This is a genomic window from Grylomicrobium aquisgranense (assembly GCF_033971865.1).
Classification (GTDB): domain Bacteria; phylum Bacillota_I; class Bacilli_A; order Erysipelotrichales; family Erysipelotrichaceae; genus Bulleidia; species Bulleidia massiliensis.
In genome coordinates, this window is record NZ_JALBUR010000006.1 from 1 (window position 1) to 57671 (window position 57671).

Annotated in this window: 55 protein-coding genes, 1 tRNA gene and 1 pseudogene (1 of these 57 running past the window's edge); 10 read left to right on the forward strand and 47 right to left on the reverse strand. The window is 48.3% G+C overall.

What is annotated here, in order from left to right:
- On the forward strand, window positions 1-287 hold a 287-nt coding region (locus tag MOZ60_RS03590), incomplete at its 5' end, for a transposase (RefSeq protein WP_370595667.1).
- Between the two features lie 209 nt (window positions 288-496).
- On the opposite strand, the gene yihA is transcribed toward MOZ60_RS03590, so the two are convergent.
- The 6 genes from yihA to MOZ60_RS03620 form a co-directional block, all read right to left on the reverse strand.
- Window positions 497-1081, reverse strand: a complete 585-nt coding sequence (gene yihA / locus MOZ60_RS03595) for a ribosome biogenesis GTP-binding protein YihA/YsxC (RefSeq protein WP_370595668.1) — start codon at window positions 1079-1081, stop codon at window positions 497-499.
- Between the two features lies 1 nt (window position 1082).
- Window positions 1083-3407, reverse strand: a complete 2325-nt coding sequence (lon, locus tag MOZ60_RS03600; RefSeq protein WP_277655633.1) for an endopeptidase La — start codon at window positions 3405-3407, stop codon at window positions 1083-1085.
- Window positions 3408-3511: 104 nt separating this feature from the next.
- Window positions 3512-4816 (reverse strand): trigger factor, encoded by a 1305-nt coding sequence (tig, locus tag MOZ60_RS03605; RefSeq protein WP_277010229.1) that lies wholly within the window; start codon window positions 4814-4816, stop codon window positions 3512-3514.
- Window positions 4817-4975: 159 nt separating this feature from the next.
- A complete protein-coding gene (locus MOZ60_RS03610) occupies window positions 4976-5665 on the reverse strand; it encodes a DUF3196 domain-containing protein (RefSeq protein WP_370595669.1) in 690 nt (229 codons plus the stop codon).
- A gap of 207 nt (window positions 5666-5872) precedes the next feature.
- Window positions 5873-5946: transfer RNA gene (locus MOZ60_RS03615), tRNA-Arg, on the reverse strand.
- 45 nt (window positions 5947-5991) lie between these two features.
- On the reverse strand, window positions 5992-6462 hold the full coding sequence (locus tag MOZ60_RS03620; protein ID WP_370595670.1) for a metallophosphoesterase family protein: 471 nt from the start codon (window positions 6460-6462) through the stop codon (window positions 5992-5994).
- Between the two features lie 75 nt (window positions 6463-6537).
- Between MOZ60_RS03620 and MOZ60_RS03625 the strand changes: the two genes are divergently transcribed.
- The gene (locus tag MOZ60_RS03625) at window positions 6538-6906 is read left to right on the forward strand and encodes a hypothetical protein (RefSeq protein WP_370595671.1); all 369 of its coding nucleotides are present in this window, start codon (window positions 6538-6540) and stop codon (window positions 6904-6906) included.
- 13 nt (window positions 6907-6919) lie between these two features.
- On the opposite strand, the gene uvrC is transcribed toward MOZ60_RS03625, so the two are convergent.
- The 3 genes from uvrC to MOZ60_RS03640 are packed head-to-tail and all read right to left on the reverse strand — an operon-like array spanning window position 6920 to window position 11742.
- On the reverse strand, window positions 6920-8731 hold the full coding sequence (uvrC, locus tag MOZ60_RS03630) for an excinuclease ABC subunit UvrC (RefSeq protein WP_370595672.1): 1812 nt from the start codon (window positions 8729-8731) through the stop codon (window positions 6920-6922).
- Window positions 8732-11050: an endonuclease MutS2 gene (locus MOZ60_RS03635; RefSeq protein ID WP_370595673.1), complete on the reverse strand. Its 2319-nt coding sequence runs from the start codon at window positions 11048-11050 to the stop codon at window positions 8732-8734.
- Window positions 11047-11742: a CvpA family protein gene (locus tag MOZ60_RS03640; RefSeq protein WP_370595674.1), complete on the reverse strand. Its 696-nt coding sequence runs from the start codon at window positions 11740-11742 to the stop codon at window positions 11047-11049. The genes MOZ60_RS03635 and MOZ60_RS03640 overlap by 4 nt, the downstream gene beginning before the upstream one ends.
- Before the next feature lie 67 nt (window positions 11743-11809).
- Between MOZ60_RS03640 and rnhC the strand changes: the two genes are divergently transcribed.
- Window positions 11810-12715 (forward strand): ribonuclease HIII, encoded by a 906-nt coding sequence (gene rnhC / locus MOZ60_RS03645; protein WP_370595675.1) that lies wholly within the window; start codon window positions 11810-11812, stop codon window positions 12713-12715.
- Window positions 12716-12742: 27 nt separating this feature from the next.
- Here the strand turns inward: rnhC and MOZ60_RS03650 are convergent, their stop codons facing one another.
- Genes MOZ60_RS03650 through MOZ60_RS03670 form a run of 5 tightly spaced genes read right to left on the reverse strand, consistent with a single transcriptional unit; the run spans window position 12743 to window position 15437 of the window.
- Window positions 12743-13249, reverse strand: coding sequence for a deoxycytidylate deaminase (locus tag MOZ60_RS03650; protein ID WP_370595676.1), 507 nt, complete (start codon window positions 13247-13249; stop codon window positions 12743-12745).
- 16 nt (window positions 13250-13265) lie between these two features.
- The gene (locus MOZ60_RS03655) at window positions 13266-14174 is read right to left on the reverse strand and encodes an RluA family pseudouridine synthase (RefSeq protein ID WP_370595677.1); all 909 of its coding nucleotides are present in this window, start codon (window positions 14172-14174) and stop codon (window positions 13266-13268) included.
- A complete protein-coding gene (gene lspA, locus MOZ60_RS03660) occupies window positions 14167-14622 on the reverse strand; it encodes a signal peptidase II (protein WP_277634888.1) in 456 nt (151 codons plus the stop codon). Before lspA ends, MOZ60_RS03655 begins: the two co-directional genes overlap by 8 nt.
- A gap of 5 nt (window positions 14623-14627) precedes the next feature.
- The gene (locus MOZ60_RS03665; protein WP_370595678.1) at window positions 14628-15134 is read right to left on the reverse strand and encodes a hypothetical protein; all 507 of its coding nucleotides are present in this window, start codon (window positions 15132-15134) and stop codon (window positions 14628-14630) included.
- Window positions 15135-15176: 42 nt separating this feature from the next.
- The gene (locus MOZ60_RS03670; protein ID WP_277634886.1) at window positions 15177-15437 is read right to left on the reverse strand and encodes a TIGR03905 family TSCPD domain-containing protein; all 261 of its coding nucleotides are present in this window, start codon (window positions 15435-15437) and stop codon (window positions 15177-15179) included.
- A 68-nt stretch (window positions 15438-15505) separates the two neighbouring features.
- On the opposite strand from MOZ60_RS03670, the gene MOZ60_RS03675 reads away from it, so the two are divergent.
- Entirely contained in the window at window positions 15506-16603 is a 1098-nt protein-coding gene (locus MOZ60_RS03675; RefSeq protein WP_277634885.1) for a DEAD/DEAH box helicase, read from the forward strand.
- On the opposite strand, the gene MOZ60_RS03680 is transcribed toward MOZ60_RS03675, so the two are convergent.
- From MOZ60_RS03680 to MOZ60_RS03710, 7 genes are all read right to left on the reverse strand, one after another.
- Window positions 16604-17953, reverse strand: coding sequence for a TerB N-terminal domain-containing protein (locus MOZ60_RS03680; RefSeq protein WP_370595679.1), 1350 nt, complete (start codon window positions 17951-17953; stop codon window positions 16604-16606).
- 102 nt (window positions 17954-18055) lie between these two features.
- On the reverse strand, window positions 18056-18595 hold the full coding sequence (gene rbr / locus MOZ60_RS03685) for a rubrerythrin (protein WP_277008589.1): 540 nt from the start codon (window positions 18593-18595) through the stop codon (window positions 18056-18058).
- 66 nt (window positions 18596-18661) lie between these two features.
- Entirely contained in the window at window positions 18662-20161 is a 1500-nt protein-coding gene (locus MOZ60_RS03690) for a permease-like membrane multi-spanning protein (protein ID WP_370595680.1), read from the reverse strand.
- A complete protein-coding gene (locus MOZ60_RS03695; protein WP_370595681.1) occupies window positions 20158-20871 on the reverse strand; it encodes an ABC transporter ATP-binding protein in 714 nt (237 codons plus the stop codon). The genes MOZ60_RS03690 and MOZ60_RS03695 overlap by 4 nt, the downstream gene beginning before the upstream one ends.
- Window positions 20872-20935: 64 nt before the next feature.
- Window positions 20936-22363, reverse strand: coding sequence for a sensor histidine kinase (locus MOZ60_RS03700; RefSeq protein WP_370595682.1), 1428 nt, complete (start codon window positions 22361-22363; stop codon window positions 20936-20938).
- Window positions 22347-23024, reverse strand: a complete 678-nt coding sequence (locus MOZ60_RS03705; protein WP_277634879.1) for a response regulator transcription factor — start codon at window positions 23022-23024, stop codon at window positions 22347-22349. The genes MOZ60_RS03700 and MOZ60_RS03705 overlap by 17 nt, the downstream gene beginning before the upstream one ends.
- Window positions 23025-23092: 68 nt before the next feature.
- Window positions 23093-23941: an Mrp/NBP35 family ATP-binding protein gene (locus tag MOZ60_RS03710; protein ID WP_370595683.1), complete on the reverse strand. Its 849-nt coding sequence runs from the start codon at window positions 23939-23941 to the stop codon at window positions 23093-23095.
- Between the two features lie 140 nt (window positions 23942-24081).
- Between MOZ60_RS03710 and MOZ60_RS03715 the strand changes: the two genes are divergently transcribed.
- Window positions 24082-25365: an adenylosuccinate synthase gene (locus MOZ60_RS03715; RefSeq protein ID WP_277652621.1), complete on the forward strand. Its 1284-nt coding sequence runs from the start codon at window positions 24082-24084 to the stop codon at window positions 25363-25365.
- Window positions 25362-26165, forward strand: a complete 804-nt coding sequence (locus MOZ60_RS03720; protein WP_370595684.1) for a copper homeostasis protein CutC — start codon at window positions 25362-25364, stop codon at window positions 26163-26165. Before MOZ60_RS03715 ends, MOZ60_RS03720 begins: the two co-directional genes overlap by 4 nt.
- Before the next feature lie 65 nt (window positions 26166-26230).
- Here the strand turns inward: MOZ60_RS03720 and MOZ60_RS03725 are convergent, their stop codons facing one another.
- The 5 genes from MOZ60_RS03725 to MOZ60_RS03745 all read right to left on the reverse strand — a co-directional run bounded on the left by MOZ60_RS03725 (window position 26231) and on the right by MOZ60_RS03745 (window position 31558).
- On the reverse strand, window positions 26231-26725 hold the full coding sequence (locus tag MOZ60_RS03725) for a DUF4358 domain-containing protein (RefSeq protein ID WP_370595685.1): 495 nt from the start codon (window positions 26723-26725) through the stop codon (window positions 26231-26233).
- Window positions 26703-27311: an SMC-Scp complex subunit ScpB gene (gene scpB / locus MOZ60_RS03730; protein ID WP_370595686.1), complete on the reverse strand. Its 609-nt coding sequence runs from the start codon at window positions 27309-27311 to the stop codon at window positions 26703-26705. Before scpB ends, MOZ60_RS03725 begins: the two co-directional genes overlap by 23 nt.
- Complete coding sequence (locus MOZ60_RS03735) at window positions 27308-28042, reverse strand: segregation and condensation protein A (protein ID WP_370595687.1); 735 nt, start codon at window positions 28040-28042, stop codon at window positions 27308-27310. The genes scpB and MOZ60_RS03735 overlap by 4 nt, the downstream gene beginning before the upstream one ends.
- Window positions 28043-28142: 100 nt before the next feature.
- Window positions 28143-30542, reverse strand: coding sequence for a leucine--tRNA ligase (gene leuS / locus MOZ60_RS03740; RefSeq protein WP_370595688.1), 2400 nt, complete (start codon window positions 30540-30542; stop codon window positions 28143-28145).
- Between the two features lie 251 nt (window positions 30543-30793).
- Window positions 30794-31558, reverse strand: a complete 765-nt coding sequence (locus MOZ60_RS03745) for an HAD-IIA family hydrolase (RefSeq protein WP_370595689.1) — start codon at window positions 31556-31558, stop codon at window positions 30794-30796.
- A 67-nt stretch (window positions 31559-31625) separates the two neighbouring features.
- Here MOZ60_RS03745 and MOZ60_RS03750 point away from each other — a divergent pair, with 67 nt between their 5' ends.
- The gene (locus tag MOZ60_RS03750; protein ID WP_370595690.1) at window positions 31626-32612 is read left to right on the forward strand and encodes a metallophosphoesterase; all 987 of its coding nucleotides are present in this window, start codon (window positions 31626-31628) and stop codon (window positions 32610-32612) included.
- A gap of 8 nt (window positions 32613-32620) precedes the next feature.
- On the opposite strand, the gene MOZ60_RS03755 is transcribed toward MOZ60_RS03750, so the two are convergent.
- The 3 genes from MOZ60_RS03755 to MOZ60_RS03765 all read right to left on the reverse strand — a co-directional run bounded on the left by MOZ60_RS03755 (window position 32621) and on the right by MOZ60_RS03765 (window position 38187).
- Window positions 32621-33418, reverse strand: coding sequence for a Cof-type HAD-IIB family hydrolase (locus MOZ60_RS03755; protein ID WP_370595691.1), 798 nt, complete (start codon window positions 33416-33418; stop codon window positions 32621-32623).
- A 72-nt stretch (window positions 33419-33490) separates the two neighbouring features.
- Window positions 33491-36070: a hypothetical protein gene (locus MOZ60_RS03760; RefSeq protein WP_370595692.1), complete on the reverse strand. Its 2580-nt coding sequence runs from the start codon at window positions 36068-36070 to the stop codon at window positions 33491-33493.
- The gene (locus MOZ60_RS03765) at window positions 36067-38187 is read right to left on the reverse strand and encodes an efflux RND transporter permease subunit (RefSeq protein ID WP_370595693.1); all 2121 of its coding nucleotides are present in this window, start codon (window positions 38185-38187) and stop codon (window positions 36067-36069) included. Before MOZ60_RS03765 ends, MOZ60_RS03760 begins: the two co-directional genes overlap by 4 nt.
- A gap of 159 nt (window positions 38188-38346) precedes the next feature.
- On the opposite strand from MOZ60_RS03765, the gene MOZ60_RS03770 reads away from it, so the two are divergent.
- Complete coding sequence (locus MOZ60_RS03770; protein WP_370595694.1) at window positions 38347-38943, forward strand: TetR/AcrR family transcriptional regulator; 597 nt, start codon at window positions 38347-38349, stop codon at window positions 38941-38943.
- Between the two features lie 9 nt (window positions 38944-38952).
- On the opposite strand, the gene MOZ60_RS03775 is transcribed toward MOZ60_RS03770, so the two are convergent.
- From MOZ60_RS03775 to MOZ60_RS03800, 6 genes are read right to left on the reverse strand one after another with little or no spacing between them, the layout of a single operon-like run.
- Window positions 38953-39492 carry a GNAT family N-acetyltransferase gene (locus tag MOZ60_RS03775; protein ID WP_370595695.1) on the reverse strand — a complete coding sequence of 180 codons (540 nt, stop codon included), beginning with the start codon at window positions 39490-39492 and terminating at the stop codon, window positions 38953-38955.
- Window positions 39493-39514: 22 nt separating this feature from the next.
- Window positions 39515-40597 (reverse strand): hypothetical protein, encoded by a 1083-nt coding sequence (locus MOZ60_RS03780; protein WP_370595696.1) that lies wholly within the window; start codon window positions 40595-40597, stop codon window positions 39515-39517.
- Complete coding sequence (locus MOZ60_RS03785) at window positions 40582-41277, reverse strand: tRNA1(Val) (adenine(37)-N6)-methyltransferase (protein ID WP_370595697.1); 696 nt, start codon at window positions 41275-41277, stop codon at window positions 40582-40584. Before MOZ60_RS03785 ends, MOZ60_RS03780 begins: the two co-directional genes overlap by 16 nt.
- Window positions 41267-42715, reverse strand: a complete 1449-nt coding sequence (locus MOZ60_RS03790; protein WP_370595698.1) for a sensor histidine kinase — start codon at window positions 42713-42715, stop codon at window positions 41267-41269. Before MOZ60_RS03790 ends, MOZ60_RS03785 begins: the two co-directional genes overlap by 11 nt.
- The gene (locus MOZ60_RS03795) at window positions 42705-43370 is read right to left on the reverse strand and encodes a response regulator transcription factor (protein WP_277006765.1); all 666 of its coding nucleotides are present in this window, start codon (window positions 43368-43370) and stop codon (window positions 42705-42707) included. The genes MOZ60_RS03790 and MOZ60_RS03795 overlap by 11 nt, the downstream gene beginning before the upstream one ends.
- Before the next feature lie 5 nt (window positions 43371-43375).
- A complete protein-coding gene (locus MOZ60_RS03800; RefSeq protein WP_370595699.1) occupies window positions 43376-46450 on the reverse strand; it encodes a DNA polymerase III subunit alpha in 3075 nt (1024 codons plus the stop codon).
- Window positions 46451-46531: 81 nt separating this feature from the next.
- Between MOZ60_RS03800 and MOZ60_RS03805 the strand changes: the two genes are divergently transcribed.
- Window positions 46532-47380: a DegV family protein gene (locus tag MOZ60_RS03805; RefSeq protein WP_370595700.1), complete on the forward strand. Its 849-nt coding sequence runs from the start codon at window positions 46532-46534 to the stop codon at window positions 47378-47380.
- A gap of 537 nt (window positions 47381-47917) precedes the next feature.
- Here MOZ60_RS03805 and MOZ60_RS03810 read toward each other — a convergent pair.
- The 9 genes from MOZ60_RS03810 to MOZ60_RS03850 form a co-directional block, all read right to left on the reverse strand.
- Complete coding sequence (locus tag MOZ60_RS03810; protein WP_370595701.1) at window positions 47918-48562, reverse strand: response regulator; 645 nt, start codon at window positions 48560-48562, stop codon at window positions 47918-47920.
- Entirely contained in the window at window positions 48540-49838 is a 1299-nt protein-coding gene (locus MOZ60_RS03815; protein ID WP_370595702.1) for a sensor histidine kinase, read from the reverse strand. The genes MOZ60_RS03810 and MOZ60_RS03815 overlap by 23 nt, the downstream gene beginning before the upstream one ends.
- Window positions 49835-51487 carry a hypothetical protein gene (locus MOZ60_RS03820; RefSeq protein ID WP_370595703.1) on the reverse strand — a complete coding sequence of 551 codons (1653 nt, stop codon included), beginning with the start codon at window positions 51485-51487 and terminating at the stop codon, window positions 49835-49837. Before MOZ60_RS03820 ends, MOZ60_RS03815 begins: the two co-directional genes overlap by 4 nt.
- 450 nt (window positions 51488-51937) lie before the next feature.
- Entirely contained in the window at window positions 51938-52243 is a 306-nt protein-coding gene (locus MOZ60_RS03825) for a DUF6935 domain-containing protein (RefSeq protein WP_371832624.1), read from the reverse strand.
- Window positions 52177-52329, reverse strand: a complete 153-nt coding sequence (locus MOZ60_RS03830) for a hypothetical protein (RefSeq protein WP_370595705.1) — start codon at window positions 52327-52329, stop codon at window positions 52177-52179. Before MOZ60_RS03830 ends, MOZ60_RS03825 begins: the two co-directional genes overlap by 67 nt.
- Before the next feature lie 11 nt (window positions 52330-52340).
- On the reverse strand, window positions 52341-53798 hold the full coding sequence (locus MOZ60_RS03835; RefSeq protein WP_370595706.1) for a bifunctional metallophosphatase/5'-nucleotidase: 1458 nt from the start codon (window positions 53796-53798) through the stop codon (window positions 52341-52343).
- A 105-nt stretch (window positions 53799-53903) separates the two neighbouring features.
- Window positions 53904-54056 (reverse strand): hypothetical protein, encoded by a 153-nt coding sequence (locus MOZ60_RS03840; RefSeq protein ID WP_370595707.1) that lies wholly within the window; start codon window positions 54054-54056, stop codon window positions 53904-53906.
- A gap of 103 nt (window positions 54057-54159) precedes the next feature.
- Complete coding sequence (locus MOZ60_RS03845; RefSeq protein ID WP_370595708.1) at window positions 54160-54408, reverse strand: hypothetical protein; 249 nt, start codon at window positions 54406-54408, stop codon at window positions 54160-54162.
- 59 nt (window positions 54409-54467) lie between these two features.
- Window positions 54468-54602, reverse strand: coding sequence for a hypothetical protein (locus tag MOZ60_RS03850; protein WP_370595709.1), 135 nt, complete (start codon window positions 54600-54602; stop codon window positions 54468-54470).
- Between the two features lie 196 nt (window positions 54603-54798).
- Between MOZ60_RS03850 and MOZ60_RS03855 the strand changes: the two are divergent.
- A pseudogene (locus MOZ60_RS03855) lies at window positions 54799-54999 on the forward strand (transposase); the annotation flags it as partial.
- Window positions 55000-55010: 11 nt separating this feature from the next.
- Here the strand turns inward: MOZ60_RS03855 and MOZ60_RS03860 are convergent.
- The 3 genes from MOZ60_RS03860 to MOZ60_RS03870 form a co-directional block, all read right to left on the reverse strand.
- Entirely contained in the window at window positions 55011-55841 is an 831-nt protein-coding gene (locus MOZ60_RS03860; protein WP_370595710.1) for a TPM domain-containing protein, read from the reverse strand.
- A gap of 16 nt (window positions 55842-55857) precedes the next feature.
- Window positions 55858-56946, reverse strand: coding sequence for a TFIIB-type zinc ribbon-containing protein (locus MOZ60_RS03865; protein WP_277007678.1), 1089 nt, complete (start codon window positions 56944-56946; stop codon window positions 55858-55860).
- A 118-nt stretch (window positions 56947-57064) separates the two neighbouring features.
- A protein-coding gene (locus tag MOZ60_RS03870) for an NHL repeat-containing protein (protein WP_370595711.1) crosses the window boundary here: on the reverse strand, window positions 57065-57671 show its 3' end. It continues 851 nt past the right edge of the window; 607 of the gene's 1458 nt are visible here — the last part of the coding sequence; its start codon lies off the right edge, out of view; its stop codon occupies window positions 57065-57067.

Here is a 57671-nt window from a genome sequence, read left to right on the forward strand (position 1 = left end):
GCTACAAGGAAGTAGGACTTAATGTCGTTGGAGAAGAGCTGAAAGCAGAAGCCAGAAAACAACTGGATACAGAACATGGTATAAAGCTGAAGGTAATGCGCAGCGAACAGGCAGAAGGAGCTTTTGCGGCAATCAAAGAAGATATGGGATTTGATCGTTTCCACAGAAGAGGATTGAAAACCGTGAAAATGGAATTTCTTATGGTATGTCTGGGATATAATCTGCGTAAATACCATAGCTGGAGACTTAGACGAATGGCTGCAGTTCCTCACAATATGATGAGCTGATCAGAAAATAGAGCAAAAAAATGATCTGAACTATAAGATAAGGCAAAGAACTGTTTTAATAATGCTTTGATATACATGATTCTACATAGAAATGACGCTGCTGAATAAGTTTTGGTAAAGATAATACAAAAGAAAACAAAAAAGGCCCATAACAGAGCTAATTCACATTAGCAACTGTTACAGGCCCCCTTCTCAGTCTGCGTTAACAGTTATTGCAGCAGTACTTCCTCAATGCGTGCAAACAGTTCTTCGGTGCCCTGTTTTTTCAAAGAATCACAGGGAAAAATCTGTGATTCACTGATGCCAAGTTCACTGGCAATGATGCGCTTGTTTGCAATCATGGCGGAATGGGACAGCTTGTCACATTTGGTCATGACCACAATGATGGCCAGATGGCTCTGCCTTGCATAGTCACACATTAGGATATCATCCTGGTTCGGCTTGCGGCGGCCGTCTGCCACCAGCACCATGGCTTTGAGATTGGCACGATGATGGAAGTAAGGATCCATCAGCTTTGCAAAAGTCTCGGCACTGCTGCGGTTATCTTTTGCATAGCCATAACCTGGCGCATCGGTGAAGATCATCCTTTGATCAATGCGGTAGAAGTTCAGCAGTCTTGTCTTGCCCGGTGTACTGCCGGCATAGGCAAGATTCTTCCGGTTGACCAGTGCATTGATCAGGCTGCTTTTTCCGGCATTGGAACGGCCGGCAAAGACAGCTTCAGGCAGATTTTCAGATGGCCACTGGCTCTGCTGTGCCCCGGAAAGCAGAAATTCTGCTTCATGGTACTGCATCTTATCTGACCAGTGCTTCCTTGAGCACCTGTGACATATTCTCTACCGGAATAAACTGCACGCTGTCACGCACAGCCTTCGGAACATCGTCAAGATCTCTGACATTGTTCTTCGGGATCAGAATTTTGGAAATTCCGACTCTGTGAGCAGCCAGACTCTTTTCTCTCAAGCCGCCGATCGGCAGGACATTGCCGCGCAGGGTAACCTCACCGGTCATGGCAAGATCCGCATGCACAGGTGTATTGCTTAATGCCGAGACAAGAGCAGTTGTCAAAGTGACGCCGGCACTCGGGCCATCCTTCGGGACAGCGCCTTCCGGTACATGAATATGGATATCATGCTTTTCAAAGAAAGCAGGATCAATGTTGAACTCTTTGGCATGAGCCTTGACATAGTCCAGGGCAATCTCGGCAGATTCCTTCATAACATCACCCAGCTTGCCAGTCAGCACGAGCCTGCCTTTGCCTTCAAATGTATTGACCTCAATGGACAGTACATCGCCGCCAAAGGATGTATAGGCAAGGCCAGTAACAACACCGACCTGATCTTTCTTTTCCTTGGCGCCATATTCAAAGATTTCCTTGCCAAGCCACTTGTTGATGAGTTTCTTGGTGATGGTGACACTCTTCTTGCCATCGTTGAGAATGGCAAGGACGCTCTTGCGGCACAGCGAGGCAATGACTCTTTCAAGCTGTCTGACACCTGCTTCACGTGTATAATGGCGGATCAGGTACAGCACTTCATTGTCCTTCAGATGGAACTGTTCCGGCTTGAGGCCATTGGCCTTGAGCTGCTTTGGAATCAGATACTGGTGAGCAATGTGCTGTTTGTCAATTTCCGTATAGGAAGGCAGCTCGATGATTTCCAGACGGTCAGCCAGCGGTGCCGGGATATTTTCCAGATAGTTAGCTGTGGCGATGAACATGACCTTGCTCAGATCATAAGGTTCTTCCAGATAATGGTCACTGAACACAGCATTCTGTTCCGGATCGAGCACTTCCAGCAGTGCATCGGAAGGATCACCCTTGTAGTCAGCACCCATCTTGTCGATTTCATCAATCAGGAAGACAGGGTTGATGACACCTGCCCTCTTCATGCCCTGAATCACACGGCCCGGCAGTGCGCCAAGGTATGTGCGTCTGTGGCCTCTGATTTCAGCCTCATCGCGCACACCGCCAAGGGACATCTTGACAAACTTGCGGTCCAAAGCTCTGGCAATGGACTTGGCAAGGGATGTTTTACCAACACCCGGAGGACCAACCAGGCACAGAATCGGACTGTTGAGATTGCCTGTCATTTCCTTGACAGCGAGGTATTCCATGATTCTGTCCTTGACCTTTTCCAAGCCATAGTGGTCTTCATCCAGCACTTTGCGGACGGCCTTGAGATCATCAGAATCTTTTGTTTCCTGATACCACGGTACATTCAGCAGCCAGTCGAGATAGTTTCTTTCAACGGATGCTTCCCCGCTGCCTGCCGGCAGCATTTCATACCGCTTGAGCTCTTCCATGGCCTTGTCCTTGACGTGCTGCGGATATGGATTCTTCTCAATCTTTTCACGCAGCTGGTCTGTATCGTCACTCATGCTCGATACATCGCCAAGCTCTTCACGGATTGCCTTGAGTTTCTCACGCAGGAAGTATTCCTTCTGACCCTCATCAATCCGTTCCTTGACCTTATCATTGATGGTTGCTTCCAGACGGTTGTACTGCTGCTGCTTTTCCAGCTCTTCAATGATGATATACAGACGCTCATTGACATTGACCGTCTCCAGCAGCTTCTGTCTGGTAGCCTGATCCAGCATGAAATACTGGGCAAACTGATCAGTCAGAGTAATGGCAGAAACACCGGAACTCAGCTGGCTCAGGATATCCTGCGGGAAGGCACTGGAAATATTGGACATCTTTTCGAAGGCACTGATGATGCGCTTGACCAGTGCCATCTCTTCCATATGGTCGCCTTCGACATCTTCGACAGGCTCTACTTCAGCCATCATCATATGGCTGCCATTATCAAGACGCACAAGCTTTGCCCGCTTCATGCCGGTAAAGGTTACCCGCAGGAAACCTTCCTTGCGGCGGACAATCTTGATCTTGGCAATGGTGCCCATCTTGTAAATATTATCTGCCGTTGCCTCATCGGCCATAATATCATTCTGGCAAACAATCCATACCATGCTGTCATAGCTCTGTCCTGCTTCATTGACAGCATTGACAGACTTGGTACGGCCCACTTCAATCATGACATCCTGGCCCGGGAACACAATGATCCCGCGGGTTGCCACAACTGGCAGTGTGATATGTACATTGCTGTTTGCTTCACTCATTCAAGCTCACCTCCTGGCTGCTCTATCTTACCTGCAGCCACTCCTGTTAACAAATAAGACGCTTCTGCTGAGCGTCTTATCCGTTTATTCTTTACTTATTACGCTTACTTGCTTTCAGTCTCAGCCTTTTCAGCTTCGCCCTTGGCAGCATTCTCCTTCAGGAAATCGAATGCTTTCTGGTTGCGCAGATTTTCCTTGACCATCTCTTCAGAGATCATGCCCTTGATCTTGTCTGCTTCCATGTTGTACTGCTGGGCAAGATCATCATATTCCTTGGCAACCTCTTCATCCGTAGCCTCAAGATTTTCAAGCTCAGCGACCTTCTCAAGACCAAGTCTGATTTTAACCTGCTTCTCAGCACGGTCTGTGTATTCCTTCTTGAAATCATCGGCCTGCTTGCCCATCATCTGCAGATAGTTGCTCAGGCTCATGCCATACTGGGAAAGCTGCTGGGCCAGCTGCTGAATCATGTTCTGTGCTTCATCCTCGATCATGACATCCGGGATATCAGCCTGTACCTTGTCACGCAGGGCATCCAGCATCTCATTCTCAGCCGCATCCTCAGCCTGGCTTGTACGGGCATCCTGCAGACGCTCTCTGACAGCCTTCTTCAGATCATCAACTGTCTTGACATCCTTCATGTTGACATCAGCAGCGAAGTCATCATTCAGCTCAGGCAGAACCTTGCGCTTGACTTCATTGACCTTGACCTTGAAGACAACATCCTTGCCAGCAAGATCTTCAGCTGCATAATCCTTCGGGAATGTCAGGTGAAGCTCTTTCTCTTCACCAGCCTTGGCACCGATCAGCTGATCCTCAAAGCCCGGGATAAAGGAGCCGGAACCCAGCTCCAGGTTATAGCCCTCAGCCTTGCCGCCTTCAAACGGCTCGCCATCCTTGAATCCTTCATAGTCAATATTTACAGTGTCGCCCTTTTCAGCAGCACCATCGACTGTTTCCAGATCTGCATATGTCTTACGCATACGCTCGATCTCAGCATCGACATCCTCGTCCTTGACTTCTGTATCCTTCAGGTTGTAAGGCAGACCCTTGTACTCCGTAACTGTTACTTCCGGATAAACGGCAAATGTGAATGTCAGTTCAGCCTTCTCCGGAGAAACACTGTCGATCTTCAGCTGCGGCTGGGAGATCGGCTTGAGATTGTTCTCCTCCAGAGCAGCACGCATCCATTCATTGGCGTTGTCCTCAACTGCCTGGTACTCTCTCTCTTCCGGAGAAACTCTTCTCTCCAGCAGTGCCTTTGGTGCCTGGCCCTTGCGGAAACCATCAATCGTTACATTGCGGCAGATCTTGTTAAAAGCCTTGTCGACCGCCTTGGTCCATTCCTCACCATCGATGGTGACCTGCAGATCACCCGTTGATTTTTCTTTCAGTGTCCAATTTGACATAGTTATATTGACTCCTTTTTCCAAATCGCTTGCTAATTATAGCAAAGTTATCGCTGTCAAGCTACAAAATTGCAGGCTGGGTGCCAGGATACGGCACTGTTAGTATGGTACATCACACATTTAGCACTGTCAATACAAGAGTGCCAGAGTTTTTTCAGCCTAGGATAACCTTTTCCCCTTTGCATCAATCGCTGCAATCGCACTTCCACCATCCATCATTTCAGATACTTCCTTTGCACAAAGGTGCGCCACATCATATGCCTCATCTTCTTCATACATCAGCGGCAGGAACAGATACAGCTCATGGATCAATAATGTTCTGGCCATGTTGTAGTATGCAGGATTCTTGGAAAACCAGTTTTTAAGCAACGCATCCCCTTTTTGGAAAGCAGGCTGTTTTGCAATCGGTACAATATCTCCCGACCAGAAATCGTATTCACATCCATCTTTGTTCAAAGTGAATTCTTCGTTGATTCCCTGTTCACTCAGTCCCTCCATCAAAATGGCAGCCGCCTCCGGCAGAGGATTTCCAGCAAGATATGACTGGATTTCATTGAGATATTCCCGCAGGCTGCGTGAACAAAGTGCACTGGCTGCAGAAAGTGCCAGCGCAGGTTTGCCAGACAGCAGCTGCTGGATCAATGTATCTGCGCTTTCTTCTTTGACAGGGTCTGCTTCACTTTTTGCATACGCAAGATCTTTTGAGAGATCATGAAGCTTCTTCTCGGCATCTTCCGGGATATAGGGCATCTTCAGTTCCCGCTGCAGCAGGTACTCAGCTTCTCCATATTTTTTGTCATCAATTGCTGTTCTGATCTCAGCAATGATCTTATCATAGTAGTTTTCCATGGATTTTACTTTATCACAACTGCCAATGGCAAACAAAGAACCAGAAAGAAATGCTTCCGCTCATTGCAGCTGTGTTTTGATGCAATATGATACGTCAGTACAAGCAAACTGATACATTTTCAAATCAGTTAAGCTGAATGAATCAGCATTAATTGCCAATAAAAAAACTGCATTATACAGTGATATAACGCAGTTCATTCAAATAAATGTCCTGGAAGAGATTCGAACTCTTGACCACACGCTTAGAAGGCGTGAGCTCTATCCAGCTGAGCTACCAGGACAGCATTGTTATAGTACCAAAGGTGAACATAGATTGCAAGCAGAAATCAATAGCGCTCCAGGTGTGCCTCAATCTTTTTTCCATCCAGAATGACCCGCATATAGCTGGAACGGCTGCCATCCCGGTTATGCCAGATGGAACCAGGATTCAGCAGACGAATGCCTTCAATCGTATCATCAAATGGAACGTGGGTATGGCCGAAGCATACCAGGTCACAGCCATTCTGCTTTGCCAGTTTTGCAAGCATGTCATACCGGCCGAAGAAGAAATCCCGGTGGCCGTGTGTCAGCAGAATATGATGTTTTCCCAGATCGAAGATCCGATGCAGTGGATACACGCCATAAGCATCGTTATTGCCCTGCACACTGGCAAAGCCTGCCATCATGGATGCTGGCATTTCGCTGTCACCGCAGTGCTGGAAGGCATCATAGTCATGGTACTGCTGCTGCAGCCAGGCAAGCGGTTCGCGCAGACCGTGATTGTCAGAGACTAGAATGATCCGGATTTCTTTACTCATAGCACACGTAATTATAACCATTTCCCATCATCACGCACTTCTTTTTCGTGTAAAATGAAGACAGGAGAAATCAATATGCTGAATTTATATCCCTGGAACATGTGGATTCTTTGGGCTTCGATTGCCCTTGTGCTTGTGTTTCTGATCATTTTTGCCACACATGCCGTACCCCTGCTGAAGACTCTGAAGCAGATGTCAAAACAGATTGCTGCGCTGCAGACACGTCAGAAAGCTCTCACCATCCGCAAGGAAGCACTGCAGGAAAAAGCGGCGCAGGTGAAAAAGAGTGCTCGTCCGGCTCTGGTTCTGCTGCCCCTGCTGTATGCCCTGCATCAGCAGCGCCAGAAACATCCAGAGCAGGATATGAAAGAGGCTATAAATCAGGTCATGATGGACAGGCTGCGCAGGCAGAACCTGCATGACGTGCTTGCCTCACTGCACTGATGATAAAAAAACGTCACTGTGAATCAACTCTCTGATCCACGGTGGCGTTTTCATTTGTGTGCAGTGCTTCGTATACAAGATGTGCTGTTTCCTTCGGTACCACTTTGGCAATTTCCTCTTCCGGCGCTGCTTTCAGGTTGGTGAAATTTCCAAATGTCTTTAACAGCAGCCGTTTGCGCTTAGGACCAATGCCTTCAATTTCATCCAGAATGGACTTGGTCTGTGCCTTGGCACGCAGCTTGCGGTGATAGGTAATGGCAACCCGGTGCACTTCATCCTGCATTCTGGTCAACAGGAAGAACAAGGAAGAATCCTTGGGAATGTCAAACGTCTCACCATTGGTGTCCATCAGGGCATTGGTATTGTGGTGATCATCCTTGACCAGGCCCATGAGCTTGATCTTATCCAATATGCCCAGTGCATCCAGAATCTCTTTGGCTGCTTCGATCTGGGTCCAGCCGCCATCCACCAGGATGCCATCCGGCAGTCTGCCATTTTCATTGACCAGCCGGAAATAGCGGCGGTAGACAACTTCCTTCATGGAATCGACATCACTGTTGGCTGTATGCAGGCGGTACAGGCGGTAATCTTTTCGATCAGGAACACCATCTTCATAGACAACACATGCCGCAACCGTAAACTGGCCGGCAGTATGGGAGTTATCGAAAAGCTCCACCCGGTTCATCTCATGATTGGCCAGCCTGCTTAACTGTTCCACTGCCATTTCCGTTTCTGAATCCTGTTTTTCAACAGTCTGGAATTTCAGTTCCAGCTGCTTCTTTGCATTGTCAATGCACATCTCAATCAGCCGCTTCCGGTATCCCTTCTGAGGCTGTGTTACTTTGACATTGAGGATGGATGACATCTGTTGAACAGTATCTTCTTCAATTTCATTGGGAATAACAAGCTCACTGCTGGCTGGATGATCCTGGTAGTACTGCATGACAAAGGAAATGAATTCTTCTTTTGCATCACCATATAATGGGCGTAAACGGAATTCCTTTGACAGCACAGTTCCCCTTCTGACCAGGAAGCCGGCAATGGCAAGATAGCCTTTGTCAAGATACCAGGCAAAAACATCGAGATTGCCGCGGCTGTCCTGCTCGATCAGCTGTTGGTCCTTGGTGACAGTTGTCACACTTTCGATCATGTTTTTATAGACGGCTGCCTTTTCAAATTCCAATTGTTCACTGGCAGCCATCATCTTCTCCTGCAGCTGATGGACAATATCGCCGGTGTCACCGTTCATGAAGCGGGTGACCTGGGCTGCCATTTCCTTGTATTTCGCCGGATCAACGTCATAGACACACGGGCCAAGGCACTGACCCATATGGTAGTACAGACACAGTTTGGATGGCATGTGGACACAGCGCCGGAATGGATAGATGCTCTGCAGCAGTTTCATCGTATTGCGGGCAGCGGTCACATCCGGGAACGGGCCAAAGTATCTGGCCTTCTTATCTTTCTTCATATCCCGGGCAATGGTCAGGCGTGGATAGTCTTCATTGGTCAGCTTGATATAAGGATATGTGGAATCATCCATGAACTGGATGTTGTATTTCGGCCGGTACTTCTTGATCAGGTTGATTTCCAGAATGAGAGATTCCTGTTCATTCTTGGTCACAATGAAGTCAAAGTCTTCAATGTGGGAAACCATCTTGGTTGTTTTGAAGTCATGGGCACCGACAAAGTACTGGTTGACCCGGTTGTGAAGATCCTTTGCCTTTCCGACATAGATAATTTCCCCGTTTTTGTCCTTCATCTGATAGCTGCCAGGCGCATGGGGAATATTGCTGAGTTTTGCTTTGATATATTCTTTGTTCATTTACTTCATTGTCACAACCGTTGCACCGGTTCCTCCCTCTGATGGTGCTCCCAGCCGGAATTCTTTGACCTGTTTGTCACGGGCAAGGCGGGCATGCACAGCTTTGCGCAATGCACCGGAGCCATCACCATGGATGATGCGGAAACTCTTGAGGCCGTTGACCTTGGCTTCATCCAGATAGGCATCCAGCTGTTCCATCGCCTCATCCACATGCATACCGATCAGATTGCACTGAATCGGCATGGAAGAGAAAATGGAAGATCTGGCCATCTGCACGCGTGGTTCATCTTTGACATGCGCAATCACGTGATCACTTGGGACAATCTGATTTTTCTTCACCCGCATCTCTCTGCCATTGAACAGAATCGTGATATCTTTCTTCTCAATTTTAACAATCTCACACACGGTAGAAGACCCTTTCAGCTGTACAGCATCACCTACCTGATAGTCATGATTACGGGAAGGTGTGCTTTCCGGCATATCATTTTTGACAAGCTCATTCAGCGCATGGCGCTGGTTAATAGCCTCATGATAATGCGGTGTACTCTGCACTTTTCGCATCTGCTTCATGATGGCATCTGCCTTTGCACTGACCTTTTCAACATAGGCTCGGGCTTCTTCCTCTGCCTGATCCTGAATCTTTTCCTTCTGCGCATCCAGCTGTTTCTGCGTCGCTTCCAGCTGTGCTTTCATCTTTTTGTTTTCTTCAATTTCTGCATCCAGTTTCTGCTGCTTTTCCAGGTTCAGCTGCAGCTGTGCTTCCAGCCTTTCGATCAGTTTGTCTTCATCCGATTTTGCCTGTTCCTTCAGGAACGTTGCGTATTTGATGATACTTTTTGGAAGACCATAGCGCTGGGCAATGGCAAAGGCATTGGACTGCCCGGTCAGCCCTTCTACATACTGATAGGTCGGCTCCAGTTTTTCCATATCAAACTGCACAGATGCCAGCAGGATATCTTTATGACGTTTGCCATAGGCTTTCAGCCGGTTGTAGTGGGTTGTGGCAACGGTCATGCACTGGCGGCTGCGCAGCTCATTCAGGATGGCAATGGCAAGTGCCTCACCTTCACTTGGATCGGTGCCAGAACCCACTTCATCCAGCAGCACCAGTGATTTGTCAGTCGCATATTTGCAGATTTCTGCCTGGTGCATGACATGGGCACCAAAGGAAGACAGTGAAGAGACAACACTCTGGTCATCACCGATATCCGCAAATACTCTGTCAAAGTATGGCAGTGTGCAGGAAGCACATGTGACAGGCATGCCGGCATAGCTCATCATCACAAACATACCGATCACTTTCAGCGATACGGTTTTGCCGCCAGTATTCGGACCGGTAATCAGTAAGGTATGCTGGGGATCACACAAGTGGTAGTCATTGGCAACGACTTTGGCAGGATCAATGAGAGGATGGCGCGCCTTTTCAATGATGATCTTTTTCTCGTCAGTCATCACGGCACAGCAGGCATCATGTTCTTTTCCCCACCTGGCTTTGGCAAAGATGCCATCCAGAATGCCAAGTGTATTTACATTGGCAATTTCTTCGTCAGAAATGGCTTCCACAGCCTTGGAACAGTGAGTCAGAATCTTAGCAATCTCATCCTGTTCCCTGGCCAGCAGATGTTCCTTCTGATTATTCAGCGGCACCAGTGCAGCCGGTTCCACATAGCTTGCCATACCGGAGGCTGAGTCGCCATAGACCATACCGCCAAACATGTTTTTATCACTTGCTTTGACAAGTACGACGGATCTGCCGGCGCGGGTTGTGACGATGGAGTCTACGACGCTGCCCGCATGCTGGGAAAGAAAACGGTTGGCCGCCGCGGCGATCTCACCATCACAGCGGCGCAGATCGGCCCGTACATGGCGCAGGCCATCAGAGGCATTGTCCTTGACTTCGCCATAATCATTGAAGCAGTTCTGCAGCAGTCTGAGTACGTGCTCATGCACGATCAGTGAGGAAAACAATTCACTTAGTGCAGGATGTGCCACTTCACGCAATTCTTTTTCATAGTTTACCGCTGCCCGCACGCCTTCAATCAGGTGCATCTCACCAAGGAAATCCTGTTCACTCAGAATCCTGCCCCTGGCAGCACTTTCCAGCATAGGACGGATATCCTTGATGCCGGGAAACGGCATCGGACCAATATGAACCACACAGGAAAGTGCCTCTGAAATGCGGGCAAGATTGCGCCGGATCAGCAGCGGATCATAGGCAGGCTGACTGTTGGCAACTTCTTCTTTACCCAGTGAAAAGGCACAGTACTGCTCCATCTGTGCCTTGATGACATCAAGTTCAAGCGCCTTTTCCAGACTCATGAATTCCCCTCACTTCCTGTGGATGCGGTTGGTGCAGCCTCATCGATCTGGCTGCTGTCATAGTTATGTTCCTGAAGCCACTTGCGGATCGTTTCACGCTGCTGCGACTGCAGGCCGTTGGCATCCTGAAACAGCTCCAGGAATGCATCTGTACGGGTAAATGGCTCAATGTATGGTCCTGCCACTTCACTGACTTTATTCTCAACCGTACCAATCAGGGTTCCCTGAATCACGGCATTGCCATTGGCAAAAAGAGGCAGTGAAAGAATGACGCAGAACACCAGTGTCCAGATGATGGCAGCACCGGTCTGAAACAAGGCGCCGAGGATGGAAGAAATCATATGAATGCCGGGAATGCGCTGGATGCCTTTGGCAATATTTTCCAGCAGGGCAAAAATGATTTTGAGGGCAGCGAAAACAATCAGAAACCAGATCAGTTCATTGGAAAACTGATAGGCCGCATTGGCGATGGCGGTATTCTGCATAGCCGCTGCAGAACGCGGTAACAGATGTACAAAATCAGACAGGATCGGTGCCAGCAGCCATGCAATCCAGACCGAAGCCAGGGTGCCGGCAAGGTTGATCACAGCCCGCAGGATGCCCTTTTGCCAACCCAGGGCAAACATCAGTACATAGAAACATGCAAGTACAACATCAACGATCAGAAATGCCGCATCAGGAATCGTAATCATCGTGTGTCCTCCTTCCTTTTTTGGTTCTATTATACCCTGCACGTAAAGATCAGGCTAAAATAGAGCCATGTCAAATACAACAATAACACTGGCACTCACAAGCCAGCAGGCCCAGCTGCTTTATGAGAAACTGGGAGAATACAAACATCCCGCGCCTGCTTATGCACGATGGCAGCTGCGTCCTGAAAACTGTGTCATCACCTGCTATACCAGCGGCAAGACCGTGTTTCAAGGCAAGGATGCGCAAATCTATGCCTCCCCGTTCATGGCAGTTTCCAAGCCGGAAAACAAGGTATCAGCTGCAGTCACTGCACAAAACACAGCAGCGGATAATTTTCCTCAGGCTGGATCGGATGAGGTCGGCACCGGTGATTACTTCGGACCGGTCTGTGTCTGTGCCACGATTGTGGATGAAAGCACCCTGCCAAAGGTGAAGGAACTTGGGGTGCGTGATTCCAAGAAGCTGAGTGATGATGACATTCGTAAAATCGGTCCGCAGCTGGAACAGATCCTGCCGCATTCTTTGCTCATTGTCACACCGGCAAAGTACAACCAGGTGCACGAGCAGTACAACATCAATGCGATCAAGGCTCTGCTGCATAACCAGGCCTATGTCAACCTGAAGAACAAATATGGCCTGCCCTCTTTCTGCATGATTGACCAGTTCACACCTGAAAAGTCTTATTACCGCTACATCCGCGGGGCAAAGGAAATTCAGTATGGCATCCACTTCCAGATCAAAGCAGAAGACAAATATCCTTCTGTTGGGGCAGCCAGTGTCATTGCCAGATATGCGTTTTTAACGACATGGGATCAGATGGAACAGCAGTGGGATATGACATTCCAGAAAGGTGCCGGTGCTAAAGTTGATGAATGTGCACTGGCATTTGTGAGAAAGTATGGAATGGAAAAGCTTGGCCGGGTAGCCAAGCTTCACTTTCAGAACACACGTAAGTTACAGGAATATCTATGATTTTACATGCAGCCATGTGCTGCTTTTTCAATTCTCCCTGTATTCAGGATTGCACACTTTTTCCACATGGAGAACAACAGTATTTTCCAGCTGGACAAGCTCAATGCCGGCTGCCTTTAACATACGGCGGCTGGCAATGGTGGTATCTGTGTTCTGGTACTTGTCAGATTCATAGACAATTCTGCGGATACCAGCCTGGATGATCGCTTTGGCACATTCATTGCAGGGAAACAGAGAAACATAGAGTGTGCATCCGGATACCGGATACTTGGAATTCAGGATGGCATTCAGCTCGGCATGAACGACAAACGCATACTTTGTCTGTAAGATGGCACCTTCCCTGCTCCATGGGAAGACATCATCGCTGCATCCTTTTGGCATGCCATTATAGCCGACCGACACAACACGGTGGTTTTCATCTACGATGGCGGCACCTACCTGGGTGTTGGGATCTTTGGAACGAAGGGCAGACAGATGGGCAAGCCCCATGAAATACTCATCCCAGGTCAATACATCTTTTCTTTTTTCTTCCATTGGTTTCCCTCCATATTCATTTCTGTTTTTCAAGCAGAGCCAGCAGCTGCTGGAAGTATTCCGGCAGCGGTGCTTCAAATACCATGGTTCTGCCAGTTGAGGGATGGACAAGCGTCAGGCGGTATGCATGCAGCACCTGTCCCTGGGTGTCCATCAGTTTGCACTTATGGCCGTACTTTTCATCGCCAAGCACCGGATGTCCGCAGTACTTCATATGCACACGGATCTGATGGGTACGGCCGGTTTCCAGTTTGCATTCGATATAGGTTGTATCCCGGAATCTTTCCAGCACGCGGTAATGGGTGCGGGCAGATCTGCCATGGACATCTGTCACAGCCATTCTCTGCCGGTTGCGGGGATCCCGGCCGATCGGAGCATCAATAACTGCTGCATCTGTATCCAGAATGCCCTCCACAATCGCACGGTATTCCCGGTGGCATGTCTTATCTTCCAGCTGTTTTGCCAGGGATCTGTGGGCCGCATCATTTTTGGCAGCAACAAGACACCCGGTTGTATCTTTATCAATCCGGTGGACAATACCAGGCCGCAGTACGCCGTTGATGCCGGAAAGATCATGGCAATGATACAGAAGCGCATTGACCAGTGTGCCGTTTTCATGGCCCGGAGCAGGATGGACAACCATGCCTTTTGGCTTGTTTACAACGATAATATCGCTGTCTTCATACAGGATATCCAGCGGAATATTTTCCGGTTCAACCTGGAGTTCCTGATCAGCCGGGATTTCAGCTTCAATGACTTCCCCATCACTGAGCTTATAACTGCTTTTGACCGGTTTGTCATCCACCCTGACAAAGCCTTCATCGCACAAAGCCTGTACTCTGGTACGGGAGAGCTTCGATACAGAGGCAAGATAGCGGTCAATGCGGATCGGTTCTTCGGTTTCGACTGTAAATGTCTCAAGCATGCTGGTCCTCCTCTTTCAAAGATGCCAGAATGAGCATGATGACGCCGATGGTCAGGGCAATGTCAGCGACATTGAAGACAGGAAAGTTATAGCCAAAGGGATAGAAGTCAAAGAAGTCACGCACATAGCCAAGCCAGATGCGGTCGATCATATTGCCCGCCGCTCCGCCGATCATCAGTGCCAGTGCAAACAGGATCCACTTCTTTGGTTTTCTGGTGATGACATACCAGAGCATGACGCCAACTGCCACCGCAGATACTAATGCCAGCAGCTGTGTCTTGTCCGCAAAGACAGACCAGGCGGCACCGGTATTTTGCACATAGGTAAGATAGAAAAATTTAGGAATGACGGGAATACTCTGGGTCTGCAGTACAGCCGAATTCTGTACCATGAATTTTGTCAGCTGGTCCAGCACCAGCACAATTACAACGATAATGGCTGCAGTCATTGCGTTTATTTGCTCCTTTCGGTAAAGACGGCTTGTTCTTCCAGCATATATGGTTCATATCTTGCTGCATTCTTTTCATAAGCATGGTCAAAGTCTTCCGTGCTGTAGTCCTGATTCAAACGGTCAAGCAGGATCTTCTTCATGGCAGCACTGTCATGTGCACTGAAACTGCCCTCTCTGCTCAGCAGCACTCTGCTGTGCTCATCAGCCAGTACGATCTGCCAGCGAAACTGTGAAGTCTCGTTCATGGATGCAATCATACCGGCATCTGCTTCCTTCATGCAAAGCGGCATATCACTCGGTTCCAGACAGTCATCAATGGTCAGAACAAACAGGTCAAGGATGCCTTTGGATACAAATGAGACAGTCACTTCGCGATGGGCAGCACTGTGCAGCTCATCCTTCTGCCATACCCTGTCCTTGACAATAAAAAGAAAAGTTCCGCGGTTATAATCCACCCAGATGCCATCCGGACTGCCCGCCAGTTTCTTACTGATTTCTTCCATATTCATAGCGCAGATATTCTAGCATAGAAACAATAAAAAAAGACACAGTCAGTGCTGTGCCTCATAGGCACTCAGAGCCTTGGCAATCTGGTCCGGACAGGATGTCGGCTTGATCCCGCAGGTGATGCCATCCAGACGGGAAATCACATCTTCCACCTTCATGCCTTTCAGCAGAGCACCGATTCCCTTGAGATTGCCATTGCAGCCGCCGATCACTTCCAGATTCTGAACCGTGTCAGTGTTTTCATCAATGTCAAACATCATCTTGACGGAACATGTACCCTTGGGACTGTATTCAAAATGTTTCATAGAATCCCTCCATCCACAGTTTAGCACAATCTGTGTACAAATCTGCAGAATGTGCTATTTTGGATAGCATGGAAATAACGGACTTTAAAGAGCCGCTGCAGAAAGCACTGGCAGCGATGCATATTGTTTCTTTTGCCAGAGTGCAGGACACAATGAAAGATGTTCTGGATGGCCGTGATCTGCTTGTCAATGCCCCGACCGGTTCTGGCAAGACACTGGCGTATCTTCTGCCATTGCTGCAGAAGATGAAATCCCAGGGAAAAGGACGCCATCTGCCCCATGCTTTGATCCTGGTGCCGACCAGAGAACTGGCCATCCAGACTGCTGCCACTGCCAGAAAGCTTCTTTCATATGAGGAAGGCATACGTACGGCAATATTGACTGGCGGCGTGGATATGCAGGCACAGATCCGCTCTTTTCACCATGGTGCTGATCTGGTGATCGGCACGCCTGCCCGCATCAAGGATCATCTGCGCCGGCATACACTGAAAACGCAGGAAATGGAAAGTGTGGTGCTGGATGAATGTGATGTCATGCTTTCCATGGGCTTTGTGCAGGATGTCATGGATATTCTCAATGATCTGCCAGTGCATCAGACCCTGCTGTATTCAGCAACCTTTACGCCTGCTGTGCTTTCCCTTTCTCACCAGATCCAGAAAGATCCCATCCAGGTCACTGTGAAGCATGATGAGGCAATGGCGCAGCATATTGCCATCCATGCCCTGATCACACCGGAAAACCGCAAGCTGGATGCATTGAAAAACATCCTGAAAGCAAAACATGCCCTGGTCTTCTGCAATACAAGAAAAACATGTGCGTTTGTAGCAGATCATCTGCCTCAGGCAAAGGCAATCCATTCAGAAATGGACATGAAGGAGAGAAAGGAAATCATGGCCGATTTCCGGAGTGGAACATTACCGGTACTTGTGGCAACCGATGTTGCGGCAAGAGGCATCGATATTCCTTTTGTTTCACTTGTGATCTGCTATGATCTGCCGGATGATCACGACAGTCTGATCCACCGGGTTGGGCGTGCATCCCGTGATGGCAGACAGTCTGATGCATGGATCTTTCTGACTCCTGCCCAACAGAATGCAGATCTGGAAGGCATTCTGCATCAGGAAGTACAAAGAACAAAGATGCAGCGGAAACCGCGCCGGAAATAGCTATTTTGTATTCTGCAGGATTTCTCTCAGATCATCCCGGTAATCTTCCACCAGCTTGATCCTGCCATCTTCTTCATAGAGAACCAGATCCCCAATCTCATACATCAGTTTCACATTGATCTGGTCAACCAGCACACTTGGCATCACGCCTTCTGGCAGCGTGATGTTTTTCTTTTGCAGCAGATCCTGGAGAATATTCTTTTCGCTATTTGTTAACAAAGGCTCTGTTTGTTCTGTGAGATTGCTTTCTGATGGTTGTGTCTTCTCTTCCAGCTCTGCCGCTTTCTCTTCTTCCGTTAACAAAGCCTCTCTTGTCACAGTGGCATCCTTGCGAATCTGTTCCAGGTGCTTTTGATCGATGCGGATGGCATGTGCTTTGCAAAGATATTCCTGCATTGCCTGAACAATCTCATGCCTGTCATCCGGACATACATCTTTACGCCGGCAGGAAAGATGCTGCAGGTGACGCACTTCTATTTCACACTGCTGCAGCAGCTTTTTCGCTTTGTGCTGCATGGCAGAACTGTATACATAGAACGGGCCATACCAAAGTCCATTGCGGCAGTGATACGCTGTGTATGCATCAACCTGAACATCACGGTCCTGCTGTATGACAGAAACAAATGGCAGACCGGCAAACAGATGCAGACTGCCTTCCTGCACCGCACCAAAAAGAGCAGGATATTTTACCTGCATGGCACGCATGCCAGCGATCATCATATTCTCTCTCTCGGGGGTGGAAAGATCATCCGGGATCTGATACCCGGCAAGTTTCTGCATCGCTTCCAGGGCGGCGGCATCATCCGGATTCGTGATCTTTTTGAACAGTCTCTGTTTCGCCAGCATGTGGTCTGCCAGCATGGCAGTCTGTTTTGTGGATATACCGTAGTAAATGGCATCATCCCAAAGCCATTGCACACATTGCTGTGCAAACCGGTTATCCTGTTTGGCCACCATAGCTGCCGCATGCCACATCTGTGCAAAACCATCCATTGGATCTTTTGTGCCAATCTGGTTGGCAAGTTCCGCAAACAACAGAGTCCAGTATACTCTTGTGCCCGTCACAGCTTGATGGCGGCGCCATTTTGTGCGAAAGGAGAAATAGCCTCTCAATACATCATAAGGAAGCTCCTGATAGGTTGGATATGTGCATGCAAAGGTGCGCTGGCAGTCGTAGTCATCTGTAAAGTATGCAAGATATTTTCCCTGTCTGACAAAGTTGATATCACGTTCATCACGGCAGAATGGCATGGCTTCATACATCTGCTTCATGGTCAAAACAGGCCGTGGAATCCCATGGCTGCCCAGCTGCAGATCATCCTGTATGTCATCCTGATTTCTGTCTGCCATCTTTCCTTCTCCTTTTGTGTATCTTACCTGCTGTGATCTGTTTTGCAATGGGAAAGAAAAGACAGCCAAGCGGCTGTCTGATGATGAGAAATGATACTTTGCTCAGTAATTGACCTTACGTACTTCGAAGAAAGACTGCGGATGCTGGCAGACCGGGCATACCTTCGGAGCGGTCTTGGAAACAACCGTGTAGCCACAGTTGCGGCACTGCCATGTAACTTCATCCTTCTTAACGAAGACTTCCTTGTTCTGCAGGTTGGCCAGCAGCTTGTTGTAGCGTGCTTCATGGGTATTCTCCACGGTTGCAACACCTCTGAATCTTGCCGCAATCTCCTTGAAGCCTTCCTCATCCGCAACCTCAGCGAACTCCTTGTACATCTGTGTCCACTCATAGTTCTCGCCGGCTGCAGCCTGCTTCAGATTATCTTCTGTATCATGGATACTGCCGCCCTGCAGATACTTGAACCACAGCTTGGCATGTTCCTTCTCGTTCAGTGCTGTCTCAGCAAAGATCGCCGCAATCTGCTCATAGCCATCCTTCTTTGCCTGACTGGCAAAGAAATCATACTTTGTGCGTGCCTGGCTCTCACCAGAAAATGCTGTCATGAGATTCTGTTCTGTTTTTGAACCTTTCAATTCCATATCAAGTGATCTCCTTTTGCAGATACAACTGCTGTCTTCAGTTTAGCACAATTTTTCCAAAATTCTTCAAAGAGAACGCATGCCAATTTTACCAAACAGTTTCCGTCCTCTTGTAAACAGAAGTGCTCCCATCCCGGCAAGAAACAGCAGGATGACGGAGATGGCAAGATCAAGCCGTCCGCTGGCAAGCATGACTGCCTCAACAATATAAACTGTATAGGAAACAGCCATGGATGTCAGCAATGCTCTGGTCAGTCTTCCCTTTGCAAAACTTGGATAGCGAAGAAAGAAATACAGGCTGATCATTGCTGTGTTGACGCATGCTGTGATCATGGTCAGCAATGCATAGCCAAACATGCCGGTTTCCACATGCCAGCGCACTGCCAGCACCATCATGCATGCAGCGGAAAACGGGATCGAACTGGCAATGCTGGCACATAGTCTTGAAAACAGAATATCTGATGGGTCAATAGGCATCGACAGCAGAATCCACATCTGTTCCTGATCACTGGCAAAAGCACTGGCAAGATCCATGCTGGAATGCGTAAAAAACAGCAGGATGATCAGAATGTTGATAAACGATGATGCATCATCTTTTGCCGGTATGATGGTGAGCAGATCCCGGTTGGCAAACAGCAGCGCACTCATCACGGCCATCATCAGCAGACTGCTGTGATGGGAAAACCACAGGCCTGCATCCCGGAATGATTCTTTCAGAAACAGATGCAGCAGTGCCTGCAATGGACTGCGCACATGCGTTTTGGCATCTGCCTGTGAATCGATATTACCTGTGGAGACTGGCATTTTTGCCACGGGGTCAGACAGCCAGAGCAGCAGCAGAATAGACACGCCTGCATGAATCAGAATGGCAGCGATGCAGGCAGAAGCATCCTGGCGGCCGATGCCATCTGCCATCCAGTCAATTACAAACAGGATGCGATGCACAATGGGATCCATATTCTGGGTCGTACTGATGGTTTCAAAAAGAAAAGCACCGGCAATCATCAGAATCACAAGCAGGATATTCAGCAGGTTTTCCATGCGCTGCTGACTGCGGTGATGCAGGGATGCCTTTCTCATGATATAGCCAAGCAGTGCTCCCAGAGCACTTGGCAGAAGCGGGAAGCAGATGGCACATAATACCGAAAGAAGATGAAAATGCCATGGTGCATTCTGGCTGCTGTTTACAAGCAGAAACAAGGTAATCAGAAAGGCCAGAGAATACACATACTGGCTGATGAGAAAGACTGTCCAGCGCACAGCATTAACGGTGCCCGCCTTGATCGGCATGGCCTTGAGCATATCGTCATCTTTGCGGCGGGAAAAGACAGCGTGGAAGGCAAAGACGCCAAATAACATGATCAAAATAGAATCACCGCCCAGCAGCTGAAACAGGCTGTCGGCCGGAAAGCCATCATCCAGCATGAAAGAGCCATAAGCCAGCCCGCAGAAAATCAACAGTGCCTGGACCACCAGCAGCGCGCCGATACCGGACAGACTGCCGTTTTTCCCCGTATTGTACTGGTTTTTCAGCTGTACTTTCAGCAGAATGCCAAACGGTGTCATTGCGCGCTGCCAAGAAAGATCTCTTCCAGGTTCTTTCCGCCCTGCAGCAGCTCTTTTGTACTGCCCTGCATGATGATACTGCCATGGTTCAGAAAGGAGATGCTGTCACAGAGATTTTCCACGACATCCAGAACATGGCTGGATAAAAAGACGGCACCGCCATCTGCGCACAGTTCATGCATTTTCTGTTTCAGCATCCAGGCAGCTTTGGGATCCAGACCGACAAAAGGCTCATCCAGTACCAGAAGCTTTGGCTTATGCAGCAATGCTGCGCAGAGTGCTGCCTTTTGCCTGGTGCCATGGGACAAGGTATTGATCTGTGCGCCCAGCTTGTCATGGATTTCAAAATCCGTGCACAGTTGCTGGATTTCTGCTTCTCTCTGCATTTTGGATACGCCAAAGATATCGGCTGTAAAGTCAAGAAATTCCCGCACAGTCAGATGTTCATAGAGATCCGGATTATCCGGCAGATAGGCCAACAGCTGCCGTGTCTGTAATGACTGCTCAGAAACATCCATGCCATCGATCCAGATGGTTCCCTTTTCTGCTGGCAGAATGGAAACAAGCGTGCGCATCAGGGTTGTCTTGCCGGCCCCATTGGGACCGATCAGGCCATAGATCTGCCCCTGGGCAATGTTTAAGCTGACACCATGCAGTACTTCTGTGCTGCCAAAGGACTGGTGCAGATTTTTGATTTCGACGATATTCATGACAACCAATATTGTAAATCATGCCTGCCGTGATAGGAAACAGGAAAAGAAAAGCAGTACGGTATTACTCATCCGTACTGTTTGGATTTTCTTTGACCAGAGGGATTTCAAACCAGAATGTACTGCCTTTGCCTTCTTCACTGTTAACACCGTATGGGAAGCCATGCAGATCCAGGATCTGCTTGACGATGGCAAGACCAATACCGGACCCTTGTGAAACACGCACATGTTCTTTGTCAATCTTATAGTAGCGGTCCCAGATATCTTTCAGCTTGTCAGCCGGAATGCCTTCACCAAAGTCCTGTACTTCTGTGCGTACTTTGTCATTCTGCTTCTGTACACGCACAATGATGTGCCTGTTTTTACCGGAGTAGTTGATGGCATTGATCATGAAGTTATTGAAGACCTGCTCCATGCGCTTCTGGTCCGCATTGACAACCGTACCTTCCTCAATCTGCTGCTCAATGACGAAGCCATCCTGGTACTTGTAGACATCGTATTTGCGCATCTGAATCTCAATCATTGCGCCCAGATCGAAGTCTTCCTTCTGCAGAACGATCTTGTTTTCCTGCAGCTTTGACAGATCGAGCAGATCATTGACCAGATTGTTTAAGCGCTTGGATTCATCGATGATCACCTGCAGATTTTCATCTGTCTTTTCTCCCGGCAGATCGCGCATCATTTCTCCATAGCCGGTAATCATCGTCAATGGTGTGCGCAGATCGTGAGAAACATTGGCGATCAGATCACGCTTTGCCTTGTCCGCTTTCTGGATATCATTGGCTGCGGCGGACAATGTCTCGTTGAGTTCCTGGGCTTCCAGATACTGGTTTGTCTTGGGATCGCAATGGTACTCACCTTTTGGCAGCTGTTTGGCCGCATTGTTAATTTCACTCAGCGGTCTGGCAATGCCATGGTAGATCAGCCATGTCAGTACAACCACCGCGGCCAGAATCATCAATGAGATGCAGACCAGCTGTTTGGTCAGGGTGCTGATCGTCGCATTGATCGGAGAAATACCGCTGTAGATCATAATCACGGCATTGCCCTGTTCACCCTTGGCAATACGGGCATAGACAATGCTTTTGAAGGCATTGCCGTGACCGGAATTCTTCAGGCTTGACTGCACAGAATAATAGGTCTTGTTATTGGACATCTGGGCATAGCCGATCAAGGATGCCGTGTCTTCCACGGACATATTCTCGAAGGCATCACACATCTGTGAGCGCATCGTAAAAGTATCTGATGCATAGCGTACGGAGACGCACACATCATTCTGAACGCCTTCCTGCAGGATCACATTGCCAAGATCATCACTGTCAATCTCACTGACAATCTGATCACCGACAGCCTTGACCGCGTCTACCTTGGAGTGCTCATACATCGGTTCCAGAAGACCTACCTGGAAAACAAACAGAAGACAGATCAATACTGCTGCAAAGATGATCAGATAACGGCCGATCTTCCACCTGAGACTAACTTTCTTTTTCAAAACGATACCCCACCCCGCGCAGTGTCACGATATCTCTGGCATATTCGCCAAGATTCTTCCGCAGCAGCTTGATATGTGTATCCAGTGTACGGTCATCGCCGAAGAAGTCATAGCCCCAGACATTCTGCAGCAATTGTTCACGGGTTAAAGCAATGCCGGCATTGTGGGCAAGATAAGCCAGCAGTTCATACTCTTTTGGAGAAAGCTGCACGCGCTTGCCATCAATGGTAACGGTACGGGCAGAGAAGTTGATCTCCAGACCGCCGGAGCGCAGCACTTCCCCTGCTTCTGTGACTGGCGATACACGCTTGAGAATGGCATGGATCCGCATCATCAGTTCCTTGCTGGAAAACGGCTTGACAACATAGTCATCCACGCCGATATCGAAACCATGGATCTTGTCATACTCTTCGCCAAGGGCACTGAGCATGATAAACGGCATACGGGGATGCGTCTTCTTGATTTCCTTGACTGCCGAAAAGCCATCCAGATTCGGCATCATGATATCCATGACACACAGATCATAGTTGTTCTTTTCACACTTCTGCACCGCCTCCAGGCCGTCTTTTGCCTCATCCGTCTGGAAACCTTCATATTCTGCGTATTTCCGGATCATGTTCCGGATCTTTTCTTCATCGTCTACGATCAATATTCTGGTCATAAGCCACTCTCCTTAGCGCTGTTTCTCGTGTTATTGTATCGGCTTAATGTGACGGCTGTGTGATGAATTCAGATTTTTTCACAGGCATCTGCCACCGGGGCAATGCCATCTACGATCAGATCTTCAATGGTACCGGCATCAGCAGCCTGGGCAATGCGCGGATCCAGCGGGATCTGACTCAGCACAGGCAGATTGTGTCTGGCGGCAACTTCTTTGGTATTGCCTTTGCCAAACGGATAGATCTTTTCATGGCAGTTCGGGCACTCCACGTAGGCCATGTTTTCTACCAGGCCAAGGACATTGATGTGCATCTGTTCTGCCATATTGATTGCTTTCTCGACGACCATGCCGACCAGATCCTGCGGTGTGGTCACAACGATGATGCCATCCAGCGGATAGGACTGGAAAGCGGTCAGCGGTACATCACCGGTTCCCGGAGGCATGTCGACAAACATATAGTCGACATTGTCCCAGAGCACTTCGGTATAGAACTGCTTGAGCAGGTTGGTGACGATGGCAGCCCGCCAGATCACCGGTGTTTCATCATTGTCCAGCATCATGTTGGTGCTGACAACCTGGATGCCATTCTTGGTAACAGCCGGGTAGGCATACGTGCCGTCTCCCATCAGCTTGTCATGGATACCGAATGACTTTGCCTGGCTTGGGCCGGTAATATCACCGTCAATCACAGCAGCGCGGTATCCCCTTCTGGCCATTTCTGATGCCAGCAGGCTTGTCACAAAGGACTTGCCGACGCCGCCCTTGCCAGACACAACGCCGATCATATGGCGGATGACGGTCTTATCCTTTGGTTCCAGATGGAACGAAGCCTGGCCACTGCGGGAAGCGCAGTTGCTGCCGCAGCTGTCACAGTTATGATTGCAGTTCTCCGGATTCTGATTCTGTTTCTCACTCATATTGATAATCTCCTTCAAATTCCAGAAATCATTGTAGCAGATCGCTGTTTAATTGCATGGATTGTGCATGTCTCTTCCTTCATATGGTGATCAGGTGCACATCGTGCTACAATACTCCCGTTAAAAAAGGAGGCCTATTCATGGCTGGTTATGTAGTCGTTGGAACCCAGTGGGGAGATGAAGGCAAAGGCAAAGTTGTTGATCTGCTGGGAACACATGTAAACATGGTGGTCCGCTATCAGGGCGGCAATAATGCCGGACATACGGTTGTTGTCAATGGAAAGAAGACAGTGCTGCATCTGCTGCCAAGCGGCATTCTCAATCACGATGCACTCTGTGTCATCGGACCTGGTGTTGTTGTCAATCCGTTTGTTCTGTTCAAGGAAATTGATACGCTGGAAGCACAGGGTGTCAAGTGCGATCATGTCAGAATTTCTGACCGCGCCCATATCCTGATGCCGTATCATGTCAGACTGGATGAATTGGAAGAACAGAGAGCTTCCAAATACCGTGTCGGCACCACCAAGAACGGCATTGGTCCCTGCTATGCAGATAAGTATTCCCGCATCGGTCTGCGTATGTGTGATCTCAAGGACTGGGACGTATTCCTGGATAAACTGAAGGATACGCTGGAAATCAAGAATGCCGAAATCACGAAAGTCTTTGGCGGTGAACCGTTCGTCTATGATAAACTCGTCAAGGAATTTGAGCCGATCCGTGACCGCATTTCTCCAATGCTGTGTGATGCGACGGACCTTGTCAACAAGGCTCTGGCAGACAACAAAGTTGTGCTGTTTGAAGGCGCCCAGGCAAACATGCTGGATATCAACTATGGCACCTATCCGTTTGTGACCTCTTCCTCTCCGACCGCTGCCGGTGTACTGGAAGGTGTGGGTGTCGGCCCGAAGGCACTGGATCATATCATTGGCATTGTCAAGGCATATTCCACACGTGTTGGGGAAGGCCCGTTTGTCACAGAACTTCTGGATGATACAGGAAAACTGCTGCGTGAAAAAGGTGCTGAGTATGGTGCTACAACCGGACGGCCGAGAAGAGTCGGGTGGCTGGATCTGCCGGTTGTCCGTCAGGGTGTCAGAATCAATGGCCTGACGGAGCTTGCCATCACCAAGATCGATATTCTCTCCGGCTTTGACAAACTGCCTGTGTGCATCGGCTATGACATCGATGGCAAAGTCTATGACACTGTGCCGGCATCTCTGGAAGTCTATGGCAGAGCAAAGCCTGTCTACAAGGTTTTCGATGGCTGGAAGGAAGACATCTCTCATGTCACCAGGTTTGAGGACCTGCCGGAAAACTGCCAGAAGTATGTCCGTTTCATTGAAGAATACTGCGGTACAAAGATTGCCCTTGTTTCGGTCAATCCGGAGCGTGAAGGCAATATCATTCTTTCCAAACTGATATGATTGATAAATTCCAGATTGAAATCTGTGCCGGCAGTCTGAGCGATCTGTTAACTGCGGATGCATTTGATGAAGTTGACAGAGTTGAATTCAACAGTGCTCTGGAACTGGGCGGGCTGACACCCTCCTATGGCTCTTTCCTGCAGGCAAGAGAAAAATCAAAAAAGCGCATCATCTGTATGGTGCGGCCAAGAGCAGCTGGCTTTGTCTACAACGAAGATGAAAAGAATACAATGTTCCGTGATGCCCAGCTGTTTCTGGATGCCGGTGCCGATGGCATTGTGTTTGGCTTTCTGAATCCGGATCATACAGTTGATGAAGAAACGACGGCAAAGATGGTGTCTTTGATCCATGGCTATGGCAAGGAAGCTGTCTTCCACAAGGCATTTGATGAAACACCGGATCCCTTCCAGGCGGCACAGACGCTGATCAATCTTGGTGTGCAGCGTATTCTGACTTCCGGCCAGAAGGCAGATGTCATCGCAGGGATTGATCTGTTGACAAAGCTGCAGAATGCGTATGGCTCTCAGATTGAAATCCTGCCGGGCGGCGGTGTCAAGGCTGACAACATTGTTGCCCTGCTGGATACAACCGGATGTATGCAGTTTCATATGAGTGCGAAAGAAACAAGGAATGACAGCGGCAGCTATCCGGCAGTCAGTGCTGACAATATCCGTAAAGTGCTTGTGAATCTGCAGGCTGCTCTGCATCAGGAAAATACCCTGACCAGGGAAGATCAGGATATGCTGAGAAATGACAGCTTTGAAAACATTGACTGGAATGATGAGGATGAGCGTCCCTGAGTAAGAAAAAACAGAGGTGAACCGACATACAGCGGTCCGCCTCTTTTTATGTTCTTTTGCTTTTGTTACTGCACTGCCTGCTTGGCCAGCTTTCTGGCAGTTTCGATGTCAGAGGCAATAATGACAACAATCTTGTCTGTTCCATTGTCTTCCATCACGGCATTGGAAATCTTGAAGATTTCCGTGGCATCATAGACATTTGTCTGTGTTTCCAGATTCTTGAGATAGTTCTGAATATCGGTTTTGGCATTATCGAAGTCGGTGACGTAGAAGACACCGACTGTATCAGCCGTGCCGGTGTTGCTCATCAGCACCGCTGCATCGCTGTACAGATCATCACCTGAGAAGATCATGCCTTTGACAGTGCGGTTTTTCAATTGTTGCAAAGAATCTGTCAATGACAGTTTTTCCGCGATTTCATCAGCCTCGATCAGTGCCTGGGAAGCTGTTGTTGCGGATGGTGAGGCACTGCTTTTTACGGCAGAACAGCCGCAAAGACTCAGCACCATCAATGCACAGGAAACACATTTGCGTATCTTACTGCGTAAACAGGTCATCATTTTTCTTCTCATCCTGATTAAATGCAGGCAGATCGGGCAGCTCATCCAGACTCAGCAGCTGAAACGCATCCATAAATTCATTGGTCACAGAATACAGAATCGGCCGGCCAGGTGCTTCTGAGCGTCCGTCTTCCTTAACCAGTCCTCTTGCGATCAGCTTTCGTAACATGGCATCGGCACTCACCCCGCGGATTTCTTCAATCTCCACACGGGTGACCGGCTGTTTGTAGGCAATGATTGCCAGCGTCTCCAAAGCTGCCTGGGAAAGCTGTGTTTTGACATCTTTGGAAAACAGTCTGGCTGCATAGGTATGGACAAAAGCCTTGGTCAGAAACCGGTAAATATCACCATAGCGGACAACTTCCAGGCCGCGGTCATCACTCTGCCAGACTTTCTGCAGCTGTGCAAACAGTTCTTCTGCCTGTTTTTCACTGACACCAAGGGTATCTGCTGCCTGGGCAGCTGTCAAACCCTCATCCCCGGTCACAAACAGAAGACCTTCCAGCACAGCGAGCTGTCTTTGGTTTAACTCTGCAGCAGCCTGCAGATCTGTTTCATTCTGTTGTTCTGCCAGTTGTTCACTCATGCCTTCCCTCCTTTGCCAAACCAGATCACATCATTTTCATCGACATTGAATACCAGAATGTGCAGACGGGCAAGATCCAGCACGCTGAGAAAGGTGGCAATGGCCTTTGGCAGGGAATCTCTGCAGTCATCCAGCAGTGTTTCAAAGCGGAATGTATCCGGCAGTCTGTCCAGCCTTGCCCGCACTTCCAGTTCACGGTCCTCAATTGAGATTTCCCTGACAGAAAAAGAACGCTCCTGGGGATGGCTCAGCTGAATTCTGTGCAGCATCCGCTGCATGGCCTTTAACAGATCATATGGAGATCCCTGTACCGGCTGATCTTCCCGCTGTGTGCGGTATTGATCTGCCTCCATACTGAGCGGCTTGCCCATCAGCTGCTGGCGGCTCTCAAACATCTGGGCAAGCGCAGTACTGGCTTCTTTATACTGCTGGTATTCCAACAGCCGTCTGACAAGTTTCTGACGGGGATCTTCCTCATCCTGAGGCAGCTCATCCTGCTTTCCCGGCAGCATCATCCTGCTTTTATATTCGATCAATGATGCCAGCTCTGCCAGATACTCTGAGGCAATTTCCAGATGCAGCTGCTGCATGGAATTCAGATACACCATGTACTGATCACACAGCACGCTCATATCCAGATCGAGCAGGTCCAGCTTCTTCTCTTTGATCAGATGCAGCATCAGATCCAGCGGTCCGTCAAATTTGTCAATCGTTACCGTAAACTCGTTCATAATCGAACACGATTATAACAAACCGGTTCTCAGAATACAAAACCAGCAGGCTTCCACGGTACAGAAAAAGGACTCTGTATCTGCAGAGTCCCTGAGGTTGTTACTTGACGACGATATTGACGATCTTGCCAGGTACGACAATTACCTTGACAACGTTCTTGCCTTCCAGATGCGGCTTGACGGAGTCCAGGTTCATGGCTTCCTGCTGCAGTGTATCCTTGTCAACAGTGCGGTCAGCCTCAAACTTACCTCTCATCTTGCCATTGACCTGTACGGCAATGACAGCCTTGTTCTGCACAAGTGCCTTTTCATCATATGACGGCCATGGCTCATAAGCACAGCTGCCTTCATGGTGCGTCAATGTCTGATACAGCTCTTCACCAAGATGAGGTGCAAAGCATGAGAGCATCAACACGAAATTAGCCAGCATCTTCCGGTTGACCTTGCCGTTCTTGTAGCAGTCATTGATGAAGATCATCATCTGCGAAATGGCAGTATTCAGGTTCAGTGTCTCAATATCACTGGTCACCTTCTTGACCGTATAGTTGTAGGAATAGTTCAGTGCCGGTGTTGCTTCATCGGTGACCATATCTGCATCATTGCACAGTCTGTAAACACGGTCGAGCCACTTCCTGGCACCATCCATGCCCTTTGTGGACCATGGCAGAGAGGCATCCAGCGGACCCATGAACATTTCATAGACACGCAATGCATCCGCACCATGGGAAGCAACCAGTTCATCCGGGTTGATGACATTGCCCATGGACTTGGACATCTTGACGCCGTTTTCACCAAGGATCATGCCCTGATGGAACAGCTTCTGGAATGGCTCCGGGTTCGGGACAACCTTGATATCATACAGGAACTGATACCAGAATCTTGCATACAGCAGGTGCAGGACAGCATGTTCCGCACCGCCGATGTACAGATCCACCGGCATCCAGTGATCCAGCAGTTTCTTGTCGGCAATGGCATCCGGGTTATGCGGATCCAGATAGCGCAGATAGTACCAGCAGGATCCTGCCCACTGCGGCATCGTATTGGTTTCACGCTTGCCTTTGACGCCATCGATCTCGACATTCAGCCAGTCCGTGGCATGGGCCAGCGGTGATTCACCATCATCACTCGGCAGATAGTTCGGCACAACCGGCAGTTCCAGCGGCAGATCATTCATCTCAACAGTACGGACTGTACCGTCTTCCATGTGGATGATCGGAATCGGCTCGCCCCAGTATCTCTGTCTGGAGAACAGCCAGTCTCTCAGCTTGTAGGCTACCTGGGCATTGCCGCACTTGTGCTCTTCCAGCCATGCAATCATGGCCTTGATGGCATCGTCCTTGTTCATGCCATTGAGCCACTCACTGTTGATATGCACACCGTCCTGTGTCCAGGCTTCCTTGGAGATATCACCGCCGGCCAGCACCGGGATGATCTCCAGGCCGAATTTCTTAGCAAAAGCATAGTCACGCTCATCATGGGCAGGTACAGCCATGATGGCACCGGTGCCATGGGTTGCCAGTACATAGTCAGAAATCCAGATTGGAATCTTCTTGCCATTGACCGGGTTGATGGCATAGGCACCTGTGAATACACCGGTCTTGTCCTTGTTGAGCTCAGTGCGCATCAGGTCAGACTTCTTTTCTGCTTCTTTGCGGTAAGCATCCACAGCAGCCTTCTGCTCTGGCGTCGTAATTTCTTCAACAAACGGATGTTCCGGTGCCAGCACACAGTATGTAGCACCAAACAATGTATCGCAGCGGGTTGTAAAGACTGTAAACTCCTTGTTTGTGCCATCGACCCTGAAGACAACATTGGCACCCACAGACTTGCCGATCCAGTTGCGCTGCATTTCCTTGGTGGATTCCGGCCAGTCAAGATCATCCAGGCCTTTCAGCAGCTTTTCTGCATAGGCAGTAATCTTCATGACCCACTGGCGCATCGGTTTACGGATGACCGGATAGCCGCCGCGCTCACTCTTGCCGTCAATGACTTCCTCATTGGCCAGCACAGCTTTCAGCTGCGGGCACCAGTTGACCGGCATATAAGCCTCATAAGCCAGTCCTGCCTCATACATCTTGAGGAAGATCCACTGTGTCCACTTGTAGTAGTCAGGATCACAGGTACGGATTTCTCTGTCCCAGTCATAGGAGAAGCCCAGTGACTTGATCTGCTTGCGGAAGTGGTCGATGTTCTGATACGTGAACTCCTCAGGATGATGTCCGGTCTTGATAGCATACTGCTCGGCCGGCAGACCGAAGGCATCAAATCCCATCGGGTGCATGACATTATAGCCCTGCATCCGCTTCATTCTGGCCACGATATCGGTGGCAGTATAGCCCTCCGGATGGCCTACATGCAGACCCTGTCCACTGGGGTAGGGAAACATATCGAGTACATAGTACTTTGGCTTGCTGAAATCATAGGCATCCGTCCGGAAGGTCTTGTGATCTTCCCAGTACTTCTGCCACTTCTGTTCAATCGTCTTGTGATCGTATGGCATATCGTTCCTCCTGATAAACAAAAAAGCATCCCTGATCTAAGGACGCTTGCACGTGTTACCACCTTAGTTCGCATATCATGCGCACTCTTTCCGCTTGTTAAGGCTGCCGGCTCAGCCGCTGCTCCAAAGCCCAGTTCATACTCTCTGCCATACCGGATCTCACCCACACCGGCTCTCTGTACTGTCAGAAGCAATACTACTATCTCTTTTTCTTCACAGCATGCCCATCTTACCATCAGTCATGAAAAACTTCAATGGGCCAGACCGCTCAGATCTTCCACAATCCATTTGGGATGGACACTGTCATTGATGCCGGAGTCGTAGATGGATGAGCCAAGGGTTACATAGGCAGTATCCATTTTCAGCCGGATCGCCGGAACAATATCCTTCTGGAAATCATCACCCATATACACGGCATCTTTGGGTTCACAGCCGGCATATTTCAAAGCAGAGGCCATCGTAATGACACTTGGCCTGCCAAAGTCCAGGCATTTTTTACCAGAGGCATATTCCAGCATGCGGGCAACGGCACCGCATCCTACCATTGTTTTACGAATGCCCTCATGGACGGGTGAACTGTCTGTATTGAGAAGAACGGTGCCTTGTTTCAAAAGGCGCAGTGCTTCATTGTAGTCCGGGGATGCAGCATTGGGATCATAGCCGAGAAACAGCCACTGGGGCTGCTTGGACAACAGATCAAAGCCGGCTTCCTGAAGGGATGCCTTCATGCCTCTGCCGCCAAGATAAGCAGCGGAAATGCGGTTGGGATATTCCCGTGCCACCCAGTCAATGGCAGCCATGGTGCTGGTAAAGATGACATCTGGTGAAAAGGAGGCAAAGCCAAGGCCGCGGTAATGTTCCACCATCTCGATGCGGGGATGCTGTGATTCTTCTGAAACAATCAGAAATGGTGTCTTTGTCCGCAGCAAGGCATCAATCAACGCAATGGCACCAGGGGCTGCCTGATGGTTTTTTTCCAGTGCTGTTCCAGCAATCAGATGACATTTCCGTAACATTCTCTCTCTCCGCACAGGCAATTGTACCACAACCAGTGCTTCTTCTTATGCTATGATAGAGCCCGTTATGAAACGTACCAGAAACATCCTGTTAACGATTGTCATGATCCTTGCCCTGCTGCTGTTCAGCCTGTACGATGCCTTTTTTGCAGCCCCCAGAAATTACCGGGTCCGTCATGAAACCATTGCGGCCGAAACCATTCCGGAATCCATGGATGGCATGAATATCATCTTCTTCTCGGATCTTGATTATGGGACCTTCATGGATCAGACAAGAATGACAAAGCTGGTAGACAAGATCAATCAGTATGCGCCGGACATTGTCATCTTCGGCGGCGATCTGTTTGACACCGGCGTGACACCGGATGATACAAGCACGGCACAGGTGCAGCAGCTGCTTGCGGATATTGATGCGCCGTATGGCAAGTTTGCCGTGTATGGTGATTTTGACCATGAATCCGAAGATAAGCTGAATGCGGTGTCCTCCATTCTGACCCAGGGAGGCTTTGAGGTATTGGACAATCGTTCCGTCTCACTGCATCACAAGTCCATTTCCTCCATTTCACTCGTCGGCATTGATTCTGGTGTCAATGGCAGTCCGGATATCACCGCTGCCTACAGTTCCGTGTCCCATACCAACTATGTCATCACAGTATGCCATACTCCGGATACCGCCGATTATGTTCCGGCTGATCTGACCAATCTGTTTCTGGCCGGCCATTCTCATGGCGGACAGATTTACTGGCTGTTTGGTGCCTACTACACGCCGGCTGGTGCTGAGCAGTATTTCCGCGGCAAATCAGAAGTATCCAACAGTTTCACCCTGGACATTACCAATGGTGTCGGTACAACCGGTAAAGATGTACGCTTCCTTGCCAATGCCGAGATTGTTTCCTATAAACTGAAATGCACAAAGAAAAGTGAGCCAACAAGTCAGCCCACTTCTGAAAGTACATCTGGCAATGAAACAAGTGCTTCCGCATCACCGCAAGCCACAGCTGCAGCTTCTGAGAGTGCACAGGCATCCTCTTCTGCTTCTGCCGCAGCACAGTAATTCTGATCCTATTCTGTTGCCAGGTGGAAGTGCACAAATGCTTTGGCCAGACCATCCTGGTCAATCGGTGCTGTAACATAATCAGCAGCTGCCTTGACATTATCATTGGCATTGCCCATGGCAACACCGATGCCTGCATACTGCAGCATCGTAATATCATTGGCACCATCACCAAAGGCCATGCACTCTTCTCTTGCAATGCCGTATTTGGCAAGCATGCGTTTGACACCTTCCGGCTTACCGCCGTCTTCCGGAATAATATCGGCAAAAGCAGGTGTCCAGCGGGCGGACTTGCAGCCAGGAGCATGGCTGATGAATTCCGGATCTTCTTCAGCAGGAATATACGGGCAGATCTGGTATGTCTCATGAGACAATGCACGATGGACATCCTCCACCGGCAACATTCTTTCGGTATGGCCGATCTCTTTGAGATAGTTGTAATAGTCCTGGTTGAAATGGATGTCATAGGCATAGTCCAGTTCATAAAACGCACAGTTAAACTGCTTGTCCATAAGCCAGGGAACAAGCTTTTCCATGGCGGACATGGGCAATGGCTCCTGATGCATCACCTGTCCTTTTTCATCCAGACAGTACTGCCCGTTCAGCAGTACCTTGCCATCCCAGGGAAAAGTACGGAATGATTCACATAATAACGACATCTGAATGGGCGGTCTGCCTGAGGCAATAAACAGGCGGATCCCCTTTTCTTTTGCCTGATGCAGCACCTTAAGAGCACTGTCAGGAATCTCATGCGTATCAAAACGGATCAGTGTTCCGTCAATATCAAGAAAGACTGCTTTGATCATCACAAAACCTCCCGTTCAACTTTAACAGAAAAGCACAAAAAAGCCCGTGCTTTTTATACACGGGTTAAGCAATCAGTTCCAGAAGATGAACAGATCTGCCAGACGGGTAAAGAAGTTGCCCTTGTCAGAGCTCTCCTGTACATCCGATGTATCATCAGATTTGGAAGCTGCATCCTTCTCGGTATCCGCTTCACTCTTGACGGTAGAAATCTTGTAGATGAACTTGACAGTGCCATCCGTGCCATCCGAGATACCTGAATAGTTCACATAGGCATCATCGTCATTCTGGATGTCAGAGATCAGCTTGCTGGCTGTCTGCAGATTGTCAAGATCACTGTTCTGGGTCAGCTTGGAAATTCCTTCTTCATTATACTGTACTAAACCATCATACAATGTCTTAGCACCATCAGATAACTGTGTAGCACCATCAGATAGTGTCTGAGTACCATCTTTTAATGTCTTAGCGCCAGAACTTAAAGATTCTGCACCAGTATTTACTTTCTGAATTCCTGCATTCAATGTATCAGCACCACTTGTCAAAGCAGTTAAACCAGCAACAAGCTGAGTACTTCCTGTATAAGCAGACTGTACATGTGCTGTATATGTTTCTAACCCTGCCACAAAGGATCTGACATCCTGTAATTGTTTTGTGACACCTGCAAGCTCACTCTTTAATTCAGGAAGAGCCAATGTATTCAACATGCCATTAATAAGACTTTGATTTTCTTCCTTATTACCATCAGTAATCATGTTCTTGACATTAGTTGCTGTAGTTACATCTGCACTGGCTCCCTTAAATGCATCGCTTGTACTACCAGCATCTCCGTGTAATTCACCGGCAATTGTGACTAGTATAGCCTGCTGTGTAGCATCTGTAATCTTCATAGATTTTAATGTAGCACAAATACCTGAATAGATAACTTCATTAGAATAGGTCGCCTGTGTTCTCATCCCCTTCAATACACTCTGAACAGTTTCATCATGAATACCACGCTGTGTCTGATCTGCTGGAATATTGTTGATAATATTTTCTATAGCAGCAAGATTATCAGATTGAATCTGATGGGATGCAATAGCTAACCAAACAGCCTCTGCCTGAGCATTTGTAACAGTAACTCCAGTTGCTGCTTTTATAGTGTTACCAGTAGTAGAAATACTGGATTCATATAAAGCCAGATTTAAAATGGAATCTATTTTTGAAAAATCGTTTTTACCAATCAGTGCAGCATCATTTTGAGCTGTAGCAACCGCATTTGCAGTCTCTAATGATGCTGTGTTACTCTTTAAAAAATTCTTAATATCTTCTTCAGAAGTACATCCGTTAGAAGCACACATATATAAGATACCGTTAAATGTTGACTCATCTAAAGGACCCGTCTGCGCTTCTACAGCAGAACGAATTTTCTGTTTAGCCTGAGCGCGCATATCATTGTTGATATTATTGTAATCACCAAGTACATCAGCGTAGTTATCCCAGGTCAATGTGATTGAATTATTTTTTAACTGTTCTCTTAACTGAGTCTGTGCTGAAGATAATACTGCATCTGCAATCTTATTTGCTCCTGAAACAAGAGTATCATTCTTGGAAACAAGCTGTCCAAGACCAGCCTGTAATGCAGCAGCACCAGCTGATGCCTGATTTGCTCCATCAACCAATGCCTGACCACCTTCAGCCAGCTGACTTGTACCATCAGTTAATGTAGATGTACCATTGACTAATGTACCAACACCATCATTAACCTGATTTGCTCCATCCTTCAACTGATCTGCACCTTCATATAAAGCTTTAGATCCATCAATCAGTTTCTGTGTAGCTGCATCAAGTTCATCAAGCTGATCAAACAAATCAGTTGTATCAAAGGCACCGTCATCTTTGAGTTCACCCTTCAAAGCAGACAGATCTGTGCTGGCTGCCATCATCATGGTCGGAGACTCAAAGTCTGTTACATCTGCTTCAATTGTGACCGTATCAAACAGGTAGTCATTCAGGCTGGACAGATCTCCTGTCAAAAACTGACCGATAGAGTCCTTCATGCCCGGCATCATGACAGCCAAGGCAATGCTGTGAGAAGTGTCTGTGGATACAGTACCATGATCAATCTTGACGTTGGTGAAGTGATCCTGATCCGGCATGCCGCCGGCGGCGACATAGAACGGCTGGCAGACTGTGTAGGTCTTGCCATCAATGGTATACTGCTTGGTCTGCGTGTTCTTGATGTTGAAGGTCATGGACAGATGGCCGCTCTTGCCAACGATGTCCTTGGGGTCTACGGTCTTGCCATCAAGCTTGTATTCAATGGTTGTATCCAGCGGCAGTGCCTTGGTTGTCTTGCCCTGGTAATAAATATCTGTATCTGTTGTGGTCCATGTGTAGCCATCGGAACTGGACTGTACCGGATCATCACTCTTGAGATTCTGTACGTTCTTGAGATCAGATTTATCCTGGTAGTTGGAGAATCCATTTGCGTTGTGGAGCTGATCGGATACCGTCACGCTGGATACGGAACCATCCGCATTGAGTACGACATAGACGGATTCATCTTTGGTTGTGCCGTCTGATGTTGTATCTTCTGCATTAACAGGCAGTGCGCCTGTAACAAGCAATGTACCTACACCAGCAAGTGTTGTTGCCTTGATGATAAACTTTTTCATGCTTTAGCCTCCTCTGCTGCAGCTTTCTTTACTTCCTTTTTCTTTCCTTTCTTCTGTGCCCATCCAACTGTTGTCTTGCGAATAATCGGTTCAAAGATAATCAGCAGGCAAGGCAGAACGAAGATAATCACAACCATGGAGATGAGTGCGCCTCTTGCGATCATCAGACAGATACTGCTGAGCAGTTCCATTTTGGAAACAAAGGCAACACCGACGGTAGCAGCGAAGAATGTCAGGCCGGATGTCATGATGGACTGCGAGCAGTTTTCAATCGAGATCTGAGCTGCTTCAAACTTGTTGTGGCCGCGCCGTTCCTCTTCTTCAAAACGGGTTGTCATCAGGATTGCGTAGTCAACGGTTGCACCAAGCTGAATGGTACCGATCACGATACTTGCAATGAATGGAACCACGGTGCCAGTAAAGTATGGAATTGCCATATTGATGATGATGGCGGATTCAATCGATGCGACCAGCATGATCGGAATTGTGAAGGACTTGAAACTGATGGCAATGATCAGGAATACCAGGGCAATAGATACCCAGTTAACGGTCTGGAAATCGACATTGGCAATTTCAATCAGGTCCTTGGTCATTGGTGCTTCACCAGTTATGACGCCGCTGTCATCATAGCTCTTGACGATCTTTACCAGATCTGTAATCTGCGTGCTGGCATCATCTGTTCCTGCTTTATAGGAGGATGTTACCATGATCAGCTTCTTTCCATCTGTTTCAAACACATCAGTCAGATCACCCGGCAGCATATCACCTGGGATTTCCGCATCCACCAGATCATCAATGCCAAGCACACTCTTGACGCCTTCGACATTGCGCATATCCTTTTCGAGCGACTTAACCTGATCAGACTTCATGTTGTCATCCACAATCACGAAGATACTGGATGTCATACCGAAGTCTTCCTTCATCTTGTTGGTGCCGATCTTGCCGGTCATTGTATCAGGCAGTGAATCTGTCAATGTGTAGTAGTTCTGCACTTTTGGATATGCCAGGCAGAAGACAAAGAAGATGGCACAGAAGATGGCTGTGATCTTCTTGTAATGCTTTGGTACATAATGGCTGACTTTGACAAGCTTCGGGATGACAGTACGGTGGGTATGGCGCTTGATCACCCTTCTGAAGCACAGCAGCAGTGACGGCAGGATTGTGACCGTGGAGATCAGGCCCAGGACAACACCTTTGGCCATGACCAGACCGATATCTCTTCCTAAGGTCAGACGCATCACGCACAGAGCAATGAAACCGGCGATGGTTGTCAAAGAGGAAGCAGAGATGGAAGTTGCCGTATTGCGGATGGCATGTTCCATCGCTTCAAAGTCATCTTTACACCAGTTCTGCTCCTCCTGATATCGTGACAGCAGGAAGATGGAGTAGTCCATCGTCACACCCAGCTGCAATACCGTGGCGAGTGCTTCGGTGATGTAGGAAATCTGGCCGAAGATGATGTTGGTGCCGAAGTTGTACAGGATCGGGAACAGCAGACCCAGCATGAACAGGAATGGCACAATGTTGTTCTTCAGTGCCAGCCACAGAACAACCAGACATGCACCAACCGCGATCAGAATGTAGTATGGCATTTCCTGGTCAACGATGGCTTTTGTATCCTGCAGGATGATGGACATGCCGCCGATATAGGCTTCTCCCTGGCAGATTACCTTGATCTTGGCCAGAGCGTGCATGGTCTGCTGACTGGATGCAATATCATCAAATGTGACAATCATCATCGTTGCATCCTTGTCATTGTTGAACATGGCATCATACAGATCATCCGGCAGTACCGACGGTGATACAGATTCATCCAGAACATCGGAAATCCAGAATGTCTTTCTGACACCGTTCACTTCTGAGATTCTCTGTTTGAGATCCATCAGCTGTGCCGTCGGCATGTCTTCTACTGTAATGATGGCAGTAGAGGCAAGATGGAAATCATCTTCCAGATATGTTTCACCTACCATGGAATCAAGATCCGATGGCAGGTATGTCAGAATATCGTAATTGATCTTTGTGGCGGCAGCGCCAAACAGGCTTGGAATCAGCAGTGCCACTGCAATTACCAGAATCAGTTTGCGGAACTTTACCACAAAGTGCGCAATCTTCTTCATAGACCCTCCCTCCATGATGAAATGACTCTTGGTCATTACTCAACACACAGCATTATAGTAAATAATCATAATGGTTCAATTGAAAATAATGACGATTAGTCATTTTAGCAAATCTGTATATCTGGCGTGTAGTATAATACGTTCATGGAGAGAAAAAACATGCCAAACGTGATCCTGCAGAAAAAACTGGAGAAAAGAAAAAAGCTGCTGGACAGCAGCTATGAGTTATTTGTGGAAAAAGGCATTTCAAATGTTTCGATTGCCGAGATCTGCCAGAAAGCAGGCATTGCAAAGGGCACGTTCTATCTGTATTTCTCATCCAAGGAAGACATTGCCAGAGCGCTCAACCGGCGCATTTCCTTCACCCTGATGCAGAAAGCATATGATGAGGTGAATCGGAACCGCAAGGATACCTTTGCGGACAATGTCATTACAATGGCTAATTTCATCATCGACTATTTCCATGCCGATACCGAAACCCTCAAGATGATGCGCAAGGACTTCATCTTTCCATTAACCGTCGATGACTTTGACAACAGTACCAATCCTCTGATGATATCCCTGCGCCAGGAGATCAGCGATTATGCCAGGGTGTCCGGCTATTCCAACCATGAGATTCTGTTCCGGCTGTATTCCCTGCTTTCCATGATTGCCGGTATCTGCCATTCTGTAATCATTGACCACTTTCCTGATACAGATATCGATGATCTCAAACCGGTTCTCTTTGATATGATCCGCAAAGCCATTCAGCCCTGAATGGCTTTTTTACTGCAGCTTCAATCCCATCAGACCCAGATCATTCAGCGGCACAAAGCCCATCTTTTTATAAAAGGAAACAGCTCTTATGTTATGCAGATCCACACCAAGCATCAGTCCCCTGACACCATCCTTTTTCAGCAGATCGATCAAGGCATGAAACAAAGCAGTGCCATTGCCGCCGCCGGTATATTTCTCGAGAATGTCGATATGCATATGGGCAGGATATTCAGATGCATACACACCATACATCTCCAGGCCATCATGCACATGCTTGTCATACGGATCACTCAAAGCTTCGATCTTCTGTGCATAAGGCATCATGTTCTGTTTCCATGCGGCATAGTTTTCAGCACAAAGGACATAGCCCACTGGCTGTTCATCGGCCATTAACATCAGCGCCTTTTCATGGTCCAGATACTCATCGCAATACATCAGCAGCGTGAAGTCATGGTGGCGCTGCTGGGTGCGGGCTCTTTCACTTGCCGTGGCAATGCAGATATCTTCCATAGCCTTCTTATATTCCGGTGTATACATTTCGATTTTCATTTTCAATTTTCTGCCTCCTGATTCAGCTGCCTATTGTACCATTCCATCGTGAAAGCAGGCTGACATAAAAAGATGTGGAGGCACCTGGATGGCTGAGGCCGTCTTCCGGGGCAAAAGACAGATGGCTGCGGCATTGGGTTTCCAGAACGGCTTCTCCTGTATCCTGGTAGAGAACCTCAAGCACTTCAATGCGGTTATGATACGCATTCTGAATCAATGGAATCAAAGAGCTGGCAGCACCCCTGCTTTCAAACGGCTGGCTTTCCGATACCATCCTGACATGATCACCTGTCTCGGCAATCTTCTGCAGCATTGTTTCCATCTGCTTTGCACTGTCACTGCAGACCGTTATTCCGCTGTCTTTGACCAGCACCTGACAGCAGAGATCATCAGCAAGTTCTGGTTCCGTAAGAAACAGGTTGGCAATCCCCTTTTTTCTTGTCAAAGGCCAGACAATCTGGGTATAGAGCCTGTCCGGCAGCAGTGCCTTCAGCGTTTTCTGATTATCCTTGAACAGGATGGAAAGAAACCGGGATGGCTGTATACTTCCCTGTTTGTCAGATAAATGTGCAATAGCACAGCGGATCGTGCCGATTCTGGCGGTTTCATGAGAGCCGTATTGGGTGATGCCGCACGTATCAGACAGCATCAGGTCAAAGCGGGTATTGTCTTTGCGGAAGATGTCTGCACATTCTGCAGCTGCCTCTGGCATGGACTGATCCGAGAACAGAATGGCGAAGCGGATGGCAATGCTTTCATTTTCCCGGTTCAGTCTGCTCACTGCCCGCATGAGATCTTTCAAAGAAGACAGCTTGTGCATGACAAATAAGATCGAGAAGTCATTCTGTTCCGGCGTGCCGCAGCGCACCAGAAAGCCATGTCCCAGTGCCTGAAACTGAAATAATACGGCAATATCCGGGACAGCCATGCGGAACACATCTACCCGCTTCTGCCAGAGGGCAAGACTGTCATGGTCTGCTTCCTGATGGACTTTGATTTCCTGCTGCTTTGGTTTGGCAAGCGGTGGATGATAGCAGGCAATGTATGCTGTCAGGACGCCAGCTGTCAGAAACAGCACTGCGGCTGCAATCAGAAAGACTTCCATAATTCTGCCTCCTGTTGATCTAAGGCAAAGCTGTCCCGCTGATTCATACAGGCTGGTGCATATTCATAACAGGGATACTGATGTCTGCCAAAGCAGATCACAATGCTCTGCCCAATCCCGTTTTCCTTCTTGCAGGCCAGTCTGTACCAGTATGGGAAAAGGCCATAGTCTGCGGCAGCAGCAAGCAATTGGTCTTTCTGATCTGCACGGTGGACCATCTGCAAAGTACCTTCTTTCTTCAGCAGGCGCGCACTGTGGGCAAACAGTTCCTTCATAGTCAGATATTCCTCATGGCGGGCAGCCCGCAGATACAGATTGTCATTTTTCAGACTGTCCTTTTTTGTTGCAAAGTACGGCGGATTGCAGATGATGGCATCAAAAGGCTCATCCTGATAGTCCTGCAGTCTGCTGACCGTCAGTTTTCCTGTCAGGCCATTGCGCTTGAGATTTTCTTCTGCCAGCGCAATGGTTTCCGGAAAAAGATCAATGCCTGCCAGTGTTGTTGTGTGCATGGCAGCATACAGCAGCAGTGCACCGTTGTTTGTCCCGACATCGAGCACCCGCATGCCTTCTTCCAGCTGCAGCATCCTCCCCAGAAATTCCGTATCGGAATTAAAATGATACATTCCCTTTTCCTGATGAATATGCCAGGGTGTGCCGTAAAGATAGTCATCCTTCATGTGTTTCCCTCAGTTCAAACCAGAATGTTGTACCCTGGTGCAGCTTTGATGTGACGCCGTATTTTGCATGATGCGCATCCAGAATGGCTTTGACAATGGCCAAGCCCAGGCCAGTGGAAGACAGGCTGCGGCTGAACGAGCGGCTGCTCTTCTGGTAGCGGTCCCAGATATGCGGCAGTTCTTCCTCAGAGATTCCCTCCCCTTCATCCTGCACTTCCACATGCACCGTTTCCTCATCTTCCAATACCTTTGCCCGGATCCAGATATGGTTTCCCGCCGGTGTATGCTTGATGGCATTGGACAGAAAGTTCTGAATCACTTCACCAATCTTGAGATCATCCGCATAGATCATCAGGTGGCTTGGAATCTCTGTTTCCACAATCACGCCGGCATTTGCAATCAGCGGTGCATTGAGTTCCATGATTTCCTTTACCTTTTCATCCAAATCGACATTTTCATAGGTCAGCGTATATGTTCCAGACTGCATCTTGCTCAGCTCACTCATCTCATTGACGAGCTTTGACATATAGTCTGTCTCCTTGATGATCACATCCAGATGCTTGTTTCTTTTGACGGGATCATTGCCGGAAATATCCTTGATCATTTCGGCATAGGCACGGATGTTCGTGATCGGTGTACGGATATCATGAGATACATTTGCCATCAGATCACGCCGCAGTTCATCAATACGGCCCATTTCTGTAGCAGCCTTGTTCAGTGTGGATGCCAGTTCCTGTGTCTCGGTGAAGGAGCCCCCGTCAAATCTGGCACTGTAATCGGCATTGGACAGTTTGACAGCCTGATCGCGCATATGGGTCAATGGCCTTGCAATCCTGCCGGACAGATAGAACGAGAAGATGACGGCAATGATGATGACGATGGATGTGTAAAGAAAATACTGCCGGGAAAAGAAAGAGATCAGTGAGTCCACCGGTTCCAGGGGTGTATTGAGAAACAGGTAATAACTGCCCAGTGTTTCTTTGACGCTTCTGCCAACAACCAGCATCTGCTGTCCTGTGCGTTCATTGACGAGATTGGCAGAATACTGGGGTGTATCTGAGACAAGCGACATGAGTGTGCCGGCATCGTGATAGTCGATGCCGTTTACAGAGTCATTGCTGTTAAAGACACATCCTGCCCCAAGCAGGTCGGCGGAATAGACCTGTCTGCCATCCTGGTTATAGATCACAACGCAGACATCATTTTCAACGGTCTGCTGAAAAGCCTGGGAAATCTGACTTTCACTGCCGCCGCTGGTTGAAAGCAGTTCATTTTCCAGGGAATCCGCAATCGCATTGATGCTGGATATTTTCGTATTGCGGTAATAGGGCCTGATCAGGCCGACCTGCAGAATGCCCAGCACAGCGACGATGCCGGCAGAGAGCAGTATGAATACCAGCAGCAGTGAAAAGCGGATGCCGTGACGGTCAGGCTTCAAACTTGTACCCCATGCCGCGCACCGTCACAATGTAGTCCCGATACGGGCCAAGATGTGCTCTCAGCATCTTGATATGGGAATCCACAGTGCGGTCATCGCCAAAGAAATCAATGTCCCATACATCACTCAGCAGACGCTCACGTGACAGTGCCACCCCGGGATGGCTTGCCAGCTCGATCAGAAGATCAATTTCCTTTGGTGTCATGGCCGTCTTTTCACCATCGACCGTTACCTCGCGGCCATCCACATCAATCACCAGGCCGCCATACTGCAGGATCTTCTTACTGACGGAAGGATGACGGCGGGCAATGACAGCTTTCACTCTGGCCATCAGCTCCTTGGGTGAGAATGGTTTGACGACATAGTCATCCACACCCAGTTCAAACCCGAACAGCTTGTCATATTCTTCCTGGCGGGCCGACAGAATGATAATCGGCACATCCTGGATTTTCTTGATTTCACGGCATGCGGAAAAACCATCCAGTTTTGGCATCATGACATCCAGAATCACACAGTCATAGGCTGTTTTCCGGATCAGATCCAGTGCCTGCATGCCATCGGCTGCTTCATCAACCTGATAGCCGTTGATTTCACCATATTCCTTTACTACTTCTCTGATTTCTTCTTCATCATCTGTAATCAGCAGTCTTGCCATCTTCTTCACTCCCTGTGCACGGTCGCAAGCTTATCCGCCTGCACTGCACCGTTGTCGCCCATTTTACCATGAAAACGCACATATATCCCCGGTGCCAGGCTGTCTTTCAACTGTGCGTAGTCACTTGGCCATACATTGATCGTCACATCGCTCATGCCATCGGAAACAAGCAGACGGCAGTAGGCCCGGCCTGATTTGGATGTTTTCGGGATGACACTGACAATCTGGCCAAAGGACTGAACTGTCTGGCCATAACTGTCCAGAATTGCCGCAATGGAAGGATCATGGATATGCAGATACTTCTTGACAGACAGGATTTCATCATTGCCGAGCGTAAAGCCAAGCGCTTCCTTTTCTTTCAGAATTCTGTCCCGCCGCATTTCTTTTGCCTGTACAAGTTCCGGCTTTGAGACAAGTCCAAGATTCAGGCTGATGTCATCGCCATTGTTGATCTGAACGATCTGTGCATAGCGCTGGGCAGCTTCCATGCTGGCCAGCAGTGTGGCCCGGTTTGCTTTGAACAGATCCAGGGCACCGGCATTGATCAGATTTTCAATGATATGCCGGTTGATGCGATACAGACCCATGCGGGCTGTAAAGTCAAACAGATCCTGATAAGGGCCGTTCTTTTCTCTTTCATCAAGGATGCTGACAGCACTTCTGCCGACATCTTTGACACAGTTCAGCGGCATGCGCAGACCTTTGCCCTCATCCGTGTATCCTTGCTTTGAACGGTTGATACACGGCGGATAGATTTCAATGCCTTTGCGGCGGCATTCATCAATGTAGAGCGCGCTCTTGCGGCTGTCTATAACCACACTGTCCAGCAGGCAGCTGTAAAAAGGACGCGGATAGACAGCTTTCAGCCATGCCATCTGGCAGGAAATCACAGCATAGGCAACAGAATGGGACTTGTTAAAGCCATATGCGCCGAACGTTTCAATCGTTGCCCACAACGCCTCTGCCCCTTTCTGGGTATAGCCATGATGCAGACATCCCTGCAGAAAATCATTTTTCATCTCGGCCATGGCATGAGCATTCTTTTTGGAGATTGCCTTGCGCAGAAGATCTGCTCTGCCAGGGGTAAAGCCAGCCGCAATCTGGGCCGTCAGCATCGTCTGTTCCTGGTAGAGCATGATGCCATAGGTATCCGAAAGCACCGGTTTCAATGCAGGGGATGGATACTGGATCTTCTCCGGATGTTTCCGGTTTTCCATGTACTCGTTGATATGTCCCATGGCACCAGGCCGCAGCAAAGCAATGGCAGCGACAATATCCTCGAAGCATTTTGGCTGCATCTGCCGCAGAAGCCGCTTCATATCCTGTGATTCAAACTGAAAGACACCGGCGGTATCACCCTTTGCAAACAAAGCATAAATACGGCTGTCTTCCAGTGACATTTTCTTCAGGCTGAAATCCTGATCCTGTTTCTGGATATGTTTGACAATATTGTCAATGGTTGTCAGATTGCGCAGAGAAAGCAGGTCCATTTTGATCAGGCCTCGCTCCTGCAGATACCCCATTTCATACTGGGATGTGTACAGGCCGCTGCCCATATCGATCAGCGGTACTTCCTCGCTCAGCTTTCTGCCTGAGAGAATAACGCCGGCAGGATGAATAGACATATTTCTGGGCAGGCCTTCAATCTTCTTTGCAAGGGCATAGACATCTGCATATTTCTTTTCGGATGTTACAAGCTGGCGGAATCTGACCTTCTGGTCGTATGCCTGCTGCAGTGTCAAAGAAACAGTGGAAGAAGGAATCTGCCGTATGAGAAAGTCAATGTCGTTCTGACTCATGCGCTGCAGTCTTGCCGTATCGCGCAGGGCTGCCTTGGCACCGAAATTCTGGAATGTGAGAATATTGCCTACATGGTCATGTCCGTACTTTTCAGCTACATAGTCAATGACTTCCTGGCGTCTGGTGTCCATGAAGTCGGTATCAATATCCGGCATGGAAACCCGCTCCGGATTGAGGAAACGCTCAAACAGCAGATGGTATGGGATCGGATCGACCATGGTGATGCCAAGGCAGTATGCCACCAGAGAGCCGGCGGCAGATCCTCTGCCAGGTCCGATCAGAATGCCATGGGTGCGGCCAAACCGGACATAGTCATAGACGATCAGGAAGTAGTCTTCAAAGTGCATGTGTTCAATGACGCCAAGCTCCATCCTGAGACGGTCGGCGTATTCTTTTGTCACATGTCCATGCATGCGTTTATTGAGACCGGCTTTGCACAGCTGCTCAAGGTACGTGCGTGAAGTAAAGCCTGCTGGGACGGGAAACGCAGGCAGACCGGCTGGAGGCAGACGATAGTCAGCCGTGCACATAGCAGCAATTTCTTCCGTCGCATCCAGATCATCCTGGTCATACAGTGCTTCCATCTGCTGCGGGGAAAGAAAACTTCTGCCCTTCTGCAGGGAAAGACCGGGATCCTGCAGGGTGCCATGGGCAGCAATTGCCTGCAGTGCCTGGTAAGCGTAAACATCTTCTTCCTGCAGATAGAAGATCTTGTTTAAAGCTACTGTACGAATACCGCGGCTGCGGCAGATGTTTTTCAGGATCCGGTTGCTGGTGTTCCACAGGGCTGATTCCTGGTAGGACAATGCGACATAAAACGATGGAAAGTCTTCCTGCAGCACGGCAAGCATTTCGCTGATTTCTCTGCGGTGATCATTTGCAGAAAGCAGGACATGGTCCATCCATCCTCCTTCGCCATAGACGATCAATGTATTGTGATGGCATGCCTGCTGCAGTTGTTCCAGGGTGCACGGGGCATCCTGGGTGCACAGGATGGAGGAAAGCTTCATGAGATTCTGATAGCCGATGTTATCGCCGCAGATCAATAGAAACGTGACGGTGCTGCCATGATAATCGCAGTCTGCCTGCAGGCCGGCGATGGGTTTGATGCCGGCATCTGTGCATGCATGCAGAAAAGCAGCCATGCCGCTCATCACTCTGTGATCCGTGAGCGCCACAGCCTTGTATCCCATCGTTTTTGCCTGGCTGACAAGTTCTCTGATGCGGATGGTGGAATCCAACAGAGAATAGCAGCTCTGCACGTGTAAATGTACGGTCATACTGTAAACATTATATCCCTATTCATGTATAATTTACTTTCCGGGTTGCAAAGACTAAAATATGGGCAGAGGTAAATCACTATGAAAATAGCATATGTGACTGACAGCGGCACGGGAAGAACAATCTCGGAGCTGGCTGCAGATGGTATCATCAGTATTCCCCTGCAGATCATGGATGGCACAACGACCTATCAGGATATGGAGACTCTTGACCGCAATGCCTGTCTTGATCTGGTAGAGCATGGCCATGTATTAAAGACTTCCCAGCCAAATCCCGGTTTGATAGAAGAGTGTTTTGAAGATCTGAAGGATCAGGGCACAGATCTGATTGTGGCAGTGCCGATCTGCAATGGTCTTTCGGGTACAATTTCGACAATGACAGCCATTGCGCGTGATCTGGATGTGCGCATTATCTGCATTGATACCTATGTAACAAGTGAAGTGCAGTATTATCTGATCAAGCGTATCAAAGCAATGTATGAAGAAGGAAAGAGTGATCTGGAAATCAAGCTCGCCGTGGATGCGGTGATTGATTCGTGCAATACACTGATTATGCCGCGCTCTCTGGATGCGCTTGTGCGGGGCGGCCGGCTGACACCGATGGCAGCTGGTTTTGCAAAGCTGCTGAAGATTGTGCCGATTCTGAAAATCAACAAGAGTACATCCGGCCGTATTGACAGTGTTGCCAATGTGCGTACCTACCGCAAGGCTGTTGCCAGAGTCATTGATGATATTCACAATGATCATCCGGGTGAAGGATGGAAGATGTTCATTGCCCATGCCGGTGCTGTAGATGCTGCAATGGATCTCTACCACCGCTTTGAGGAAGAATTCCCGGGTGTGGATATTCAGGTGACAGAGCTTGTCAATCCGGTGGCAGCACATACGGGTGCCGACTGTATCTGCATTCAGTATTTCAAAACAATCTGAAGATTACGCATGATCATACCCCCTTTTCTCTCATTCGCCAAAAATGCATCGGACTCTTCAGCAGGGATTCAAATGCATGGGCAGCAATATAATCTTTACTGCTTTTCCCTTTTTGAGAAAATGCCTGTACCGGCAGTACCAATGCCATAACAACAATGCATGCCAGCAAAATACACACGATGAAGTCAATGCTGCAGTCGTCCAGATAGCTGTTTATGCTTCATAAAACTTCGTTGCTTTTTCCTTTTATATCGCATCAATGAATACAGACCTATAATCACTGAAGACAGAACTGTAAAGAAGGATAGGCTGATCAATCAGTCCATCCTTTTTTACCTGCAGCAGCTTATCCGCGAAACTTTCTCATAAAGCTGCTGTTTTATTATTTTTTGCGATACTGTTTTTCTTCTGTCCCAAGAGTATCAGATCTACCGTTTGTCTCCTTTACAAACACTGACATGAAAACATTTCCGATGATCCCGCCCGGACTTACAAACAATCTTCTGCTGCCAAAGGACTGTATCCTGATCGCATTTCTCATTTTATTTCCTGGTCTGTTTCCTCTTTGATGACAAAGAGATTGCCACGTGCTGCCTGAATTGCAAGTGCCGTTCGGTTGGGAAGACCTGTCTTTTCCAGCAGGTTTTTTACGTGCCAGTCCACCGTTCTGGCACTAAGTTTCAGCTTTTCAGAAATCTGTTTGCTGGTCAGTCCGTTGACAAGCTCACGTAATATATCGTTTTCAGCTGCGGTAAACTCGTCACTTTGCACATATCCCACATTTACCGACGGGGAATGATCCGGGAAAATGCACTCTCCCGCCATCGTACGATCAATTATATCCATCAGAGATTCTTCAGATGCATCCTTGTACCACATGCTGTCAACACCTGCTTTCCTGGCTCTGGCCAGACAGTCCGCATCCAGCATTGAAGTAACAATAATGATTTTGATTCCGGGTCTTCTCTGCTTAATCTCTCTGGCAGCCTCGATGCCGTCCAATGATCCGTTTACGACAATATCCATCAAAACAAGGTCGACGGACATTGTTTTCAGAAGCTGAACTGCAATGTCAGCTGCTGTAACGGATTGCAGCAGCTCATAGCGTCCACTATGCAGAAGCAGATTTTCCATATATTCGCGATGAATGCGCTGATCTTCAACGACAAGCACCTTGATCATTTTTCCTTGCCTCCTTTTTTGGCACAGTTACTGTCAGTTCAAAACACGGTGCAGATTGAATCTGTGTACTGCCGCCAATGCGCTTTGCATGAACCATGACATTGATCAGTCCACCGCGCGGGACAATCTTTTCTTGAGGCGGTCTGCCATTGTTTCTCACTGATAGTACATCCGCATCGCCGGCATCGCTCATCTTCACGTATAGCTCTGTTGCCTCGGCATGCATTGCCGCATTCAGCAGACAGTTTCGTATGGCAAGAATGAACACCTTTCTGGTTTCTGCTTTTGCAGGCCATGAACCGTCTATATAGAGCCTGATATTTAATGCACCGGCATCACGGAACAGATCACCGATATGATCGCGGCGCTGGTCCGCATCATCGTTATCCCTCTGTATGACAGTGACTGCATCACACCAGCTTTTGAGAACATCATCAGTTTCTTTCTGCGGAAAAGATGACAGCAGCCTTCTGCGAATAGCTGTCAGGCCCTCCCCCATCGTGTCATGCCATTTTGTTTTGAAGTAAAGGATCTCTTCCTCTTTGGCAAGCTGACCGACACTCTCCCTGAGACGCCTGTTCTGTACCGCCATCTGCCGCAGTTCTTCGTTCTGCGCCTCCAGTTCTTTTTTACGGTGAACAAGCTCGGTAACATCAAAGAAATACGCAGCCTGAAATCGCTCACCATCTGCGGTGATGAGTTCATCCCTGCCATAGCGGACAAAAGAGCCATCTGGCAGATGATAAACATTTTCTGCTTCCAGCCACTCAGATCTGCCTGCAAGCATGCGGGCTAGTTCATCACTTGTCATCAGAACCCTGCCATACATCATCTCCGAAATTTCCGCCATCCGGCGGTTCAGCAGCATCGATACCCCATTTTTTCTAAAATAGCAAAGTCCTACCGGAAATTCATCAAGTGCTGCCTTGATGCTGCTTTCAGTTACCATCCTTTTATTGCCGGCACGGTCAATAATCATGATATGTACGCTCCCGATAAAGACAATCGAAGTAATGAGCCAGAGCAATGCAATGGGAAGCGGAAAGCCATGGGTCTGCCAGTTTACAGCATTGTGGGGAATAATATGGTCATCCAGAAGGGTTGCATATATACCGAGCATCAATATCAAAACACAGCCGCAGATGATGATCCTGCGGATGCTGCGCTTGCCAAGAACAAGCTTCCACAAAAGATCTGCCAGCACCAGGATCGTAACAATGAGAAACAGCATGTAAGCAAAGCGCATGGCAAAGCCGCATTCATAAAACAGCCTCATATCTCTTTGCCTTCCTTTGCTATAGATATGGAAATAATCCAGGTATCATCTTCTTTTGAGATGCTTGCCTCTGCAGGAAATACAGCGGAAAACAGGTCATGTGATGAAACAATGCTGTAAATTGCGTGAATATATTCTCCTTCCTCTTTGATGCGCACAAAGGCAAAGCGGATATCAGGCAATGCGGCTTCGATGGCAGCCTCATAACTGTCATAAAGGCTCATGGCAGCCTGGGCAGGCAGCACCATTTCATCAGGAAGGGCATCGTCCAGATAACAGTCAGCGTTTAACAGTTCCACGTTACTGAGTGATTCATGAAAGCAAAGCCTGAGCTCACGCGCACTCACACTGCCATCATCACCCGCAAAGATCAGGTTTCCTGCTCTCTTGATATATGCACCAAGCACAGCAGCTTCGGCAAGCAACTGTTTTTTTCTGTTCTTATCTGTCTCATCAAAATATGCAGAAAGCGTTTCATGCAAAAGTCTGTTCTGCTTTGCCGAAGCCCGCTGCGACGCATCATAAAGACGATTCTTCTCCTGTGCCATAAACAGGGCAAGCTCTGTTTTTCCTGCTTCCGTCTCCAGCTCATTTTTATAGGATAACTCTGCTCTGTTTTGTTCAAGCTCAGACAAAATGGATGCAAGAGATGAAATATCTTCTGCCCAGAACACATACCCGGGATTCAGACGGCAACCCTTCAAAAGCGTATGATTATCAATCTGTAAAACACCATCTTTCATCTTTTTAAGAATTCGCATATCCTGTTGCTTTGCACCACCTGAACAATAGCAGATATTCCTGTCGTCATCTGTGATAATCATTTCCTTATCCTCTGCTGCAAATACTTTGGCGTACCCTGAGTTGGATGGGATCATACCCGATGTGATGCATGCCTGCATCAATCCGACAGAAGCAATGCAGAAAAAGGTTGAAAAGTCGCTGGAAACAAGCTTCCATATTTCCGGGAAAAAGAATGCCAGAATAACGTAGATGGCAATGGTAATCAGCCAGAGAAGAGGAAGGAACGACGCTTTTGTCTTTTCCGGAACCTTTGCACGAATGAAGACAACTCCTACGGTCATGAGGGCAAGAAGCGCGATCCATGCAATCACCACATAGTAGCCAGGACCACGCCAAAACGGTTCAGAGATACATGTCCAGAACTGCCTGTGCAGCGGACTTGTAAATACAAACAAAATGAGTGCTGCAGAGGTTAAGATAACCGGTTTCCAGATGATTCCCGGGATTTTATAATATTCACTTTTTCCAGAATACAGTGAAGCAAGAAACGCAAAGGTTGGAATCAGGATAAACGAAAAATAGTAGCAGTATGGCAGGACAAGATATGGGATTGTTCCTACAGGCGAAAGTTCATATTTTACGGTGCGCAGAAACAGCCAGAGGATGCAGCAGGCAGCCATGAGCTTCAGATACCTTCGTAATGGGCGATTAATAATTTTATGAGAAACGGAAACACTCCATGCCGCACAGATGCCCATGTAGATCAATGGCCGCAGCAGGCCGCACAATGCGCCGATATACGGAATCATCGATACATGAAATGGAGGAAAACGGCATATCCAGGCAACAGAAATGAGAAAAGACAGAGCCAGTACTTTCTTTTTCCGCTCACGAATTTCTATCACGATGCATTCCCCCTCAATGATGATCGGTCTGATTTCAGGCCACATACCACCACAGAATCAATGGCTGCCAGCATAATGATCACTGCTTCATCAGTAACAGGAACCGGACACACAAACCGCAGGCATCTTACTGTGCAGTTAATATCAAAACAATGATGTATATCTTCAGCATCATTTCTGATTGTCAAAAGAACGGATGAACGATTACTGTGATCGTCCAGCCAACTACATTTTTATTAACATAACAGTGCTTGATTTGCAAGAGATGCAGCAGTTTCACTCATGCATGTCAAACAAAACGGCCTGTACACTATCATTAGTGTGTCAGGCCGTCACGATGATTTATAGATATGCTGGTGTCTATTTACCAATTGTCTGCTTCCATGGGCAGGCGGATGCCGGAAAGAATGCTGGAATATTCATATAGAAAACAGTCATTTCCCTTCTGCCTCAATGTAACCGGTGTGGTGAATCTGCTCCTGCGGTGCGAATAAAGTACTTCTGGTAACCTGTTTCTGCAGGATGCAAATCGCGATCGATTTCGATGGTATAAGGCACTGATGGTTCATAATTCTTTTGACTGTTGGTCCTGCAGAAATATGCCCTTGGAAGATACTTTTTTCCGCGCAGACGATCTTTCAGAAACTGCTTATCAAAGTCATTCATAGGCTTTGGTCCTCTCAGCAAATTCAAAGCCTCGATGCCAAGAGACTCCTTTCTGGCATACAGACACAAAGCGCGATCAGCCAGGCACAAATCGCCATGGGGCTATCTATTCCTTCTTTTCTCATCTCTGCAAACTGGTTTAAGTCTTTCGGGATCTGTTTAATCGATATTTTCATTGCCATTCTCCTTACAGGACTTCAATTCTGCCCTCTATTTCCGCATCCAATCCCTGATGTTTCGTCATGTATTCTTCCACAATATGATTCAGGGAACCGGCAATAATTCGTGGTTCCATATTTTTACGCACCTCATGCAGATCTACCGAGAATACCTGATCAAAGTTTCTAAAATGATAATCCTGCAGGCAGATTGTCATTTCATCTGCATCTTTGATCTCTTTTCCATGAAAGCAGAATTTCTTAAAGTCTTCTTTCCGGCGATCCCATACAATATGCATCCCCTGGGAATATTGATAGAATTCGGTATGTCCGCGCCAGGCTTCCTCCCGGAAAACAAAAGCAATCATCCTCCGAAGCTGATCGCCATTTACCTTGAGCATCCAAAGGCAGTCATCAAAGGGCGTATTCTCCTTCATTTCCTGAAATGTGATGATCGGTCCCAATTCCTCTTTGCGGATGGAACCAGAGCCAAGGATCATCAAGTCAAACGAGCTTCCGCTCTGCAGAAGATCTGCATAAAGATTACCAAGCTCTGTTTCCTGCGTCCGACACGGGTGCGTCAGCCTGCGTGCAAATGTAGTAATCACCCTTGCATATTTGGAATCTGTCACAGAACGATATCGCTTCAGCAGTTCCTGCATCGTAAGGTCCGCTTCGGCGGTCTCTTCATTCACCGGCACGCATTGCCAGTGAAGATCAGCAATGCTGTTGGTATCCGTATCACATATAAGATCAAAGCGGCCGATCTGTCCGGTACCGGATCCCGCTTGGGCAATCCATATACCGTTTACACATTCCGGTTCTGACATCGATGTATGAGAATGTCCTCCGATAATCAGATCTACGCCATAGCAGGGATCCAGCTGTGCTGCCAGCTCACGGTCTTTTTCAATGCCAATGTGGGTGAGCAATACTGTTAAGTCGATATCAACGGTACGATAGCTGTCCAGAATCATTTGAATTTCATGCACCGCCTGCTCAACATCCACAAGCGTCCCGATCACCTTATCCTGACGTGTCACGGCGATCACATCCTCGGTCAGCAGCCCGATAAACAGCACTTTCATGCCATTTACTTCTTTGATCAGGTAGGGCAGAAACAGTCTGCTTCCATTCAGGTTCACATAGAGATTAGCATTAATAATAGGAAAATTTGCACATTTTTCCAGAAACAGCAGATGTGAAAGACCGTAGTCCACTTCATGATTACCGATGGTCATTACGTCCGGATTAAGCTGATTGATCAGGTCAATCGTGGAGATCCCACGATATTCCATATCTATGATCGATCCCTGAAATACATCTCCGGCAATGGCATACAGAACATTCTTCTCCTCTTTCCTGACCCGGTTGACATACCCGGCCAGAAGTGGCAGACCGCCCGTATCCATTCCATCGATCTGATGAGGTACAAAATCGCCATGCATGTCATTGTTATGCAGCAGAATCAGTTGTTTCGTCCGCATAAAGCCCCTCCCTGTATTTTTTTTCTGAATATATCCTATTTTCGTATGGTTCGTCCTGTGGCTGCTGCAGCAGGAGAAAAGATATGCATCAAATGCTCCAAGCCATCACCCGGCCGCCGGAAGAACGAACTTACCTGCATCCGGATTTGCTTTTCTTATGACAAGCGATCCATCTTCTCCACTGAGCTCCATCACATCACAGCAACGATTGCCATCCTCATCCATATACGTCATTCCATATGCAGGCAGATCCCCCATGAAAACCAGTTGAACTCCAGCAGGGATTGAAGGCGCCAAGGGCAAGGAAAGAAGTTTTCCATCAAGGGATATCGCCGTTTCGGCTGAGAAAATGATATCGCCATTATCCTGTATATCCTCTACCGTCAGATGCCAGATTGTAAAAATATACAGGACGATCGGGGATAAAAAATAATACGCTGGCATTCGTCCCATCATTCAGCGTAAATCGCGCATCTTTTCCGTAATCTGTCCTTGCCATATACAGGACAGACACCGGATCATCTGGTGCTTGAGAATCAGAATATCTGGCAGCAAACGGGATCAACGGCAGAGGCTCCACCGGCGTATCCATCTGCCAGAATTCTTCCATCGTCATCTCTGCTTTTTCAGATTTCAGCGGATCCCTGCTTCCACTATGATTGGTAAATATTACAGGTTCCCCATCAGACTGATGTCTTCCTGTCTGCTTTCATCCGCATATATCTTTGTATCCGCAACCATACTCCGATACTGTGCAATTAATTCTGCATAGGCTGCTTCCCATGTATTTTCCTGTGCATCCACAATTACCGCTTTCCCGGTCTTAAATGGTGATGCCTGCGGCGTATTTGCCAGGGAATCAGCAGTTGTCGATGGGGTGATTCCTCAGGCACTGTCACATCCTGCTATTGCCATCAGGCAGATCAAAGGCGCAAAGAATCTGCAGAAATGTTTCATGGCTGGATTGGCTATTGTCCATCTTAGTCCGCAGGCTCACTGACATCATCCTTGGCAAAGAGGAACCAACGAAAACACCAACAGGCTCTTAAGGGAATACTTTCCCAAGGGGCAAGATCTGACTGATATCAGCGAGGAATACATATAGTCCGTCTTCGACAAACTGAATAAAAGACCTCGCAAATGCCTGGGGTACAGGACACCCTTTGAGGTCTATTATTCCACTCTGTTGCGTTTGGCTTGACAATTCAAGGATCAGAATGATCCTCCACCGCCACCATGGGTCCTGCCGGATGAAGATGTATGTGTACTGCTGCCGGAATCCTTTGACCGCACCGTTTTATTTACGGTTCGATACAGGAACATATCATTACTGCGGGTGATATTCAGGCTGCCATCTCTGACGTAATGGTCTGCCTCTGGTGCATAACGGACTGATTTCATCTGTCCTCTCAGCATGCCGGCAATGACAAGACCCAGAGCAAGACCGCCGGAAAGCGATATGAGTGTCCATGTCATCGGAAGTTTTCCCTTTGGCAGATTGGATCGGTCATAGGGACGGCCTGTCCGGGCCTGGGTAATGAACTGATCACACTGGTCGATGTACGTACGGAAGGCAGCAGCGTAGTTGCCATCGGACAGATCTGATTTCATCTGTTTGCCGATATACTGGATTCCTGCATCCGTAAATGCGGTAATGCCATATCCACAAGTGCTGATATACCACTCTCTGTCATTTTTGGAGACCAGCAGAAGAACGCCATCTTTGTCTTCGCCATATCCGAAATTGCAACGATCATAAATATCATCAGCCATGGTGCCGATATCTTCTCCCTCAAGGGATTCCACGGTTGCGATTGCAACTTCCAGCTTCTGTCTCTCACTCAATTCATCCAGAGCAGCGAGCAGTTCTTCTTCATCGCTCTCATCAACAATTTCGCCCATATCGATCAGACGAGAATATTCATCCGCAAAGCCACTCGTGCTGTCTTCAGCTCTTACGACAGACAGTAAAGGAATACAGGTAAACAAGGCCATCAGGAACACGGCTGCAGCAAGGAGTGTATTTTTCCATATCTTTTTCATATCCTTCCTCCTTGATCTAGAAAATCATCCACAGCAGATTGGCAATGCCAAAGGCGCCGCCGGCACAAAGAGCAGACAATCCAATCGTCCATAACAGTGCAGCTTTTTTATCAATCGGCAAATCACCAACGAACTTGCCGCTCTGTCCGTTCATCGCAAATGTATACTGCTTATTGTTCCACGTTGTATTTAGCAGCCATACCGGATACAGGACATATTTTGTCTTGCCGCCGCGAAGAGTAATACTTGTGCTCTCAGGCGTGATTGTGGTATATCCCGCTGCTGTCTTGGCAAAAGCTGAAGCGGTAGACTGCTTCACGCGTTCATTGGCCCGCATGATGCTTTCCTTTGCGTCCACATCATATTTATCTGCCATATAGCCGGCCAGGTATGCAGTCTGAAAGGAAACAGCCTGGCTGAAATCATAGGGTTCAATGGACTCCATGAGATCATCCGCCATCTTCTCAGAGCCATCCACCGGTACGTGGCTGAAGCCGATCGTGCCTTCCCGCAGCACCATGTAATAACTGGTTTCTGTATAGTTGTAATTGCTGTCACTCCATGATCTGACCAGGCTGGCCCGATAGCGGATGCAGGCATCTGCATCGGTGTCAAACAGCCAGAACGGAACGTAAATGCCTTTGATCTCGTCAATATGATTCTGATCCTTGAACACCTTGGGCAGCAGCACCTTTCCCTTCAAGTGTTTCTGCAGACTTTCTTTAGCAGCCTTTTTATCCAGCTTGAAAGGGATCACATAATCTGGCTTGAGATCTCCGGTGAATTGTCCCATTACCACGATGGGGTTGCCGCAGAAGGGACATGAAGTAGCAGCAAGGCTTTCATCACCGACGATTTCACCGCCGCAGGACTTGCATACATACGTACGCAGACCTTCCTGTTCTCCTTCCTGCCATTCACTTCCGGCAGCAGTGTCCCAGTTCATATGATCTTCAGTATCCTGATGCAATGCCTCATCATACTGCTTCAGGGCTTCCACTTCGAATTCCGCATCGCAGTATGGACATTTCATCTTCTGGAGTGTACTGTCGAAAGAGATTGCCCCACCGCAGTTGGGACATTTGTATTCCTGTAAATCTGCCATGATAATCGCTCCTTTCCTGTTTCAGGTGATGGAAGAAGCCAGAATCGCCTGACTCCTTCCATCCATTCATTGTTCAGCTGTTGAAAGGTTTCTTAGACTTAGAGTCGATTGGATCGGCTCAGAATCCACTCAGCCTGTAGAGCAGAAGTTCATCAGCAGAATCGTCTGCTCTGCCCTCGCTCAATGCGACCAGAACACTTCCATCCGGCATCACAGCTGCTGAGCTGATCCATGGATAAGATGTACCGAACAGTTCTTCATCATCCGCTGTTGCCAGAAGATTTCCATCGCCTCCATAGAACAGGATCGACCTCATATTGCCATCGAAAGCGATGAAGCCATTAGCTGTCTCTACAACGTCAGTGATGGACCCAAGACTGCCATTTTCTGAAAATTCGACATTGCCGAATTCAAACTGCTGATTGCCTGCTGTATCAAAGACCCAGACTGTTTCCTGGCCTTTATCATCCGATGTACCGCTCACATAGATATGATTCTGTGAAAGGAAGGCACGGTCAGTTTCTGCAGATGAGCGCAATGCCCATTCTTCAATCTGTGCTGTTTCTCCATTCAGGCTGATTTTTCTCAGCGGCCGGCCGACAAATGCAGAGAGCCCCCAGTTTCCATCCGGATGAATCACGGCGCTGTCGACATCTTCGTACTGTCCGGTCACTTCGCCATTTTCCATCACCAGCATCGGTTCCATGAAACCAGAAACGTAGAGT

Bases quoted from the DNA above. Each gene is read 5' to 3' on its own strand.
- yihA (WP_370595668.1), bottom strand. From the start codon at position 1,081: ATGCAGTACCATGAAGCAGAATTTCTGCTTTCCGGGGCACAGCAGAGC.
- lon (WP_277655633.1), bottom strand. From the start codon at position 3,407: ATGAGTGAAGCAAACAGCAATGTACATATCACACTGCCAGTTGTGGCA.
- tig (WP_277010229.1), bottom strand. From the start codon at position 4,816: ATGTCAAATTGGACACTGAAAGAAAAATCAACGGGTGATCTGCAGGTC.
- MOZ60_RS03610 (WP_370595669.1), bottom strand. From the start codon at position 5,665: ATGGAAAACTACTATGATAAGATCATTGCTGAGATCAGAACAGCAATT.
- MOZ60_RS03620 (WP_370595670.1), bottom strand. From the start codon at position 6,462: ATGAGTAAAGAAATCCGGATCATTCTAGTCTCTGACAATCACGGTCTG.
- MOZ60_RS03625 (WP_370595671.1), top strand. From the start codon at position 6,538: ATGCTGAATTTATATCCCTGGAACATGTGGATTCTTTGGGCTTCGATT.
- uvrC (WP_370595672.1), bottom strand. From the start codon at position 8,731: ATGAACAAAGAATATATCAAAGCAAAACTCAGCAATATTCCCCATGCG.
- MOZ60_RS03635 (WP_370595673.1), bottom strand. From the start codon at position 11,050: ATGAGTCTGGAAAAGGCGCTTGAACTTGATGTCATCAAGGCACAGATG.
- MOZ60_RS03640 (WP_370595674.1), bottom strand. From the start codon at position 11,742: ATGATTACGATTCCTGATGCGGCATTTCTGATCGTTGATGTTGTACTT.
- rnhC (WP_370595675.1), top strand. From the start codon at position 11,810: ATGTCAAATACAACAATAACACTGGCACTCACAAGCCAGCAGGCCCAG.
- MOZ60_RS03650 (WP_370595676.1), bottom strand. From the start codon at position 13,249: ATGGAAGAAAAAAGAAAAGATGTATTGACCTGGGATGAGTATTTCATG.
- MOZ60_RS03655 (WP_370595677.1), bottom strand. From the start codon at position 14,174: ATGCTTGAGACATTTACAGTCGAAACCGAAGAACCGATCCGCATTGAC.
- lspA (WP_277634888.1), bottom strand. From the start codon at position 14,622: ATGACTGCAGCCATTATCGTTGTAATTGTGCTGGTGCTGGACCAGCTG.
- MOZ60_RS03665 (WP_370595678.1), bottom strand. From the start codon at position 15,134: ATGAATATGGAAGAAATCAGTAAGAAACTGGCGGGCAGTCCGGATGGC.
- MOZ60_RS03670 (WP_277634886.1), bottom strand. From the start codon at position 15,437: ATGAAACATTTTGAATACAGTCCCAAGGGTACATGTTCCGTCAAGATG.
- MOZ60_RS03675 (WP_277634885.1), top strand. From the start codon at position 15,506: ATGGAAATAACGGACTTTAAAGAGCCGCTGCAGAAAGCACTGGCAGCG.
- MOZ60_RS03680 (WP_370595679.1), bottom strand. From the start codon at position 17,953: ATGGCAGACAGAAATCAGGATGACATACAGGATGATCTGCAGCTGGGC.
- rbr (WP_277008589.1), bottom strand. From the start codon at position 18,595: ATGGAATTGAAAGGTTCAAAAACAGAACAGAATCTCATGACAGCATTT.
- MOZ60_RS03690 (WP_370595680.1), bottom strand. From the start codon at position 20,161: ATGACACCGTTTGGCATTCTGCTGAAAGTACAGCTGAAAAACCAGTAC.
- MOZ60_RS03695 (WP_370595681.1), bottom strand. From the start codon at position 20,871: ATGAATATCGTCGAAATCAAAAATCTGCACCAGTCCTTTGGCAGCACA.
- MOZ60_RS03705 (WP_277634879.1), bottom strand. From the start codon at position 23,024: ATGACCAGAATATTGATCGTAGACGATGAAGAAAAGATCCGGAACATG.
- MOZ60_RS03710 (WP_370595683.1), bottom strand. From the start codon at position 23,941: ATGAGTGAGAAACAGAATCAGAATCCGGAGAACTGCAATCATAACTGT.
- MOZ60_RS03715 (WP_277652621.1), top strand. From the start codon at position 24,082: ATGGCTGGTTATGTAGTCGTTGGAACCCAGTGGGGAGATGAAGGCAAA.
- MOZ60_RS03720 (WP_370595684.1), top strand. From the start codon at position 25,362: ATGATTGATAAATTCCAGATTGAAATCTGTGCCGGCAGTCTGAGCGAT.
- MOZ60_RS03725 (WP_370595685.1), bottom strand. From the start codon at position 26,725: ATGATGACCTGTTTACGCAGTAAGATACGCAAATGTGTTTCCTGTGCA.
- scpB (WP_370595686.1), bottom strand. From the start codon at position 27,311: ATGAGTGAACAACTGGCAGAACAACAGAATGAAACAGATCTGCAGGCT.
- MOZ60_RS03735 (WP_370595687.1), bottom strand. From the start codon at position 28,042: ATGAACGAGTTTACGGTAACGATTGACAAATTTGACGGACCGCTGGAT.
- leuS (WP_370595688.1), bottom strand. From the start codon at position 30,542: ATGCCATACGATCACAAGACGATTGAACAGAAGTGGCAGAAGTACTGG.
- MOZ60_RS03745 (WP_370595689.1), bottom strand. From the start codon at position 31,558: ATGTTACGGAAATGTCATCTGATTGCTGGAACAGCACTGGAAAAAAAC.
- MOZ60_RS03750 (WP_370595690.1), top strand. From the start codon at position 31,626: ATGAAACGTACCAGAAACATCCTGTTAACGATTGTCATGATCCTTGCC.
- MOZ60_RS03755 (WP_370595691.1), bottom strand. From the start codon at position 33,418: ATGATCAAAGCAGTCTTTCTTGATATTGACGGAACACTGATCCGTTTT.
- MOZ60_RS03760 (WP_370595692.1), bottom strand. From the start codon at position 36,070: ATGAAAAAGTTTATCATCAAGGCAACAACACTTGCTGGTGTAGGTACA.
- MOZ60_RS03765 (WP_370595693.1), bottom strand. From the start codon at position 38,187: ATGAAGAAGATTGCGCACTTTGTGGTAAAGTTCCGCAAACTGATTCTG.
- MOZ60_RS03770 (WP_370595694.1), top strand. From the start codon at position 38,347: ATGCCAAACGTGATCCTGCAGAAAAAACTGGAGAAAAGAAAAAAGCTG.
- MOZ60_RS03775 (WP_370595695.1), bottom strand. From the start codon at position 39,492: ATGAAAATCGAAATGTATACACCGGAATATAAGAAGGCTATGGAAGAT.
- MOZ60_RS03780 (WP_370595696.1), bottom strand. From the start codon at position 40,597: ATGGAAGTCTTTCTGATTGCAGCCGCAGTGCTGTTTCTGACAGCTGGC.
- MOZ60_RS03785 (WP_370595697.1), bottom strand. From the start codon at position 41,277: ATGAAGGATGACTATCTTTACGGCACACCCTGGCATATTCATCAGGAA.
- MOZ60_RS03795 (WP_277006765.1), bottom strand. From the start codon at position 43,370: ATGGCAAGACTGCTGATTACAGATGATGAAGAAGAAATCAGAGAAGTA.
- MOZ60_RS03800 (WP_370595699.1), bottom strand. From the start codon at position 46,450: ATGACCGTACATTTACACGTGCAGAGCTGCTATTCTCTGTTGGATTCC.
- MOZ60_RS03805 (WP_370595700.1), top strand. From the start codon at position 46,532: ATGAAAATAGCATATGTGACTGACAGCGGCACGGGAAGAACAATCTCG.
- MOZ60_RS03810 (WP_370595701.1), bottom strand. From the start codon at position 48,562: ATGATCAAGGTGCTTGTCGTTGAAGATCAGCGCATTCATCGCGAATAT.
- MOZ60_RS03815 (WP_370595702.1), bottom strand. From the start codon at position 49,838: ATGAGGCTGTTTTATGAATGCGGCTTTGCCATGCGCTTTGCTTACATG.
- MOZ60_RS03830 (WP_370595705.1), bottom strand. From the start codon at position 52,329: ATGAAAATATCGATTAAACAGATCCCGAAAGACTTAAACCAGTTTGCA.
- MOZ60_RS03835 (WP_370595706.1), bottom strand. From the start codon at position 53,798: ATGCGGACGAAACAACTGATTCTGCTGCATAACAATGACATGCATGGC.
- MOZ60_RS03840 (WP_370595707.1), bottom strand. From the start codon at position 54,056: ATGGGGGATCTGCCTGCATATGGAATGACGTATATGGATGAGGATGGC.
- MOZ60_RS03845 (WP_370595708.1), bottom strand. From the start codon at position 54,408: ATGGAAGAATTCTGGCAGATGGATACGCCGGTGGAGCCTCTGCCGTTG.
- MOZ60_RS03860 (WP_370595710.1), bottom strand. From the start codon at position 55,841: ATGAAAAAGATATGGAAAAATACACTCCTTGCTGCAGCCGTGTTCCTG.
- MOZ60_RS03865 (WP_277007678.1), bottom strand. From the start codon at position 56,946: ATGGCAGATTTACAGGAATACAAATGTCCCAACTGCGGTGGGGCAATC.